Here is a 56323-nt window from a genome sequence, read left to right on the forward strand (position 1 = left end):
GCTCTCGGTCGCTGCAGCCTGGGTATGGCTGGCCAATGCGCGTATCTTGCTCAATAGACTGGCTTGAAAGGTTTTGTTTTGTCTACACCCTCTAAATAACCGCTCTGTACCATGTAACGCTTTTCTGCCCTGCCCTCATCTCCAAGGTGGAGCCTGCTTTATGAACATACTGATTACGGGCGCATCAGGGTCTGGTACAACAACCTTGGGTGTCGCACTGGCCACACATCTGCATGGCGTGGCCCTGGATGCAGATGGCTATTACTGGTTACCCACTGAAACACCCTATACCCAGCGACGCGATAAGTTCGAGCGTAATGCGCTGTTGATTAAAGACATGCAGGTCAGTGAGACGGTGATTATTTCCGGCTCGATCATGAACTACGGGGACTCCCTCGAAAACCTGTTCGACCTGATTGTGTTTCTTTACCTGCCCGCTGAAATCCGCATACCCCGCCTCAAGGCACGGGAGGAAGCCCGTTTCGGCTCAGCCAGCCCCGAGTTTCTGGACTGGGCTGCTCAATACGATAGTGGTCCCGCGGTTGGGAGCAGGAGCCTTGCTAACCATACCGCCTGGCTGTGCCAGCGTACCTGCCCGGTGCTTAGGCTGGAAGGCGATATGACCGTGGAGGCACGCGTAAGGCGTGTTGTGGCTGAACTCAAGCGACTGGCCCTTCTACCCCACCCATAAAAAAGCCCGCACAAGGCGGGCTTTTGTCTGTTGGTGATCAGGCGGCGACAGAAGCGGCCTCTTCCAGCGAGGCCATATCGATCACGAAACGGTACTTCACGTCCCCCTTGAGCATGCGCTCGTAGGCTTCGTTGATGTCCTGCATCTTGATCATTTCGATGTCGGAGACGATGTTGTGCTTGGCACAGAAATCCAGCATTTCCTGGGTCTCGGCAATTCCGCCAATCAACGATCCGGCAATCTGGCGACGCTTGAAGATCAGGTTGAACACGTCGGGAGACGGATGCGGCTCACCGGGCGCGCCCACCAGCGTCATGGTGCCGTCACGCTTGAGCAAGGAAATGAACGCATCCAGGTTGTGCGAGGCGGCCACGCAGTTGAGGATGAAATCAAAACTGTTCAGGTGTGCATTCATCTCGTCTTGATTTTTCGACACTACCACTTCGTCAGCACCCAGTCTCAACGCGTCGTCTTTCTTGTCGGGCGAGGTTGTGAACAGTACGACATGGGCCCCCATTGCATGGGCAATCTTGACTGCCATGTGGCCCAGGCCGCCCAGACCAACAACACCTACTTTCTTGCCCGGGCCGACCTTCCAGTGGCTGAGCGGCGAGTAAGTGGTGATACCGGCACACAGGAGCGGTGCAACGGCAGCCAGATTTTCGGTATGGGTGATCTTTAGAACAAACTTTTCGCTGACGACGATATTGTCGGAATAACCGCCATAGGTATTCTCGCCGCCAAAGACCGGGCCGTTATAGGTGCCAACGAAACCGTTCTCGCAATACTGTTCAAGCCCTTCATTGCAGGAAGAACATTGCTGACAGCTATCGACCATGCACCCTACGCCAGCCACATCGCCTACCTTGAAGCGGGTCACATGATCACCAACCGCTACGATACGACCAACGATTTCATGTCCCGGTACTGACGGGTATAGCGTGTTCTTCCATTCATTGTGCGCAGTGTGCAGGTCCGAATGGCAGACGCCGCAGTACAGGATATCGATCTGTACATCGTGTGGGCCTACATCACGCCGGTCGAAGTTGTACGGTACCAGTGGATCCTGAGGGGAATGAGCGGCATAGCCCTGAGACTTGATCATGCTTATCGTCCTCTTGCAGAAGGCCGTAACGGCCAGAAAAAGGCAGGAAACAGTGGACTCGTTTCCACCGGCAAAGTTACCGTGCCCCTATCGGGTCCTGGCGCGCCTTGATGCAAACGCCACCACCCTCTTTAGCAAGAAGGACATGACCGCATGACAACCCCTATCATTTTCGACACCGATCCGGGCATTGATGACGCCCAGGCCATTGCCATCATCATGGCTGATCCGGGCATCGAAGTGGTTGGCCTGACCACCACCTTCGGCAATGTCTCGATCGAGACGGCCACGCGTAATGCCTTATCGCTTGTCGAGCTGGCGGGTCAGGACATTCCCGTGGCCCAGGGCATGGGTACTCCGCTGGAAAAAACGCCTCACCCTGTTCCCGCCCATGTGCATGGCGATGACGGCCTGGGCAATCTGAACCTGCCCGCCCCGACGCGTCAGGCGGTGTCCCAGAGTGCGGCCGAGTTCATTGTCGAGGAAACGCGCAAGCGTCCCGGCGAAATCACCCTGGTGGCTGTCGGCCCGCTGGGTAATCTGGCTAAGGCCCTGGAGCTTGATCCAGAGGTTATCCACCGCGTAAAGCAGGTGATCGTTATGGGCGGCTCGATCCGTGAGGGCGGCAACGTTACGCCACTGGCGGAAGCCAACATGTTTTCCGACCCGCATGCAGCCGCCCGCGTCATGACGGCTGGCTGGCCGCTCACACTGGTAGGCCTGGACGTTACCCACCGCACCTGCCTTGATCCGGTGCGCATGCAGCGCATCACCGAAGCGCACCGCACCCTGGGTCCACTCTTGGCCCATAGTTACGCCTTCTATGCCAAGTTCTACAAATCGGCCCTGGGCATAGACGGCTGTACACCCCATGACAGCTGCGCCGTGGCATTCCTGCGTCATCCGGAGTGGTTCCAGACCGTACGCGGCCACCTGAACGTGATAACCGAGGGGCTTGCCGAAGGCCAGACCGTATTTGCACCCGAAGGCCGCCAGTTCGTAGGAGACCGGTGGAGCCAGTCACCTCTCGTCGACGTGTGCATGGGCATCGATGGCGAAGCAGTCGTGCACTGGATGGAAGAGGTCCTGACGGCCAATACCTAAGCCCGGTCATGGCGCTACGGCTCATTTCGTAGCGCCCGCACGATGGGTGGAGTACAGCGATACCCATCGCCTCTACCGCCACAGCTTTTTCTGCTCAAGCATTGCCGTAGTTCTCAGTTTTCAGGCTCAACCACCGCAGACAGCCGCTTGCGTGGCCCTCGCTGGAACTAACGCAAAGCGGCTGTCTTCCAAGCGACATCATTATGAGAAGGGGGAGTACACCATGCGCCAATGGTTAGCCATCCTGTTTACAGCCTTGGCCCTGACAGGACTCGGCGGGTGTGATGACCAGCCTGAGGACCACCGCAAGGAGGCTGCTGAACACGCGCAAAAGGCCAAGGAGCATGAAGCCGCCGGTAATCAGCAGGCAGCCGATGCCGAGCGTGCCGCCGCGGCAGAAGCCGATCATGCCGCGCGCCTTGAGGAAGCTGAAAAAGATCCTCAGAAAGAAGGTAATGCCGAATCACCGCGTTAAGCCTTTCAGGCTGACTCACGTAATAACCTGTCTTAAAACCGACCGTGACAGCACCCACACGGTCGGTTTGCACAAATAGACAAAAAATTTCGGATAAACCTTCCATATCCTCCGGAACCCTTTGTTTTCAGGGGGATCAAGACAATTTAAAAGCTGAAAAACACGCCTGGATACAATCTCCTGATGGCTCAGTGCCGCTTGTTCATAATTCTGTAACATATTTGTCGCTTTAATTTCACGTACACAAACTAGCTTCTGCCTCACTTAACAGCCAGACATGCCTAGGAGGCATCGTGTACGCCACTCGCACTTTCCGTCTTGCCGCTCTTCTGTCTGCTCTCTGCCTGAGCACGGTCGCTCATGCCACAGACGTTACAGGCGCCGGTTCCAGCTTCGTCTACCCGGTACTGTCGAAGTGGTCTCAGGCTTACAGCCAGAAAACCCAAAACCGTATCAACTACCAGTCCATTGGTTCGGGCGGCGGTATTGCCCAGATCAAGGCGGGCACGGTTGATTTCGGTGCCTCCGACGCCCCGCTGAGCACTGACGATCTGCAAAAGTCAGGTCTGGGTCAGTTCCCCAGCGTGATCGGCGGTATCGTACCGGTCGTTAACGTGGAAGGCATTGCGCCCGGCCAGTTGAAGCTGGACGGCGAAACCTTGGCCAAGATTTTCATGGGTACCATCAAGACCTGGAACGACCCGGCCATCGCCGCGCTGAACCCGGACCTGAAGCTGCCTTCGGCCAACATCACCGTCGTACACCGCTCCGACGGCTCGGGCACCTCCTACAACTTTACCAACTACCTGGCTAAGGTTAGCCCTGAGTGGAAGGAAAAGGTCAACTTCGGCACCACCATCAACTGGCCGACCGGTGTAGGTGGCAAGGGTAACGAAGGAGTTTCTGCCTACATCAAGCAGATCAAGAACTCCATCGGCTACGTCGAATACGCTTATGCCCTGCAAAACAAGATGTCCCATGCTCAGTTGAAAAACGCGGCGGGCACCTTTGTTGAGCCCAACGCGAAGAGCTTCCAGGCCGCTGCTGATACTGCAGACTGGGGCGCCTCCAAGGACTTCAACCTGCTGATGACCAACGCGCCAGGTGCTGACGCGTGGCCAATCACTGCCACGACGTGGGTGATCATGTACAAGGAGCCGAAGAATGCTGAGCGTAGCAAGGTAGCCTTCGACTTCTTCAAGTGGTCCCTGGAAAATGGCCAGAAAGATGCCGCAGCCCTGGACTATGTCCCGCTACCGGACTCTCTGGTTGAGAAAATCGAGGCGTATTGGGCATCTGACTTCAAGAGCTGATTCCCCTCTGCCCTCCCCGTGCACCCTGCCCCGATCTTCGAGGCGGGGTGCATTGCTAAGGATCCTTTAAAATGCCCGCAATACCCTACACGACCGCCAATCGGGAACAACGGGAGCGCCGCGCCAGACGCGATACGCGCCATGACCGCTGGTTCCGTATTATTTTGTTGACCGCTGCGCTTCTTGTCTTGTCCGTCATGCTGGGCGCTGCGATTTCTACGCTTTGGGGCGGTCGCCTGGCCTTTTCTACTTTTGGCTGGTCCTTTCTGACCAGTAGTGAATGGGACGTGGTCAACGGACGCTTCGGCGCACTCGTACCGATTTACGGCACTCTTGTAACATCCCTGATTGCACTGATCCTGGCCGTACCGGTCAGCTTTGGTATCGCGCTGTTTTTAAGCGAGATCGCACCACCATGGCTGCGTACGCCGGTTGCGTCCGCAGTTGAACTGCTTGCGGGTATTCCCTCGATCATCTACGGCATGTGGGGCCTGTTCATATTCGGCCCGTTCATGGCGGAATACCTTGCACCCTGGATCAATGATTACTTGGGCGCCATTCCCGTTATCGGCGGCCTGTTTCAGGGTCCAGCCTTGGGTATCGGCATGCTGAGCGCCGGCATTATTCTGGCGATCATGATTCTGCCCTTCATCACCTCGGTGATGTATGAAGTCTTCCGTACCGTTCCACAACAGCTGAAAGAGTCGGCCTATGCCTTGGGCTCAACGACATGGGAAGTCTGCTGGGATATCGTTCTTCCCTACACTCGCTCAGCAGTCGTCGGCGGTATCTTCCTGGGCCTGGGACGCGCTCTTGGAGAAACCATGGCCGTGACCTTCGTACTGGGTAACGCCCACCAGCTGTCCCTATCGCTGATGATGCCCAGCAGCTCCATTGCTTCGGTCATCGCTAACGAGTTCAACGAGGCCTATACTGATTTGCATCGCTCCTCGCTGATCGCCCTGGGCTTCTTGCTATTCGTCGTCACGTTTATCGTGCTGATGCTGGCCCGTCTCATGTTGGCGCGTATGTCGCGTCGGGCAGGTAATTGATGGCCGTCAACGAAAACCTCTATCGCGCCCGCAAGATCAAGAACGCCATCGCCATGACGCTCAGCAGCGCGGCGGCGATCATCGGCCTTGGCTGGCTGGTCTGGATTCTGGCCACTACCCTGATCAAGGGTGGTAGTGCGCTGAGCCTGACGCTCTTTACCGAGATGACGCCACCGCCCGGCGCCGAAGGGGGCTTGGCCAACGCCTTGTATGGCAGCGTGCTGATCAGCCTGCTTGCCTTGGCAATCGGTGCGCCTATCGGCATTCTGGCCGGCCTATGGCTGGCCGAGTTCGCTCGTACCTCCAGGCTGGGCACGGTGATTCGTTTCGTGAACGATATCCTGTTGTCCGCCCCGTCCATCGTGATCGGTCTGTTCGTCTACACCGCCGTCGTGATCCCGATGAACCAGTTCACCAACGGCTCGATCAGCTTTTCGGGCTTTGCCGGTGGGCTTGCGCTTGCCATGCTGGTGATTCCAGTAGTGACCCGGACCACGGACGAAATGCTTCAGCTGCAGCCTGCGTCCCTGCGTGAGGCGGCCCTGGCGTTGGGTATTCCGCAGTGGAAAGTCACCATTGAAATCCTGCTACGCGCAGCCAAAGCTGGTGTGGTAACAGGCGTTCTATTATCCATGGCGCGCATTACCGGTGAAACGGCGCCGCTGTTGTTTACCGCCTTTGGCAACCAGTTCTGGAACTCCGACCTGCTCAAGCCGATGGCCAGTGTGCCGGTCACCATCTTCCAGTTCGCCATGAGCCCGTTCGAAAGCTGGCAGGCGCTGGCGTGGGCAGGTGCGCTGTTACTGACTATCTTTGTTCTGGTCCTGAGCCTTCTATCCCGTTTCGTTTTCTCCCGTAATAAAGGTGCCCAATGAGCAATCTTCAGACGCATATGCCAGAAATCTGCGCGCGCAACGTTGGGTTCCAGTACAAGAACCATATCGCGCTGAAATCCATTAACCTGGATATCCCGGCCAACAAGATCACCGCGATCATCGGCCCATCCGGCTGCGGCAAGTCCACGCTTCTGCGTATCTTCAACCGCATCTACGCCGAATATCCCAATCAGAAGGCTACCGGCGAGATTCTGCTCGATGGGGAAAACATCCTCGATCCCAAGTATTCGCTGAGCCGCCTGCGCAGCACTGTGGGCATGGTATTCCAGAAGCCGGTGCCCTTCCCGATGTCGATCTTTGACAACGTGGCCTATGGCATTCGCCATCACGAGAAACTGTCCCGCGTCGAAATGAACGATCGCGTAGAGCAGGCCCTTCGCGGCGCAGCATTGTGGGATGAGGTGAAGGACAAGCTCCAGCAGAGCGCCTTGGGTCTTTCCGGCGGTCAGCAGCAGCGCCTGTGTATCGCCCGGACCATTGCCCTGCGTCCCCGCGTACTGCTACTGGACGAACCCACGTCAGCGCTTGACCCGATCTCAACCATGAAGATTGAACAGCTGATCACGGATCTGAAAGAGCAGTTCACTGTTGTGATCGTGACCCACAACATGCAACAGGCCGCCCGCTGTTCGGATATCACTGCGTTCATGTACCTGGGTGAATTGATCGAAGTGGGGTCGACAGACCTGATCTTTACCAAGCCTAAGCAAAAGCAGACCGAAGACTACATCACCGGACGGTTCGGTTGATGTAGCGCAACAGCACGCCACACCTCGCTTATGGGTGTCTCTCAAGGACCTTGAGCGAGGCGTGGTGCTTCTACCCCCTTTACGTTGTACCGCCCTCCCTGCACTATCTCTTGCTCCCCATTACGAGAAGAGATGATTCACATGCTCTCACCTGAGCAATTCTTGAGCTTTCTGGCCTTGGCTCTTTTGATCACCGCCTCACCGGGTCCAGACAATTTGATGGTTTTAGGTATTGGCGTCTCCAAAGGGCGACTGCGCGGCATGGTATTTGGCTTTGGCTGCGCACTCGGCTGTCTGGCGCACACCGCCTTGGCCGCTCTAGGCGTCAGTGCACTGATTGCCGCCTCGGCCACGGCCTTCACTGCCCTCAAGATTGCCGGCGGGCTCTACCTGATATGGCTTGGTATCCAGGCGCTGCGTAGTACCGGGCAGACGCGTATCAATAATGATGTTCAGATTGATGAGTCGCTGAGCAAGCTGTTCTTCAAAGGTCTGTTCGCCAATGCGATCAATCCAAAAGTCGTGCTGTTCTTCCTGTCCTTTTTGCCGCAGTTCGTGATTGCCGAACAGGGTCATGCCAGTCTGCAAATCCTGCAGTTGGGCGTACTGTTCACACTTCAGGCGGCGGTGCTGTTTGGTCTGTTGGGGTACTTCTCGGGCGCAGCCGGGCAATGGCTGCAGCGAAAGCCCCGTATTGGGCTATGGCTCGATCGAGTCGCAGGCGGCATTTTCGTCGCGCTGGGCGTGCGTCTGATCGTTTCACGCTGATAGGCAGGCGGGGCAAGCGGGCCCCGCCATGCGATGTTTACTGCCCGCCCAGCGCGAAGTTGGGCAACTCGCCTACAGGTCTGGCGAAGCGGAAAGGAATGGACACCAGCGCATCCCCCTCGCCCTGCTGAACCACGAAATGCAGGTGCGGCCCGGTACTGCGTCCGGTATTGCCCGACTGCGCCAGGGGTGTGCCTGTCGTAACCTTCTGTCCTTCCCTTACGACAACCGAGCCACGCTTGAGATGCAGATAGGCACTCTGCGTACCATCATCATGCTGGATACGAACAAAGTTGCCTGACGGACTCGGTCCATGCCCGAACTGGCGATTCTGGATCTCGATGACAGTACCGCTACGCGCCGCTACGACGGGCGTGCCTTCAGGCATGGCGACATCCACGGCATAACGGCCCTTGGGCGTATGGTGGCTGAAGTCACCGTTCGCACCCTGGCTGATGAAGAACGGACCGCCCTGCCAGGGCAAGGAATAGGCGTAGCCGGCTGTAATACTGGCCAAACTGTTGGGGTTGCCCAGCCCGCCGCCACTGCCTGGTGCGAAATGAGGAGAAAAGCTGAACGCCTGGTCATAGTGCATCGGGAAGCCCTGCTGACGTTTCTGCAGCGTGGCCACACGAAGCTGACTATTGGCTGGGACCGTCTGGCGAATCACGCCATTACCAACCCCGCCTACATTGACAGTACGGCTCAAGCGCACCGTCACCGTTACAGGTACGTCCATATCATTGCGGACTTCCAGCGCTTTGCCTGCTTTGGTGTTCAATGTCAGGAGACGAACACCGCCCTTACGCTTGGCACGAGGCTTTTCCGTGAGGCTCGTTTGATCAGCCTTGCTGATCAGGGAGGTTTCCTTGCTTTGCTCTGCCATGGCCCATGTGGGCGAGGCCAGCAGCCATGAAGTCAATAAAGCTGAACACAAATAGCGCATGCTGTGATCCGTCACTCGGTAAGGTCTGTGCCCACGCTTGATTGGCGGGCGAAGGGTCGCCGATTGCATGGCGGGATCGGCCTATGATCCAGAGCGAGGAGGTTGAGTTCCAGCGCACACTTTCAAAGTGAGAGGCAAATCAAACTTCCTGATAGCGTCCTGACATCAGGCCTTACCATCTATCGCCTCTATGGCGCCTAGCCCAGCTCAGGTAGACCATTCATCGGTCAGTAAGCAGGTGGCCGATCTCTTCATTTCAGTTTGATCTTTAAGGTTTGTTACTTATGACCAAATGCTCATAGCAATGACCTGACCAAGCATTTTGACTTTCTATACTGAAAACAGGCCGCACCTCTCGCAGCGGCCTGCTGCGGAGGACCTACAACGTTTCGCCGATAGCGTCCTTCGGTGAAAGTGAGGTGTGTCATGATCAATCACGTTTGGGGCCTTCTGGCCCATCCTGATCGTGAATGGAAGCAGATCGATAACGAGAGGGAGTCGGTTTCCCATGCGTATGCGCATCACATCCTCTGGTTGGCTGCGATTCCAGCAGTCTGCGCCTTTATTGGCACGACCCAACTGGGTTGGAGCTTTGGCGGTAATCATCTTCTTCGCCTGTCACCCTGGACAGCCTTCACGATAGGGGTAATGTCCTACGCCTTGATGCTGGGTGCCGTTTACGTGATGGGCAGTGTGATTCACTGGCTGGCACGGCGCTATCCTGACCGGCCCAGCAAGGAACGCTGCGTAGTCTTTGCAGGTTACATTGCTACGCCTATGTTTTTAAGCGGCCTTGTTGCGCTTTACCCGCTGGTCTGGCTGTGTGCATTGGCCGGGATTGCCGGGCTCTGCTACACCGCCTACCTGCTCTATGTAGGTATCCCGAACTTTCTGAATATCGATCGCCGTGAAGGCTTCATCATGTCAGGCTCGACACTGGCCATTGGCGTGCTCGTGCTTGAACTGCTGATGGCGATGACGGTACTGCTCTGGGGGTACGGCCTGCAGTTCGGCTGATACAGTGACGCCGCTCCTGCGATCGGAGCGGCGTGCTCTACGCCTAGCATGAGGGACCGCCAACGCGTTGCAGGAACCTTTAGGCGTCTGACGCTAGCCAGACGCTATAAACCCTGTACCTGATCGCCTGTCTTGACGCCCTGCCGCCTGAACCACCCCTTGTTCATTTCCAGCGCCTGCGTGACCTCGGACGGCGCACAGTGCAAGTCCTCGCTTAACGGCTCCATATCCTGAATATCGACGATACGGCCTCGCGCATCGAGAAAGGCAATCGAGAGCGGCAGTATCGTATCGTGCATCCAGAAGCACACTTTCTTGGGTTCATCGAACACAAACAGCATGCCGTGCATTTCTGGCAACTGATGCCGATGCATGAGCCCCTGCTCACGCTTACTAGCGGTATCGGCAACCTCGACCGTGACCGTATGAATGCCCACCTGCATCGATTTACGCTCGAATGCCTGAGCGTATTCAACCGAGGCGATGAGGACTCCCAGAATAACCGACAGGTCTCGCCGCCGCAGCGCTGAAGCTCGGCGCGTCCAAAAGCACAGCGATAAATACGGCATGATTCCAGAAGCCCTGATGTGATCAACGGAAGGATAAGGCATGAAACCCAATCGAGCCGCTTAAAGTCCATTCAAGAGTAGCTAAGGCATCGACGTCAGGACAGCGACAGACCCTATCATGACAATAGCCAGGAATGCCGTTCTGCCTTTCTCCGACGGGTTTGTATTTCATATGGGAAGCGAGCATGGTCCTGGGCAAAAGCGATTTCGAACGTGAACAGGCGATTAAGGTTGAAGGCGACGGCCAAAGCGCAGGCGTACCGGCGTCCGGCGAACTGGAAGGCAATGCCTATAACCCCTTGGGCAATCCCGGCGAAAACCATTGGCAGGCAGGTTACGTTACCCACACAGGCCTTGATGAACGTAACAATATCTTTTTTGCCGCGGTGCAGATGACCCGCATGCCGATGGTCGTCTGCGATCCCAATCAGCCTGATACGCCCATCGTATTCGCCAACAAGGCGTTTATGGACCTGACGCAATATACTGAAAAAGACATCCTGGGTCGCAATTGTCGCCTCCTTCAAGGCGAGCAGACCGACCAGACTACGGTTGCCGAAATCCGCACTGCCTTGAGTGAACATCGCGCAGTGGCTGTAGACATTCTCAACTACAAAGCTGACGGAACGCCTTTCTGGAATGCGCTGTTCATGGGACCGGTGTCGGATCAGAACGGCAAGCTGCTCTACTGGTTTGCCTCGCAGATGGATATCACCCAGCGGCGGCTCACCGAAAACTCGTTTCGGCAGGCACAGAAGATGGAGGCTATCGGGCAACTCACCGCGGGGCTGGCCCATGACTTCAATAATCTTCTACAAGTCATTACGGGCAACCTCGAACTGGCGGGTCAGTACGCACATACCCATCCGATCCTCTCTCAGGCCATTGAGAACGCACAACAAGCGGCCGAACGGGGCGGCAAGCTGACGCAACAGCTGCTGGCCTTTGCTCGCAAACAACGGCTCGAACCCAAACGCCTTAACCTGAACGCCCTGATCGTCGATTTCAGCGAAATGCTGGTGCGGGCGTTGGGCGAGCGAATCGATCTGCGCCTGGACCTCAAACCAGGCCTGCCTTATTGCACGATCGACCCAACGCATATGGAGATGGCGCTACTCAATGTGCTCATCAACGCACGCGACGCCATGCCCAAGGGCGGCAAGGTGACGATTGGAACAGCCACGATAACCAACCGTGAGCGCATTGATGTGCACCACCTGCCTCCGAGTGGGTATGTGGTGATTTGTGTCATCGATGAAGGCGAAGGCATGTCCCCCGAAGTGATTCGCCGTGCAACAGAGCCTTTCTTCACGACCAAGGCGCCAGGCACCGGATTGGGGCTGGCCATGGTTCACGGTTTCGTTCAGCAATCCAATGGACGCCTGGAAATCGAAAGCGAACAGGGCAAGGGGACGGCCGTACGCATGATTTTCCCGATTACGCAGGAGCAGGCTTTTTCTTCGCACCAGCAGCCGTTTCGCGCCTCAACACAGCCTTCAGAGTCGGGCACCATTCTGCTTGTAGAGGACAGTGAAGATGTACGTCGGGTAACTGAGGATTACTTAAGTTCGCTGGGTTATACGGTGCTCTCGGCCCAGAGCGGCGAGGAAGCACTTCAGCTGCTCGACCGCCATGGAAAGGTCGATCTATTATTTACGGATGTGATCATGCCGGGAGGCATGAATGGCCTGGTACTTGTAGAGCGTGTCAGGCAGCGGCTGCCTAACCTCCCTGTCCTGCTTGCTACGGGATACATGGATGAGCTAGCCAACCAGAACGTTAGAGACGCTTCGATGAACGTTCTGAGTAAACCCTATCGCCGTAACGAGCTGGTGGACCATATCCATGCGGTGTTCAAGCGTGACAAGCCTTCTTCCACGCCTTGATGCCTTGTGTTCAGTCTGAGGAATACATGCAACACATTCTGGTAGTAGATGACGACACGCAAATCGCCATGTTGTTTGAAGGTTTTCTGGAGGCCAGCGGTTATCGCGTAACCGTCGCGAATAATGCCCTGGCAGCGCTTGAAGCCGATGCCCGAGACGCCGCTGATGCGGTGGTCACAGACCTGTCCATGCCCGGCATGAATGGTCGGGAGCTGATCGATCAGTTGCGGGCGCGGCGGCCACACCTGCCCGCTATGATCGTGTCAGGCTATCCCTGCAACAATGATCTGGATAAGGCCAACCGGATCGTAGTACTTATGAAGCCGGTCAGGCTGATACAGCTTGTCGAACGGCTCAGGGATATTCTGGCCGATGCGCAGACGGCTCATAACCTGACCGCTTAGAGTACAGACCGGAATCACACGCCTGATGGGCGCTGTCCAGACGACCCCGTCTAGGCGACCCCGTCTAGGCGACCCCATCTAGGCGACCCCATCTAGGCGACCCCATCTGCCGATACCCTGTTTAGGCTACACCTTCGATGATGCACATCGGGGTGCCGGCGCAGGGCTCTTTCATGACCTGTACCCGGACGCCAAACACCTCTTTCACCAAAGCAGGGTTGATAACCTCGTGAGGTGAGCCGAGCGCTTGCAGGGCACCCTGTTTCATCACCGCCAAGTGATCAGCATAGCGACAGGCCTGATTCAGGTCGTGCAGTACGGTAATTACGGTCTTGCCCTCTTCTGCAAGCGACTGCATCAGTTCGAGCAACTCGACCTGATGGCAGATATCCAGATAGGTTGTGGGTTCGTCCAGCAGAACCACGGATGCATCCTGCGCCAGTACCATGGCCAGCCAGGCGCGCTGACGCTGGCCACCAGAAAGGTCCGCCAGCAGCCGACCACGCAGCTCGCCAAGCCCCATGCGTTCAAGCGCAGCTTCCACATGGGGTTTGTCCATCTGGCGCAGACGTCCCCAAAGGCCGTTATGCGGGCTACGCCCGTAGCCCACCAGCTGTTCGACCGTCACCCCCTCCGGCACAGGCAACACTTGCGGCAGAAAGGCAACCTGCCGAGCGATCTCCTTCGCAGACAGAGAGGCATACGCCCTGCCGCCCAACCTTATTTCGCCCTGCGTGGGTGCCAGCACTCGGGCAAAGGCCTTGAGCAAGGTCGACTTGCCACAGCCGTTGGGGCCGATCATGGCTGTCACCTGGCCGGCAGGCGCCTTGAAGTGAAGCGTGTCGACAATGGCCTTGCTGCCATATCCCAGTGTCAATGCGACTGCTTCGAGCATGGAGTCACCCCTTGAGCCGCGTGAGCAGCCATAGAAAATACGGCGCGCCAATAATGGCCGTGAGAATACCGGCTGGAATCTCAACCGGTGGGATCAGTCCTCGCCCCAAGGTATCGGCCAATACCAGCAGAATGGCGCCTACAATGGCGCTTGCTGGCAGTAGCCACTGATGACGGCCACCGATCAGGCGGCGCGCAAGATGCGGTGCGACCAGATCGATAAAGCTGACCGGCCCGATGATCGCCACGCCCAGACTCGTCAGGATCACGGCCAGTACCAGCACGGCGAGTCGTGCTGGGCCCAGGCGAACCCCCAGCCCCGAAGCGGCTTCATCGCCCAACCCAATCAGATTGAGAGGCTTAGCCAGCATAAGCGCCAAGGGCAGCCCTGCCAGCAGCGGTACGGCCAGTCCAACATGGTGCCAGGTGCGGCTCCACAGGCTACCGGTCAGGGCCAGCAGGGCGGTATTGATGTTGAGTGGGTGAGACAAGATTAGAAACTCGATCACGCTGCCAAGGGTGAGTGAAATCGCCACGCCCGATAACGCAAAACGTGCCCCGGAAAAGGATCGCCCGGCACTGTAGAGTGCCAGGGCACCAGCGCCAAGCGCACCACCCAGGCAGGCTACCCCGGGTAGCCAGACAAGCGAAAGCGCAGGGAAATAGATCAGCGCGATGGTCAATGCCAACCCTGCACCCTGGGTTACCCCCAGAATCTCGGGTGAAGCGAGCGGGTTGCGAATCACGCCCTGCACCAACGCGCCTGCCAGGGCAAAGCTTCCTCCGGCCAGCACAGCGATCAATGTTCGCGGCAGACGATGCCGCCAGACAAGAAAGTCCTGCGCGTCATGGGCGATAACGTGCTGGATCGCCTCGACAGGGCTCAACCATTGCGTGCCAATGCACAGACTCGCCAGGCAGACGACGAGCAATACGGCAATAAGCGTGATCAGGCTAGCGGCAGGACGGCTCATCGGGAGCGCCTCGCCAGCCATAGGAAAAACGGCGCCCCCACCAGAGCCGTCACTACACCAGCCGGCGTTTCAGCCGGAAACGCCACCGCGCGAGCCAGGATATCGGAGGCCAGAACGATGACCGCGCCAAGAGCGGCACTAGCGGGCACCAGCACACGGTAATCGTGCCCCAGCCAGTAGCGGGCCATGTTGGGCGCGACCAGACCGACAAAGCCGATCGGCCCGATAGCACAGACGCTCGCGCCTACCAGCAACAGGCTGACCGCAAAGACCAACAGCCGCAGCCCGGCAAGCCGAACACCCAGCGAGCGGGCCGCGTCATCGCCCAGGTTGATGAGATTGAGTCGGGGCGCGCAGGCCAGCGCCAGGACGCCGCCGATCAGCACGGCAGGCCACAGCAGTCCAACCTGACTGTAAGTGACGTTGGCAAAGGAGCCTGCCAGCCAGTTCAGGACATTCTGCGCCTGATCTTCGACCAGAATGATGGTCAGCCGTGTCAATGCCGCACACAGCGCCGCGACAATCACACCGGCCAGTACCAGACGGCCCTGGGTATCCCCCACCGACCACGCCTTGCCCAGGCTGAACACGATCCCCCAAGCAAACGCACCGCCCAGCAAGGTCATGATCATGGCGCCGCCCGGCAATGGCAGCGCCACCAATCCGGTTGAAAAGAGCGCCAGCCCCAGCGCCGCTCCCGCCGTGACACCAAACAGAGAAGGCGATGCCAGCTCATTGCGGGTAATACCCTGCATGAGTGCGCCCGCCATGGCCAATGCAGCCCCTACCAGGGCAGCCGCCATTGCTCGGGGCACACGCAGCTGCGCGACAACAAAGGCAATCTGCGTACCGCCCTGGCCGCCGGAAAACAATCCGTGGAAGGCATCCTGCCGGGTAATGACAAAGGACGAGTAGACCGATAACGACAACCAGAACAGCCCAAGGCCTACCGCACTCATCGCCCCGAAAGCAAAGCACAGCGCCAGGGTACGGCTCACTCCTGGTCCTTGCCGGTCAGGATCTTCAGCGCATCCTCGGCAATCTGCTCGGACGCCATGATGCCGCGGTTGCGTGCCCAGACGTTACCGTCCACATCGGCTACATGCCCGGCCTGTACCGCACCGAGGGCCTGCCACAGCGGCTGCTTGCTCCAGGCATCCACCAGACTCGGGTGGCGATAATGCCCGACCAGCAGCCAGCCGGGGTTAAGCGCCAGGAGCTGCTCGAGGCTTACGAACTCGGTCGGTGCTGCGCCAGCACGCACGCTTGGTACCGTCAGGCCAATGGTCTTAAGCACGCTGCCAGCATACGAGTCAGGACCGTGTACGGAAAAGCTGTCTTCCCGGGCCACACCAAACAGAACCTGGGTGTTGGCAGGAATATTCGCCGCAATGTCCTTGAGGTGCTGGCGATTGGCCGAGATACGATCCTGCATGTCCACGGAACGGTCCAACGCCTTGCCGATCAATGCGGCTGAGGTAAGACTGCTTTCGTAATTCTCTCCGCGAGACGGCAGCAGCAGCGTAGGAGCAATGCTGGAGAGTTCGTCATAGAGACCGGCATGACGGCTCTCGTCCGCAATGATGAGGTCCGGCTTCAGCCGGGCAATGACCTCGATATTGGGTTGCGAGCGCAAACCGACAGACGTCCACTCACCAATGGCTTCCCGAGCGCGAGGCAAGACGCGGCTGGCATCGCCGTCATCGGCAACACCCACCGGCGAGACATGAATCGAAGCCAGCGCATCGACAAAGGAAAACTCCAGCGCTACGACACGCTTGGGTGCTTCTGGCAAGGTAAGGGTGTGCTCGCCGTCATTGAGCGTGATCGGATTGGCTTGAGCCGCCTGGGCAAAAACAACCGCCAGGGAAAACAGACAGAGAGACAGAAATGAGCGCTTAAACATGAGTGACCTGATAGCCCACAGGGCCATTAACGGTAAGGCGAAAAAAAGCGGGCACTATTCCATATTGGCTCCGCGGGATCAAAACTCTTCACCGCAGCAAGTAAGAGTCATTACCATTTTCCGACCTTGCGGTGACGAATGAAACCCTCGCCGTCTTATGCTGCGTACTTTGCATACAGGCTTTGAACTTGCGCGTTGTTTCAAGCCTCCTTGTTTACAGGTACATATTCAAATCGAAGATGAGGTCTGCATGAGCATCGAGTCATTGAACAGTGAAGAGCATGTCCTGGGAGCCGTTCTGGACGGAGACCGCGAACATCCGCTTTTCGAAGCCTATGTGGCTTATTGCGATGAACGCACCGAGGCCATGCTGGCCTGCGTCAGCTTTCGGCAATGGCTGTCGGAACGTACCCATATCGAGCACGTTGCGGCTGAGCTGGCGGAACGTGCCCGTCAGGCCGGTATCCGGGAATCGGCTCTGGATGAACTGGTTCGCGATGCGTCAGGGGCCAACCAGCCCGATGTCATCAGCATTCGTACGGACGAGGCGCCGGAGGATGAAGAAGGTGAGATGGAATCGCTGGATACGTTAGAAGCCGAAGATGCGCCACATGGGCTGGAAAGCCAGATCATTTTTCTGATGACCCACTTTGGCATTTCAAAGGTGGAAATCGAAAAGGAGCTGGGACTACCGCTTGAATAAAAAAGCGGCTACGTCGCTCATGAGTCGACGTAGCCGCCAAACCAGGCCTCAAGGGCCTTTTGGGGAGATTACTTGACGCTGTCAGTCATGACGCTGGCCTGCGTGGGATTGCTTTTGCTATCCCCTTCCGGCTCGCCGGTGTCATAGAGGGTCACGTCCAGATCCTGGCCCGGTGCCGGACGGCCTTCCAATGGCGGTAGTGCCTTGGCCTTTTCGATATCAACACCCACACCGTCGGCCAGACGCTGACCGTAATCCGGATCGCAATGCCAGAAATGCCAGATCATCCGCAACTGGATGTTTTCCGGGCACTGCTTCAGATCGCCTGTGATGTTGTTGATCAGGTCCTCACGCTCCCAGTCCTCGAAGGTGCGATAGCGGTCCCCGGCCTGCTTGTAATCCGCCGCGGTCTTGGTGGTCTGATAACGTCCCAGATGCCCTTCGACCCACTGGTGGTAGTCCTTCTTGGGCTTGGGTGCTTCACGCAGACCGCCCTGGGTGCTGGGCTCGTAGTTCACATGAGGGTTTTCTCCACCATTATCCACGTTGTAGGCCATGAAGCCGTCGCGCTGGTTGGTGGCTACCGTGGTTTTCGCCGCATTGATCGGGAGTTGCAGGTAGTTGGCGCCTACACGATAACGCTGGGTATCTGAATACGACAGCGTCCGACCCTGCAGCATCTTGTCGTCGGAGAAGTCGATACCGTCTACCAGCACGCCAGTACCAAAGGCAGACTGCTCGGTCTCGGCAAAGACATTGGACGGATTGCGATTCAGGACGATTCGGCCTACCGGCAGCAGCGGAAACTTGTCTTCCGGCCAGCGCTTGGTGTCGTCCAGCGGGTCGAAGTCCAGGTTCAGGTGCTCATCCTCGGACATGACCTGAACGCACATTTCCCACTCAGGGAATTCGCCTCGTTCGATGGCGTCGTACAGGTCGCGGGTGGCATGCCCCACGTCATTTTTCTGGATTTCAGCAGCCTGCTCGCTGGTCAGGTTCTTCACACCCTGCTTGGGTTCGAAGGAGAACTTGCACAGTACCGCTTCACCCTTGTCATTCACCAGCTTGTAGGTGTTTACGCTGGAGCCCTGCATGTTGCGGTAGGTAGCCGGGCGACCCCAGGGGCTCTTGACCCAAGTCACCATGTGCAGCGCTTCAGGATGATGCTGCACAAAGTCATAGAAGCGCCAGGGCTCCTGACGGTTGCTGATAGGGTCCGGCTTGAACGCGTGGATCATGTCCGGAAACTTGATCGCATCACGGATAAAGAAGACCTTGAGGTTGTTACCGACCAGGTCCCAGTTACCGTCTTCAGTATAGAACTTGATGGCGAAGCCACGGGGGTCCTGAGCTGTCTCGGGCGATTCCTTGCCACCGATCACGGTGGAGAATCGCAGGAAGATAGGCGTCTGAACGCCGGTCTTGGTGAGCACCTTGGCTCGGGTGTATTTGCTGGCAGGCTCGTCGCCGATCTTGCCATAGGGTTCGAAATAACCATGCGCCGCCGTACCACGGGCATGCACGACGCGCTCCGGGATGCGCTCGCGGTCGAAATGGGTAATTTTTTCGATGAATTGGTAGTTTTCCAGCGTAGCCGGACCGCGCTCGCCTACACTGCGCAGGCTCTGGTTGTTACTGACAGGGTGCCCCTGACGGGTTGTGAGTGTTTTCTGTTCGTCAGCCATAGCGATTTCCAAGCCTAAATTCACGGTTGTTGGAGTTATTTAGGTCTGGAAAGCTACGGGGAGTTCGGCCAAGCGAAGCGCCATTAGGCGGACATAGCATGACAATCAGGTGTCAGGCAGCATGGCAAAATGCTAATGAGAGCGGTCTAGCAAACCGTTCTGCCAAAAGCGCGTGAACAGCTGGAGCTCTTGCCTGGCCTGCCTTCGGGCATGGTTTAAGCTCTTGGAAACAGGGGGTTATTTGAAGTTGGCTTTCGCCTTTATTCAAGCGTCCTCATTGATAAGGTTAAAGCCCTCCATTAGTTCTTCTCATCGATGAGTGTATCGCTTTGTAAAGAAGAGGTAAGATCAGCCGTTACCTATAGATGCCTGTAGAGTGACTCGCTAGCATTCCGGGCACCGCCTTTCTATTTTCGCCAGGTATCTATGGACCGTCAGCCTTTTCCTGCATCGCCCGTTGCCGATGAGCCCAGCCGCTGGACGGCCAGGGTCTTACTGGTCGATGACGACGCCCCCATGCGCGAGCTGATCGGTGATTATCTGGCGCGCTTCAATCTGTATGTCGACGGCGTAGCCAGTGGCGCTGAGATGCGGCAGAAGCTGGGCGGCAACAGCTACGACATCATCATTCTGGATCTGATGTTGCCTGGTGAAGATGGATTGTCTCTGTGCCGGTGGCTGCGTCAGGACAGCAGTATTCCCATCCTGATGCTGACGGCCCAATCGGAACCCATGGACCGGATCATCGGCCTTGAGCTGGGTGCCGATGACTACATGGCCAAACCCTTCGAACCACGGGAGCTGGTCGCCCGTCTTCAATCCGTACTGCGTAGAACTCAGGATACGCGAGGCGTACGCCGGAATGTTGCACGCACGCATATCCGCTTCGATGGTTGGAAGCTCGATGGAGTGCGGCACCAGCTGCACTCACCGGACGGCATGGTCGTTCCGTTATCCAACGCCGAGGTGCGAATGCTCTGGGTATTTATCGATCACCCGCGTCAGGTACTCAGCCGCGACAAGCTACTGGATGCCACCCGTGGACGCGCCATCGAGGCGTTCGATCGGAGTATCGACCTGCAAGTCTCACGGTTAAGGCAAAAGCTGGGAGACGCCCCCCGCTCACCAACGCTTATCAAGACGGTGCGCGGCGAAGGCTACCTGTTCGACGCCCAGAAAATCGGAAACTGACCTGTGCGCCGTCTGGACACCTTATTTGCGCGTCTGTTCGGCGTACTGGTCATTGCCATCGTACTGGGCCACCTGCTGGCCTTCGCCTGGTTCCATTATATGGGAAGGCAGCCCGGCCCACTCTTGCCGCCGCCAGGCGCTGAGTCTCGTCTACCACCACCCGCGACCACAGTATTCAGCGGTCCTCACCCACCGCCGCCCTTCGCCGCCAAGCCATCGTTCCCGCCTCCTGCCGGACCGCCGGGTTCGGCACTGGGTCAGCTTGGCTGGATGTTGGGCGGACCGTTCCCCTTCCAGTTAGGCACTCTGCTGGTTGCTGCCTGGATCAGCGCCCGTCTGCTGACCCGCCCTATCAGCCGTCTCACCGCGGCAGCGCAGGACCTGAGCGATAACCTGGACAGCCCTCCCATACCGGAAACGGGCCCTCACGAAACCCGTGAAGCGGCACGGGTGATGAACCAGATGCGCGAACGCATCGTGGCACAGATCCAGCAACGCGGACGGATGCTGGCGGCGGTTTCCCATGATCTGCGTACACCACTGGCCCGCGTGAAGCTCAGATTGGAAGACATCGACGATCCTCAACTGCGCAGCCGTGTAACGCAGGATGTGGACGACATGATCAACCTGCTCAATGCAACACTGGAGTACCTGCGCGAGCAACGCAGTGAAGAGCCCTGGGTGCTGTTCGATATTCAGGCGCTGGCTGAATCACTGACGGAAAACGCCCTGGATGACGGAGCCGATGTATCGCTGAGTGGCCAGTGCAAGCCTGTTCGGGCCCAGGCCATGGCCCTGCGCTCATGCCTGACCAACCTGCTCGATAATGCGCTGCGCTACGGGGGTAGCGCCGAAATCGTATTAAAGGAGCATCCTGACTCCATAGAAATACAGGTACGCGATCACGGTCCCGGCATTTCTGCCCAATACCGCGAGGCAGTATTCGAGCCGTTTTTCCGCCTGGAAGGCTCCCGTAACCGCAACTCCGGCGGCGTGGGGCTGGGCCTTGCCATTGCGCGGGAGTCCATTCAAAACCAAGGCGGCACGTTGCGCCTGGAAGAAACCCCAGGCGGTGGACTGACCGCCCTTATCATGCTGCCGATACGCTCGGCATGATGCCTTCAACCGCTGTGTATCTCGCCAGATACACAGTCACGATACCCACGACATACTCATGCGCGAAGCTTGAACCTGAGAACTCCCCTTAGCCCTTTCTCAGCCAGGTAGCCCGTCATGATCAGTGGAATAGGTAGCAGTCATTCCAGCTATTTCAGCAGTTACACTGCTAACAAGAACAGCACCACCGTACCCGCCAGCACCACGAGTGATGATGAAAACCCACTCAAGAATCTGTTCAAGGCCCTGGATGCCGACGGTGATGGTTCGATCAGCCAGAGCGAGCTGACCGCAGCCGCCTCCAGCAGCGGAGAGAGTGACGACAGCACGGCAATTGATGTCGACCAGCTGCTCAGCCTGATGGATCAGGACAGCAGCGATAGCATCAGCCAACGTGAATTTGCCAGTGCATTCGCACCACCACCGCCTCCCCTGCCGGTAGCTGATGCAGACAGCGACGATCTGGCCGACGAGCTGATCGTCAGCCTGGATGCTGATGCCAGCGGTACACTCAGTACCCTCGAACTGGCCGCTCTGGACGACACTAACAGCACGTCGCTGATGTCCGCACTGGACGAAGACGAGAATGGGGAAGTCAGTCAGGATGAATTGAGCCGTGCATTGCAGGCCTCGATGATGGCGCAGACGGACAATGACGACAGCAGCACGTCTAGTACGGTCAGTGCAGCCAGCACCTCATCAACAGCCGCCAATGATGCCGTTAACCTGCTGGCGCAAGCGGTGATCCGCAAGTACCAGAGCGTTAGCAACTATTCATTGGATGCGTCCAAGGCGTCCCGGATCAGCGTATCGGTCTGAGTGGACACGAGGCCATTCTCCGAATGGCCTTTCTCTACGGGATCACTATCCGTTCACAGGCTTGCCGATCAGGTATTCCGTCAGCGTTCGGGCGCAGGCATCCATACCATCATGCAGGACCACCTCATAGCCATGGGTATTTTCAGTTGGGATGGCGATACACCCTGCCTTACCTTTCGAGCCGGAACTGAGTATGGCACTGGCATCGGAAGCAAAATCCGGCATGAGCGCCGGTTGTGGATTGAGTCCGCAACGCTCGGCAGCCTGCAACAGATCGTCCGTTACGGATTTCGAGTAAAACCCTTTTTCATCACCGGTCAGCACAATTGGGTCGGCGCTAAGCTGCGTATCGTATTCCTCGGCGATAGGCCCCACCTCGACGGCAATGACAATTTCACCGGGTAGCGTTCGGGCTGCATATTGAGCACCGCCATTGGTTTCCTCCTCCTTGGTCGTAAAGATAAACACGGCATCGCGCTTGAGGAGGGAACGGCGCGCAGCCGTCAACGCAGCGGCCTTGAGCGTCGCCACGATAGGCGCACGGTCATCCAGAAAGTGGGCTGCGATGGCGTCATTAACATTGAAGGGCTGGCGCCAATGTTGACTCAGCACAACCCGTGTGCCAGCTCGTATGCCTGCTTCGCCCAGTTCATCCTTCGAGCGCCGGGTAAGCACATGCACATCCTTCCATTGCACATTGCCGCTGAGCACATCGGCTCCTTGAGGCGACTCGGGCGTGGCGTGCATGGTTCCGAATGATAGTACACCTGGCAGCAGGGCGTGCTCACCCATGATATCCACCGGGCACATGCCAAAGTTCACCGGAAAGGCCCCACCCAGTGCGACGACGCTCAACGTACCGTCAGAGTTGACGCGTTTGACGACCATGGCGATTTCATCCTGGTGCGCCATGATCACGACGCTGCGCTGTGCAGCCTCTTCCCGGGAAATCCCCTCGGTAGCCCGCACGACCCCGATTACGTTATCGGCCGCGTCGACCCATACCTCATCACAGCTGCGCTTGAGCTCACGCAGGCAGATGCGCCTGACTTCATCCTCCTGCCCGCCCGGGCCTCGGGCCAGAAGCAGCTCTTCCAGCAGTTTCAGATCCTCGGTGTTCGCCATGCCTTACCTTCCTGCTCCGGGCGACCTGCCGGGCAGGCCGCCAACCTTCAATCGCGCCCTATTGCCTTACTTGCCGCTGTTGGCGTCCTGGTTGTCCTGGCTAGTGGCGTCGTCCTGGGGCGAGTGCATCTGGATGGATGCCTTCTCGGAGCTGGATTCGCTGGATTTATCATCGGAGCTGCCAAAGCAGCCACTGAGCAGCACGGCACATAGGGTGAGTCCGACCATGCCTATTCTGGAAACCATCTTTCTACCTCCACGTCGATTTCCGGACCCGTCAATACCAGGGTCCGTACAAGAAAGTCGACCGTCGATCGTTCTGGATGGTTCGAATTAAGGTGAGGGAAACCGGATACAGGCAGTGCCTCTTTCGTGACACAGATCAACTCCACCGGTCAGTCTTTCACGCTTTTTTGACAATTGAATGATTTCAAATCGCTACCCTGCCGTTTCATTCATTGAAAGGGAGCCTTTACGTGCCCAAGACGTATCCGCTCATCTCCAAAATGAACCATTACCGGTACGGGGTATGGTCGACCAGATCGGGAAATGGCATATTGCCATACCACGATTTATTTGATGATTGAGAAGTACATCATGTCTCTAGCACCCAGTACCGATCAGGTAATCAGTACCCCTCGCCGTGCCCGTCGTACCAAGCACTACGAATCCCAGTACGACTTTCACAATCGCTTGCTCACCCGGTGTGAAGACCGGATCGAAGAACTTGGCATGCTCGACAATATAAGTCGGGATGAAAAGATGACTCACCTGCAGAACATCGAACTGCTGGCCAATACCGTCTTGGCCCAGACTGAAGAAGAGGACCTAATCAAGCGCGCTCAGGCTGCACTTCAGTACAGTCGCGAGCAGATGCTCGAAGCGTGATCCGCCAGCGCCCAGGGATGGGCTCAGGCATCGTGCCTGTCACGTAGCCGGTAACCCACCCCAGGCTCGGTGATGATGTACTGCGGAGCAGCAGGGTCGTCACCCAGCTTCTGCCGCAAATGCCCTACCACGACACGTAGGTAATGGGTGTCCTCGACATGGGACGGGCCCCAGATTTCCCTGAGCAGATGTTGCTGGGTCACCACGCGCCCCAGATGTCGAGCAAGGTGCTCAAGCACTGCGTACTCCTTGCGCGTCAGGGCGATGTCACTGTCCTGCACCGTGACGCGGCGGAAAGCAAAATCTACCTTGAGTGCTCCCAGGCTCAGGGCTGACTCCGTCTGCGGCTGGGCTACACCCTGCCTTAACAATACCCGTACCCGGGCCAGAAACTCCTGAATGCCGAAGGGCTTGGTGACGTAGTCATTCGCCCCTGCATCCAGTGCACGGACCTTTTCCTGCTCATCCGCCCGGACCGACAGAATAAGTACCGGTACGGACGACCATTCACGAATTTCCCTGAGGATGGTCTGCCCATCTTCATCCGGCAGACCCAGATCCAGCACGACCAGATCAGGCCGCTCCAGTGCCGTCTTGGCCAATCCTTCTGCACCGGTGGCAGCCTCGATGACCCGATAGGTTTGGGCCGTCAGGCTGATGCGCAGGAATTTGCGAATCTGCGGCTCGTCATCGACGATCAGGATCAAGGGTGCATTTGTGGTCATGGAAGCCTTCAGAAAAAGCGAACACTTGCCGCATGCTACGTTATTGAAAGGCGAAACGCCTCAGCCCTCGCTGTCGCCGAGCGGTTGTGGATGCAGCGGCAGATGCAGGGTCAAGGTCGCCCCCTTTCCGTCCAGGCCGGTATCAACAGTCACGCGACCGCCGTGCGCGCCCACCATACCTTGGCAGATTGCCAATCCCAGCCCTGTACCCTGCCCGCCTCGGTCACCCCTCGCGGCGGTGTAGAACATATCGAAAATCCGGGCACGTTCCCCCTCTGGAATACCGGGGCCCTGGTCGCTCACAGCCAGACGGATCTCTTCATCGTCATGCTCGACCGCAACGCGCAGGCGCCCGTGCTCCGGGGAAAACCGCGCCGCGTTTTCCAATACGTTAATCAGGGCCTGTTCGATCAGGGCAGGATGCACATAGAGCAGCGGCATATCGGGGGGAACCGATGTTTCGACATGCAGCGGTGCCAGTACAGGCTTCAGTCGGCTCAGGGCGCTGGCCACGACGTCGCCTGGGGAGACCCAGTCGCGGGCCAGCTGCAGCCCGCCATGACCCAACCGGGTCATGTCAAGCAGGTTCTGGATGTACCGATCCAGACGTTCGGCTTCGAGACGTGTCGTATCCAGAAGGGATTGGCGATCCTCGGCGCTGATGCTGTCGCCCAGCGTGGCCAGTGTGTCGATAGAGCCGCGCATGGCGGTAAGCGGGGTGCGCAGGTCATGCGATACGGAGGCCAGCAAGGCGCTGCGTAGCTGCTCGGTTTCCCCATGCAGGCGTGCAGCCTCCAGGTCTTCGGCCAGACGCGCCCGCGCCAGCGCCTGGGCCAGCGGCTGACCCAGCGCAGCAAACAGCCGACGCTGCTCGGCGCTCAGGCTCCTGCCGTCTTTCAAGGCAATCCCCAGCAGCGCCAGAGGGTCTTCTTCGGACGCCAGGGGCCACCACCACCAGCGCCCATGGGGCAAGGTATCCGTTCCATGGCCCGCTGGCTGCTCGTGCTTCCACGCCCAGTCAGCCGCGGCACGTTCACTTTCATTCAGGACGCTGGCGGTCCCAGCCTCGACATGCCACTGCTCATGGCTATCCCGGCTCATCAGGCAGACCTCAATGTCGATGGAACTCAGCTGCTGCGCCGCAGCCTTCAGTACTGCCTGCCGGTCAGTGGCGGCCGTCAGCTTGCGGGAGAGTTCAAGCAGGGCGCCGGTTTCGGTCTGGGCCTGTCTGAGGCTGTTCAGCTGCCCTCGCTGGCGGGCCGCCAGATTGCCGGTAAGCGTTGCCATGAACAGAAAGAACATGAGTGTCAGCACATCCTGTTCACGTTGAATGGTGAACGAGAACAACGGCGGGATGAACAGAAAGTTATAGGTCAGAAAACTCAGGACCGCGCACAAGATGGCCGGACCACGGCTACTGCGAATGGCGACCAATAAAACGGCGGTCAGGAACACCAGCGAAATATTGGGGAGCTCCAGCAGGCTGGAGGCGGCCTTGGCCAGAAGGGCAGCGCCCACGGTAGCGCCGATCGCCAGCAGGTAATCCCGGCCATTGCGTTGGGGCACCTTTGGCAGGGAAGTGCCTACCTCCTCACGGGCGTCCAGCACACTGATCTCAAGCCCCGCCTCGAACTGTAGCAAGCGCGAGGCCAACCCAGTACCAAACAGACGGCGAACCCAGGTGGGCCGGCTGCGCCCGACCAGCAACAGGCTGGCCCGTGTCTCTACGGCGTGATTCACAAGGGATTTCGCCACCTCCCCGGCCCGTAGAATGACCACTTCACCCCCGAGCCGCTCGGCCAGACGCTGGGCGGCTTGCAGGCGGGCGCGCTCGGTCTCATCCTGCGTCCGGCCGGTCTCGACATGCACCAGGCTCCACGGCAGATGCCGGCGCTCCGCCACCCGGCTCGCATGACGCACCAGCCGCTCCGCCTGACCGTCACCGTTGACCGCCACCAGCAGACGCCCCAGAAGCGCCGGGGCATCCTCTCCCTGGGCGCGATAACGCCGGGCCAGATCCGAGTCGACCCGCGCCGCTGCCGTCTGCATGGCCATCTCGCGCAGGGCGGTAAGGTTGGTCTGGCTGAAAAAGGCATCGATGGCCGCCCGCGCCTGTTCGGGTACGTAGACCTTGCCTTCGCGCAGCCGCTCCAATAGCTCGCGCGGCGGCAGGTCGATCAGAACGATCTCATAGGCATCCTGCAACAGCCGGTCCGGCACGGTCTCGCGCACCTGTACGCCGGTCACATCACGCACCTGATCGTTCAGGCTTTCCAGATGCTGGACGTTGACGGTGGTGTAGACATCGATTCCGGCGGCCAGAAGCTCTTCGATGTCCTGCCAGCGCTTGGCGTGGCGGCTCCCCGGCGCATTGGTATGCGCCAGCTCATCAACCAGCACGAGTCGGGGTGGATTGGCGAGTACACCGTCCAGATCCAGCTCCGCCAGGTGCATGCCCCGGTAGTCGTATCGCCGTAGCGGTTGTTGCGCAAGACCGGCGACCAGAGCTTCGGTCTCCGCGCGTCGGTGGGTCTCTACGACGCCGATCCGCACGTCCACACCCTGTCGTTGCAAAGCCTGGGCAGCCTGGAGCATGGCGTAGGTCTTGCCGACACCGGGCGCCGCGCCCAGGAATACCTTTAGCCGGCCACGTCCTTCGGCGTGGTCGGCAAGCAGTGCATCGGCGCGCTCGGCGGCATCGGTCATCGCGTACGCTCATCTAGGGCCAGATTAAGTTGCAGCACATTAACCACTGGCGGCCCGATCAGCGAGCGTTCCGTATGCTCGACGACCAGTTTTTCCAGCTCATCGGCCGGTATGCCGCGCGCCTGGGCTATCCGGGCGATCTGATAACGGGCGGCAGCCGGTGGCAGATCCGGGTCAAGCCCGCTGCCCGACGTCATGACCAACGCCAGCGGCGCCGGTCCACTGCCCTGCTCATTCCCCAGCGACTCGGCGATTCGCTGTACCAGTGCCGGGTTGGATGCCGCGAGATTGCTCGCACTGCTGGACACCGTGGCAAAATCACCCGCCGAGGGACGCGGGTGGAACCATTGGTTTCCGGTAAAGGGCTGTGCGATCAATGCCGAGCCGATGACCTGACCCGCCGGGTTGCGAATCAGACTTCCATTGGCCTGACTGGCAAAGGCGGCCTGTCCGACACCGGCGACCACCAGCGGGTAGGCCACTCCAGTGATCAGGCTCAGGACCAGCATCATGGCCAGGGCGGGACGAACGTGCGCAAACATAACGATTCTCCTAAGGAAGACCGGCCGCTCAGGCCAGCCCTACAGCAGTCAACACCATATCGATCAGCTTGATTCCCACGAACGGCACCAGCAGCCCGCCGAGGCCATAAATCAGCAGGTTACGGCGCAGTAATTGGCTAGCATTGGCGGCCTGGATACGTACACCGCGTAGTGCCAGGGGTATCAGCACCACGATGATCAGGGCATTGAACACAATGGCGGACAGGATCGCGCTTTGCGGACTGTGCAGGCCCATCACGTTAAGTGCACCCAACTGCGGATAAATACTGGCGAACAATGCTGGCAAGATGGCGAAGTATTTGGCCACGTCATTGGCGATGGAAAAGGTGGTTAGCGCACCACGTGTAACCAATAGCTCCTTGCCCACCTGCACGACGTCCAGAAGCTTGGTAGGGTCGGAGTCCAGATCCACCAGGTTGGCCGCTTCGCGAGCCGCCTGGGTGCCGTCGTTCATGGCCATGCCTACATCAGCCTGGGCCAGCGCCGGAGCATCGTTGGCTCCATCACCGCACATGGCGACCAGCTTGCCGTCCGCCTGTTCCTCACGGATGCGGGCCAGCTTTTTCTCAGGCGTGGCTTCGGCGATCACATCATCAACACCCGCCTCGGCCGCAATCGCCGCGGCGGTCAGCGGGTTGTCACCGGTTACCATCACGGTGCGGATACCCAGCTTGCGCAGCTCGGCGAAACGCTCTCGGATACCGGGCTTGACCACATCCTTCAGGTGAATGGCTCCGAGCAGCTGCCCATCGGCACAGACCAGTAGCGGTGTTCCGCCATCCTTGGCAATGCGGTCGATCTCGCGGGCCAGCACATCCGGCAGGTGGCTGCGTGTCATGCCCAGAAAACGCAGCACGGCGTCCACTGCCCCCTTTCGGTAGACGTGGCCGTCCCAATCAATACCGGACAGGCGTGTCTCGGCGCTAAAAGTGATCGGCGTGACCGCATCACGGGCAGGCTCGTTCATGGGATGTAGAGCCCGCAGGTATTCGACGATGGATTTGCCCTCAGGGGTATCGTCCACCAGTGACGCCAGCAGGGCGCCTTCAGCCAGCTGTTTGGCCGTAATGCCGCTTGCCGCATACATGGCGCTGCACCGGCGGTTGCCAAAGGTGATGGTGCCGGTCTTGTCCAGCAGCAGCGTATGCACGTCCCCGGCAGCCTCCACAGCACGGCCGGATTTGGCAATCACGTTCAGTCGCACCAGACGATCCATCCCGGCAATGCCAATGGCCGAAAGCAGGCCGCCAATGGTGGTCGGAATCAACGTCACCAGCAGCGCCGCCAGGTACAGCATGGGCAGGTCGCCACCGGCATAGCGAGCAAAGGGCTGAAGCGTAGCGACCACCAGGAGAAAGATGAGCGTCAGGCCGATCAGCAGGATATCCAGCGCGACCTCGTTAGGCGTCTTCTGCCGCTTGGCCCCTTCCACCAGGGCGATCATGCGATCCAGCGTAGATTCACCCGGATTGGTCGTGATGCGCACCAGCAGCCAATCCGAGACGATCTGGGTATTGCCGGTTACGGCCGAGCGATCCCCGCCGGACTCACGGATGACCGGGGCGGATTCGCCTGTAATGGCCGCCTCGTTGACAGCAGCGATCCCCTGGACGACCTCACCATCTCCCGGAATCAGCTCACCTGCCTCGACGCGGACCACATCTCCTTTGCGCAACCCCACGGCCGGCACCATCTCAAACAGGCCGTCCGCGGTCTGGCGACGGGCCATAAGGTCCTGCCCTACGCCTTTCAGGCTATCGGCACGCGCCTTGCCGCGTCCCTCGGCCAGGGCTTCGGCAAAGTTGGCAAAGAGCACCGTGAACCACAGCCACAAAGTGATTTGTACGGCCACGGCGGTACTCACTCCGGCTTGCGGCAAAAAGCACAGCACGGTGGTGAAGACGGCAGTCAGCTCCACGACGAACATGATCGGCGAGCGCACCAGCTGCCGTGGGTCCAGCTTCACAAAGGCCTGGACCAGCGCGGCCTGCCAGAGCGGTTTGCCGGGCGCAGGCGCAGCGGCAGCAGTGGTCGGTTGGGTATGCATGTTCATATCAATGTCTACCGAAAAGCATCAGTTGATCGGCAATTGGCCCAAGGGCCAGGGTCGGCAGGAAGGTCAGGCCACCTACCAGGAGAATGGTCAGGGTTAGCAGCGTGACGAACAGCGGGCCGTGAGTAGGAAAGCTGTTTGGCCCCTGCGGTACGGTACGCTTGGCGGCGAGGCTCCCGGCAATGGCCAGTACCGGCAGGATGTAGCCATAACGGCCAAGCAGCATGGCCAGCCCCTGCATCAGATTGTGAAAGGGCGTGTTGGCACCGAACCCGCCAAAGGCCGAGCCGTTATTGGCGGTGGCGGAGGTATAGGCATAAAGCAGTTGACTGAAGCCGTGGGGGCCGGGGTTGCTGATGGCCGATACCGATCCCGGCAGGCTGATGGCCAGAGCCCCCAGCACCAGCACGCCCAGCGGCATGACCAGAAGTGTTGCCACCAGCAGGCGAACTTCCCGTGCTTCAAGCTTCTTGCCCAGGTATTCCGGGGTGCGCCCCACCATAAGCCCGGCCAGGAACACCGCGATCAGCACGTTGAGCAACATGTCGTAGAGCCCGGCGCCTACCCCGCCAAAGATGACCTCCCCCAGCATCATGTTGAACAACGCCACCAGCCCGGACAGCGGCGAAAGGCTGTCATGCATTGCATTGACTGACCCGTTGGAGGCCGCCGTGGTGGCAACCGACCAGAGCACCGAGGCTGTGATGCCAAAGCGGCTTTCCTTGCCCTCCAGCGAGGCGCCCTGCTCAACCGCCAGCGAGGCCAGGGCCGGATTGCTCTGCCATTCGGACCACAGCGATACGCCTATGCCGATCAGCAAAAGGCCCAGCATGCAGGCCAGAATCGCCCGGCTCTGCCGCAGATCCTTCACATAATGGCCAAAGGTAAACACCAGTGCGGCCGGGATCAGCAGCAGCGAGACCATTTCCAGGAGATTGCTCAGCGCCGTCGGGTTTTCGAAGGGGTGCGCGGAGTTCACGCCAAAAAAGCCACCGCCATTAGTGCCCAACTGCTTGATGGCGATCTGACTGGCGGCTGGCCCCAGCGGTAAGGCCTGCGTACCGCCCTGGGCCGTCTGGGCGTCGATATAGGCCGAGAAGGTTTGCGGCACGCCCTGCCAGATCAGCAACACGGCCAGCACCAGGCTGAGCGGTAGCAGGATATAGAGCGTCGCGCGGGTCAGATCGACCCAGAAATTGCCCAGTGCCAGCGCGCTGCGGCGGGTAATGCCGCGGCTCAAGGCTACCAGCACGGCAATCCCGGTCGCAGCACTCACGAAGTTTTGTACGCCCAACCCTACCATCTGGCTGAAATACGACAGCGACGCCTCACCGCTGTAGGCCTGCCAGTTAGTGTTGGTGACAAAGCTGATCGCCGTGTTCAGTGCCAGGGTCCATTCAAGCCCCGGCAGATGCTGCGGATTGAGCGGCAGATACGCTTGCAGCAGAAGCATCAGAAACAAGGCCAGCAAGCCGACCAGGTTGAACATGAGCAGTGCCAGGGCGTATTGCTGCCAGCTCTGCTCATGATGGGAATCGACTCCGCCAAGGCGATAGCCCACCCGCTCCAGCGGCGCCAGGACCGGGGTAAGCCAGGTGCGCTCGCCTTCGAGGGCACGGTAGAAAAAACGCCCCAGAAGAGGCGCTGGCGCTAGGAACAACGCCAAAAACAGGACAATCAACAAGCCATCGGCAGTGCTCATGGTCGCGGCCTCACGAACGGTCGGCGCGCATCAGCGCCACCAGCAGGTACACGAACAGGCCCACGGCCAATAGCAGGCACAGGCTATCCAGAACGCTCATGACTCTCTCCTTTACGCGGCACGACCGCTGATGGAGAGCATTGTCGGGAGGAGTCCTGTAAAGGATCGAGACGTAAGCCCCCTGGGAGGCGTAAAGAAAGCGTTAAGAAATGCAGGGCGACCCGTCAGGACCGGCCCTGCAAGGGAAGGCATTACACCTTGAACTGGCCGAGCAGATGACCCAACTGATCGGCAATGCCACGCAGCTGTTGACTGGCCTGACTCGTCTGCACGCTTGCAGTGGCGTTGATCTGAGCAAGGCCGGCCACCTGTACGACGCTCTGATTGATCTCCTCCACCACATGGGACTGCTGCAGGGTAGCGCTCGCAATCGAGGCGTTCACCGTTGCAAGGTTACGCAGGGTCTGGTTGATCTGCTCAAGGCTGTCGCTGGCCTGACTGGCCTGCTCGATGGTGTGCTGCGAAGCCTGCCGGCTCTCCTGAATGACCCGAACCGCCGCGCCTGAATTGGCCTGCAGCCGCTCGATCATGGCATGAATCTCCTGGGTAGACTTCTGGGTGCGCTGTGCCAGAAGCCTGACCTCATCAGCCACTACCGCAAACCCGCGCCCCTGCTCACCGGCACGTGCTGCCTCGATAGCAGCGTTAAGAGCCAGGAGGTTGGTCTGGTCGGCAATGGAGCGGATCACATCCAGTACGGTGCCGATCTGGGTACTCTCCTGCGCCAGTGATTCAATGACCTTGGCGGCCTGAAGAATGGTGTCTGACAACCCTTCGGTCTGGTGGAGGCTGGTCTGGATACTGACCTGCCCCTGATCGGCCCGACGCTCAGCACTCTGCACCTCGCCCGAGGCTTGCTCGGCGTGGCGGGCCACATCCTGGATGGCATGTGTCACTTCATTGATAGCCGTGGCGAGCATATCCATCTGCTGGGTCTGGGTGTCGCTGTGCCGCTGGCTTTGGGCCGCAATGGCACCCAGCTCGCCCGAATGACGATCCAGCGAATGAGCGGCCGTCAGTAGCTGACGAATGAGTTCACCCAAATGCTCCGAAAACCGGTTGAAATGACGGCCCAGTTCAGACAACTCATCACGGCCCGATGTGTCGAGCCTGTGGGTCAGGTCGGCCTCACCACTGGCGATACTGGCCATTGCCTTAACGGTCGACGTCAGCGGTCGGGTAATGCTGCGCTGAATGAGAAAGATCAAGACGCCCATGAGCAATACGATGACTGCCCCGACGCCTGCCGTCTGCCAGACCTGTGCGCGAAACTCGGCCTGCAGATCATCCAGGTAGACGCCTGTTCCCAGCACCCAGCCCCAGGGCTCGAACTGCTTGACGTAGGAAACCTTGGGCACTGGCTCACTGGCGCCGGGCTTGGGCCAACGGTAGGCCACAACCCCACCGCCGTTTTTCGCCACGACTACCATCTCATTGAACAGCGCTTTGCCGTCAGGATCTTTATAGGTAGAAAGGTCCTGCCCGTCGAGCTTGGGGTTCATCGGATGCATGACCATGCGCGGTTGCAGATCGTTGACCCACAAGTAGTCGTTGCGACCGTAGCGAAGCGCCTTGAGCACGGCCAAGGCGCTTCGCTGCGCCGCCTCACGGCTGAGCGTGCCGCCCGCTTCCAACGCCTGAAAATGTGTGAACACGCCCAGGGCGGTTTCGACCACATGCTGCGTCTTTTCGGCCTTGCCCTGATAGAGGTGCTCATAGGACGCCCTGAGCGTCAGCGCGCCGAAGGCCAGCAGCATCAGGGCCGCGACGGTCAGAATCAACCACAGACGCGCGCGAACGGGGTATTTGCGTAAGACATCCATGCAACAGGCTCCTGTTTATTCTTGTTGAAGCTCACATGACATGACGGTGCCCGGACTCTTTTTCGGGCTGTCTTTAGATTCATCGACTCCCTTTCGGGAATCTAAAGCCCGACCCGATGACTGGCTACGCTCGCCCGGCCAGTGGCTCCTCGGGCGGATGCGACAGAATGAAGCAAACTTTCGCCTAAACCTTCGCGTCTATTGGCCGATAGTCCTGGCAGCCAAGTTGAATTCCTGAACAGGTCACCCATGCCCAAGCACAACCCGTCCGATGACTCCCTCTCGCTACTGCTGTTCTCACTGCGCAGCGGAAAGCTCATGGCCATCAACCTGCTCAAGGTCAGCGAAATCATTCCGTGCCCGCCCCTGACACGCATGCCTGAGTCGCATCCGCACGTCAAAGGCGTCACGACCCTGCGAGGCGCCTCGCTATCGGTGATTGACCTGAGCCGTGCCATTGGCGAACAGCCCCTGGCCGACCCTTCTGGCGGCTGCCTGATCGTGACCGAGATTAGCCGTACCAAGCAGGCGCTACACGTCCAGAACGTTGCCAAGATCATTCACTGCCGGTCGAGCGACATCATCCCGCCCCCCTTCGGCTCGGGTAGTCGCGCGTTTGTCACCGGCGTGACCCAAGTGGAAGGCACGCTGGTTCAGGTGTTGGATATCGAAAAGGTTATCCATGGTATTGCACCGCCTGCCATACCGCAGACGCCTTCGGCCCTGAACGAAGAAGACATTGAAGCCCTAGAGGCAACGCGTATCTTGATCGTGGATGACAGCCAAGTCGCGCGCAACCTGTCGCTTCATGCCTTGCAGACATTGAATATCCGCTGCCATGTTGCCCGCAGCGGCAAAGAAGCCATTGAAAAGCTTCTAGAGCTACAAGGCACAGATGATGAGATCAACGTGGTTGTCTCCGACATTGAAATGCCGGAAATGGACGGCTACGCCTTTACCCAGAGCCTGCGCGAGAGTCCAGACTTCAGCAGCCTCTATGTGCTGCTGCATACGTCACTGGACAGCTCCATGAACAGCGACAGGGCCAAGAAGGCAGGTGCCAACGACGTACTCACCAAGTTCTCTCCACCGGAGCTGACCCGCTGCGTGATTCGAGCGGCCCATGCCGTTCAGGGGCGCTGACCTCGCCTGTCAGCCTCGATACGGTAGAATGTCCGGGTCCGGTGAAGATCCGGGCATTCCAACTGTTACCCTGTGAGGCTTTATGGACCCAAAGGATCTGCAACTGCTAGTGACCCGTGAAATGCCCTATGGCAAATACAAGGGTCGCGTCATTGCCGATCTACCCGGCCATTACCTCAACTGGTTTGCCCGCGAAGGATTTCCCAAGGGCGAAATCGGCCGCCTGATCCAGCTGATGCAGGAGATCGACCACAACGGCCTGTCACCGCTGCTCGAACCGCTGCGCAAAGCGCACCCGCCCAAGTCTGGAACCCGCTTTCCAGACAAACCTGTAAGGCCCAAGCGGTTCTCCTTCGACTAGACGTCTTTCTTCCGCCTGAACACCTGAGGCGTTAGGACAACGCGTTCCGTGCTCATCGCATTCCGGACGACGCAATCAAGTTGCTATCAACTCGTTATTGATAACGATTATCATAATATATAGCATCCGCATCCTATCTCCGCGTCTGCCGGTTCTTACCAAGGAAAAGAAGAAGAAATGCGGCGTCTTATCGTCCCCGTGCTCTCTCTGCACGCCTTCACCTGCTATGCCCAGGAAACCCCATCCGACTCCGAGCCAGCCTCGTTATCGCAGATGGAAATCACAGCCAACGTGACCGAAAGCGCTCAAGGCCCCGTTGAGGGTTATCGGGCAACCCGTTCGGCCAGTGCCACCCGTACCGATACGGCCATCCACGAGACGCCGCAGTCCATTAGCGTAGTGCCGCGTCAGGTCGTAGAAGATATCGGTGCCACCCGCCTTGAAGATGCCTTGGACTACGCGGGGGGCGTAGAACGAGGCAACAACTTTGGCGGACAGGGTCTGACTGAGTTCCTGGTGCGGGGCTTTAGTACCCAGGAGTTCTACCGCAACGGTTTTGCCGTCAACCGTGGCTATCCCAACATGCCGGATGCCAGCACGATCGAGCGCCTGGAGGTACTTCGTGGCCCTGCATCCATGCTCTATGGCCGAGGCGATCCGGGCGGCACGTTCAATATTGTCAGCAAGCAGCCTCAGGCCGATCGGAAAACTGTTCTGGGTAGCCAGTTCAACACCCAGGGGCTGCGCCGCGGTACGCTGGACACCACCGGCGCACTGGATGAAAACGCCGAATTTACCTATCGCCTGAACCTGGTGGCTGAAGGCAGCGACAGCTTTCGTGACCATGTAGAAAGCGAACGGTACAACGTAGCACCCGTGCTGCGCTGGCAGCTGAGCGACCGTACCGCCGTGATCCTTGAGGGCGACTACCTGCACAACCGCCATCCTATGGATCGGGGCGTTACCCGTTATGCCACCCAGGCCGGTCAGCTTCAACGCGATCGTTTCCTGGGCGAGGAAGACGCCGGCAAACTTCGTAATGAAAATGCAACCACCCAGCTGCGTCTGGAACACCAGCTCAATGACGACTGGGCCATTCGTGGCGGCGTGCAGTATCTCGACGGTAGCCTGGACGGCGGCGCCGTAGAGAACAATGGACTGGCAGCCGATGGCCGCACCATTGGCCGGAACTATAGCGAGCGCACCCTGGAATGGGACGATATAGCCTTCCAGACCAACGTTGAAGGCCACTTCAAGACGGCGGGTTTTGCTCACACCCTGCTGGCTGGTGTCGAGTACGACGATTTCAATTACACATCCTTTATCCGCCGCTCCAGCGGCAGCGTCAGTGCCTTCCCGCTCGACCTCTATGCGCCGGTGTATGGCCAGCCGCTGCCTGCCCTGACCCGTACGACCACCCATGATGACGAGAACCTGAAGTCTTACGCACTGTATCTGCAGGATCAGGTCGAACTTACCGACCGGCTCAAGGCCCAGGTTGGTGCGCGGCTGGAGCGCTTCGAGCAGCAGTACACGAACTACCTGTCCACATCAGGCAGCTGGGAGCAGGCACATAACGCCGTCTCGCCTCGCTTCGGCCTGGTGTATGACCTGACCGACTCGCTGGCCGTGTATGCCAACACGGCTCGCTCGTTCAAGCCCAACCGGGGCGCCGATCGCAGCAGCCAGGCCTTCGACCCGGAAAAAGGCATCGCCTACGAGACTGGCATCAAGTACGACGTGCCGGAGCATGACCTGAGTATTACGGCCGCCCTGTTCCATATCACCAAGGAAAACGTCCTTACATCGGACCCGCTCGACAGCAATTACCAGATTGCGGCAGGCGAAGTGCGTAGCCGTGGCTTCGATCTCAGCTTGGCTGGCAATATCACGCCGCAATGGCGCGTTATTGGTGGTTATGCCTATGTCGATGCCGAAGTGACCAAGAGCACGACGTCCACCATGCCTGCCGGCAGCCGTCTGGCAAACGTTCCCAAGCACAGCGTGAATCTGCTCAATACCTATGAATTCGATTCGGGTCTGTTGAGCGGGCTGGGCGTGGGCGTAGGGCTCAAATACGTAAGCGACCGCAAGGGCAGCACCTCGTCTACGGCGTTCGACATGTCGTCCTATACCGTTGTCGACTTGCTTGCCTATTACCCGCTGACAGACCGTATTCGCCTGAACCTCAACCTCGACAACGTCTTTAACGAGGAATACGACGAGCGTGCCTGGGGTTCGATCTGGGCCTACCCCGGAGCGCCACGCACCCTGCAGGCCGGGGTTTCCATCACCTTGTAAGCCGAACGCGGCGTGTGCCGGATTCATCGCCTGCACACGCTTCGCTTTTATCGAAACGCTGTATCCCGTCACGCTCGCTACAGGAACCTCGACATGAATACCAAGCACACCCTGGTGGCCGCCACCCTTGCGTTGTCCGTTTTCAGCGGCTCGCTGTTTGCCCATGCGCTCTGGCCGGAGGAGCGCCGCGGCCAGATCGAAGTGGTCTTTGGCGAAGGCGCCGAAGAGGACGCCTATGACCCGGCCCGGATTTCTGGTGCCTGGGCATACGACACCTCCGGCAAGCCCGTACCGATCACGGTTGAAAAGCAAAGCGACCATGCGCGTCTGAAACCGGCCGCTACACCAGCGGTGCTGGCGGTTGCGCTGGACAATGGCTATTGGGCACAAGGCCAGGACAAGAAGTGGGTGAACAAGGGAGCAACTGAGGTATCGGGCGCCCTTGCCTCAGGACGCTATTACAAGTACAGCCTCGCGGTTATGGAAAAAGGCGCCAAGCTGCCCTCTCTGGACGCACTTAAATTCGCCATTATTCCTCAGCGCGATCCATTGGCCGTAGAGCCCGGTGAGACGCTGGAGGTGCAAGTCCTGCTCGACGGCAAGCCCGCCTCCGGTATCAAGCTGTACGACGATGTGATCAACGACCCTGATCACATCAGCGTCACGACCGATGCCCAGGGCCGGGCACAGATTACGGTGCGCCATCATGGTCGTAACGTGATCGGCGCCAACACGGAGGTCAAGCAGGACGACCCCAACGGCCGCGTGCGCGGGATGTTTTCCACCCTGGTCTTTGTCAGCCCGAGCGACCACCACCATTGATGCCGGCGTAGACCTCTGAAACAGCCCTGTCACCGGAAAGCCGTTCAAGTGCATTTCGGTGACTGGGCTGTCAGTACCGGCCGAACGCAGTATGATCCGTGCTCCGCTGATCGCGAAGTCTGCCATGCGCCTGTCCCGTCCCTCGCGTCTGTTTGTTGCCTCGCTCGTCATCGTGGCCGGTGCCGTGCTGGTGGCCTATGCCGCCACACGTCAGGCTGAGCGCTATGCCCTGCGCGAAGCCGGTGCCCTGAGCGAAGAGCAGCTGCACCTTTATGCACGCAACCTGCAAACCCTGATCGACCGCTACCGCTCCTTACCCGCCGTTCTGGCACTTGATCCCGAGATGAGCCAGAGTCTGGCCGGGCCCCTGAGTACCGAAGCCCAGCATCGGCTCAACCTTAAGCTCGAACAGCTCAACCGGGCCGCTGGCTCATCCACGTTGGAACTGCTCGACCGCACGGGCCTTGCCGTGGCTGCCAGCAACTGGCGCTTGCCCACCAGTTATGTAGGGCATAACTACGGGTTTCGTCCCTATTTTCTACAGACGCGCACCCGGGGAGCGGGTCGTTTCTATGCAGTAGGCGTCACCACAGGCATACCCGGCTACTTTCTCTCCCAGGCGGTGACGGCCGACGACGGCACCTTTCTTGGAGCCATTGTGGTCAAGCTGGAATTTCCAGAGCTTGAACACTCCTGGAGCCAGCAGCCGGATATCATCCTGGTAAGCGATGCGCGTGGAATCGTGTTTATCGCTAACCAGCCGGGGTGGCGCTATCGCATCCTCGAGTCGCTAAGGCCCGATGACCATGCCGAACTTGAGGAGACCCGGCAGTACAACCGTCAGCCCTTGTTGCCGCTCACTTATCAGCCCATGAACACCCTGGCGCAGAATCAGCGCCTCACCCGGGTCCACGGCCCCCTGGGCGTGCAGGATTTTCTCTGGACCTCACTGCCCCTCACCGAAGAAGGCTGGACGCTACACCTGCTGCGTGACCGCTCTCGTCTTCCTGCCACGGCGCAGACCACGGGCCTTGCGGCCGCCGGTGCCTGGTTTGCCCTGGTCTTCGCCCTGCTCTTTCTTCAGCAGCGACGGCGTCTGGCCCGTGAGCGCCAGCGCAGCCGTGATGAGCTGGAGCGTCTGGTCGAAGCCCGTACCGCCGACCTGCGAACCGCCCAGGACGGTTTGATCCAGGCCGCCAAACTGGCCGCGCTCGGGCAGATGTCCGCCGCCCTCGCCCATGAACTGAACCAGCCGCTCACAGCCCAGCGCATGCAGCTGGCCAGCGTTCGCCTCCTGCTCGACCAGCAGCGTCACGATGAGGCTCGCCAGAGCCTTATCCGTATCGATGAACTCCTGGGCCGCATGGCTGCGTTGACCGGTCATCTGAAAACCTATGCCCGCAAGACGCCTGCCGGTCTTCGCGAACCGCTGGATCTGGCCTGCGTAGTAGACAAGTCCTTCGAGCTGCTGGCACCACGGGTCCAGAACGAGCGGGTCGACGTCAGCCTGCGCATGAGCCGACCCGCCAAGGTGCGTGGTGATGCCATCCGTCTTGAGCAGGTGCTCGTCAACCTTCTGCGCAATGCACTGGATGCCATGGCGGATAAATCGATTCGCCAGCTGGATATTGCTCTGACACCCGAGCGAGGCCGTTGGCTGCTGTCCGTCACGGATTCCGGCGGCGGGATCGCGGAAGAATATCTGAGCCAGGTTTTCGATCCGTTCTTCACCACCAAGCCGGTCGGTGAAGGATTGGGCCTTGGCTTAGCCGTGTCGTACGCTATCGTCCACGAACTGGGCGGCGAGCTGACGGTTGACAATACGGCCCAGGGCGCGCGTTTTATGTTGACCCTGCCCATGGTGATCGAAGAGGACCCAACATGACGGACCGCGTAATCGTCATCGATGATGAATCCACTATCCGGGAAGCCATCCAGCAATGGCTGCAACTCTCGGGGTTCGAGGTCGCGTTGTATGCCAGCGCCGAGGCCTGCCTGGCGCAGCTGACGCCTGACTTCGCCGGTGTGATCATCAGCGATGTCCGCATGCCCGGCCTGGACGGGCTCTCCCTGCTCGAGCAGCTTCAGACCCTGGACAAGGACCTGCCGGTCATCCTGCTGACCGGCCACGGCGATGTGACCATGGCCGTCGAAGCGATGCGCCAGGGTGCCTATGATTTCCTGGAAAAGCCTTTCAGCCCCGAGGCCCTGCTCGGCAGCCTCAAGCGCGCCCAGGAAAAACGCCGTCTAGTGCTGGAGAACCGGCGCCTGCACGATCACTCGGATCAGAAAGCCCAGCTGGCTGCACGGCTGATCGGCTATTCACGCCCCATGGAAACGCTGCGCAGACAGGTGCTTGAACTGGCCAATACGCCCGTCAATATCCTTCTGCGAGGTGAAACGGGTAGCGGCAAGGAGCTGGTCGCCCGTTGCCTGCATGATTTCAGCACCCGTAGCGCCAAGCCCTTTGTCGCGCTCAACTGTGCCGCCATCCCCGATACGCTGTTCGAGGCTGAGCTGTTCGGGCATGAGAGTGGCGCCTTTACCGGGGCAACCGGCAAGCGGATCGGCAAACTGGAACATGCTAACGGCGGCAGCCTGTTTCTCGATGAGATCGAAAGCATGCCTCTTGCCCAGCAGGCCAAGCTGCTGCGAGTCCTGCAGGAGCAGCAGCTGGAGCGGCTCGGCTCCAATCAGAGTATTCCTGTGGACCTGCGCATCATTGCCGCCACCAAGCCTGATCTGCTGGAAGAGGCCCGTGCTGGCCGGTTCAGAGAGGACCTTGCCTATCGTCTCAACGTAGCGGAGCTTTACCTGCCACCGCTGCGCGAGCGCCGTGAGGACATCCCCCTTCTGTTCGAGCATTTTCTCCAGCAGGCTGCCAAACGCCTGGGCCGCGAACCCGGCACGCCCAGCGGTAACCAGTTGGCGCGCCTTCTGGCCCATGACTGGCCGGGCAATGTCCGGGAGCTGGCCAATGCGGCCGAGCGGCATGTGCTGGGCCTGGATAGCGGCGCTCCGCAATCAACTGCGGACCTTTCCCTCTATGAGCAAATGGAAGCCTTCGAGGCACAATGCCTGCGTAATGCGCTGGCCCGGCATAAGGGCGACATAAAAGCCGTACTGGAAGAGCTCAAGCTTCCACGGCGTACCCTCAATGAAAAAATGCAGCGCCATGGGCTGATGCGTGAAGTCTTTCTAGAGACAGACGGCTGACCCCAGGCTTAATCGGCAGTGACTATAGGCGGAAATCCGCTTATGGTTTAAAGGCCTTCGGCAATATTTCGCTTACGCCCTCCTCTACAACCCGCTGGATACGGCCAGCACCCTGATGGCACGCCTCGTGCAATCAGGATGACAAGCCGTGCGTTCACGCAGCGGCATACAACAATGATAAGAGAGGATTCCGAATGGAAAGCACCGCCACCCTGGCCGCGGGCGTAACGCCCAAGACCACGTCACAGCGCATCAAATCCATCTTTAGTGGCTCCGTTGGCAACCTGGTCGAATGGTACGACTGGTACGTCTATGCCGCCTTCTCGCTTTATTTCGCCAAGGCCTTCTTTCCGCAAGGCGACCTCACCGCTCAGCTGCTGAACACGGCCGCCATCTTTGCCGTAGGTTTTCTGATGCGTCCCATCGGCGGCTGGCTGATGGGCGTTTATGCCGATAAAAAAGGGCGTAAGGCTGCGTTGATGCTGTCGGTCGTCATGATGTGCGGCGGCTCGTTGATCATCGCACTAACGCCCAGCTATGCCACCATCGGGGTAGCCGCTCCCGTCCTGCTGGTGCTGGCCCGCCTCTTACAGGGGCTTTCCGTGGGGGGCGAATACGGCACCTCTGCCACGTACCTCAGTGAGATGGCGACCAAGGAACGACGTGGCTTTTTTTCCAGCTTCCAGTACGTCACACTGATCTCCGGCCAGCTCATCGCCCTGGCAGTATTGATCATCCTGCAGCTGACGTTGACCAACGAGCAGCTGGAAAGCTGGGGCTGGCGCATTCCGTTCCTGATCGGTGCGGCCTGCGCTGTCACCGCGCTATACCTGCGCCGTGGAATGGAAGAAACCGCCTCCTTCAAGAAAAAGGATGAAAGCGTCGTCCAGGAAAGCCTGATGCGTACGCTGATGCGCCACCCCAAGGAGCTGCTGACCGTGGTAGGCCTGACTATGGGCGGCACCCTGGCGTTCTACACCTACACCACCTACATGCAGAAGTATCTGGTAAACACCGTAGGCATGAGCAAGTCCGACTCGACCATGATTTCGGCGGCCACGCTGTTTCTCTTCATGCTGCTGCAACCCGTAGTAGGCGCGCTGTCCGATAAGATCGGCCGTCGCCCCATCCTGATCGCCTTCGGGGTACTGGGCACGATATTCACCGTTCCGATCCTGTCTGCGCTGCACACCATCCAATCCATGTGGGGCGCGTTCTTCCTGATCATGGCGGCACTGGTCATCGTTAGCGGCTACACCTCGATCAATGCGGTGGTGAAAGCCGAACTGTTCCCCACTGAAATCCGTGCCCTGGGTGTGGGTCTGCCCTATGCACTGACCGTTTCGATCTTTGGCGGCACCGCGGAATACGTAGCCCTGTGGTTCAAGAGCATCGGCATGGAAACCGGCTATTACTGGTACGTTACCGGCTGTATCGCCTGCTCGCTTCTGGTCTACCTGTTCATGAAGGACACGCGCGACCACTCTCGCATTACCCACGAGTAACCCTTCCCCATAAGGCCCCGCAAGGGGCCTTTTTTGTCGCAGCCAGCATCAATCAGGACGCTTTTGCCATAACTAGGGGATAGCTCTTGCGCAAGGCATGGTCCATGATCCGAACAGCATTTTTTGTGGCTTCGGATTGTTTATGAGGGTTATCACCCGGCTGGTATCGTCCTTTCGTCAAACCTGGCAGCACCTGAGCGAACGACTCGGCGATGCTGAAAACCTGAGTACCCTGCTCTGGGCCATCCCGATCGGGATCGTCGGGGCGCTGGTCACGCTGGGCTTTCGCCATGCGATTGACCTCATCCATCTCGCGGCCTTCGGCAAAACCGCCGACGTGGTCGAGCTGGCCCAGTCCAGCGAATGGTACATGCGCCTGATCGTGCCTACGCTGGGCGGGATCGTGGCGGGCTTCCTGCTCCTGCTCAGTCGACGCTATACCAAGGCCACGGCGCATTCGGACTACATGGAAGCCATCACCTTGGGCGATGGCCGTATCCCGGTTCGGCAGACGCTGGCACGCAGTTCATCTTCACTGTGCTCGATTGCCACCGGCTCCTCTATCGGACAAGAAGGCCCCATGGTGCAGCTGGCCGCCCTCTGCGCCTCTTTGGTGGGTCGCTTTCGCACGATCTCACCGGAGCAGATGCGGACCCTAGTCGCATGCGGGGCCGCAGCCGGGATCACCTCTGTATACAACGCTCCGATTGCCGGCGCCTTCTTTGTGGCGGAGATCGTATTGGGCTCCATCGTGGCGGAGCGCATGCCTCCGCTGATCATGGCGTCCGTGGTAGCCAACCTCACCATGCGCTCGCTGCCGGGGTATCACTCGATTTACAGCGTACCGCTGTTCGAGCCCCTGAGCCTGTCGCAAGACCTGATGTTCATCCTGCTGGGGATTCTGCTCGGCGCGCTGGCCCCGCTCTTTCTCTGGCTGCTAGAACACTCGCGCAAGCGAATCGACCAGATTCACCTGCCGCTGCCCGTCAAGCTGGGGTGCGGCGGCCTCGTGGTCGGCCTGATTTCAGTCTTCTATCCACAGACCTGGGGTAACGGCTATAGCGTCATCAATGACTTCATCAACCACCCATGGCCCTGGACAGCCGTGGCGGCTCTGCTGGTCTTCAAGGTCCTGGCGACAACCGCCTCAGCCGGTACGGGAACGGTAGGCGGCATTTTCACGCCGACCTTGTTTGTCGGCGCCGCCATCGGTGTGCTGTTTGCCAGCCTGGTCGAGCATCTCGCCCCTACCCTGCATGCGCCAACCTTTACCTATGTCGTGGTCGGCATGGGCGCGTTTCTCGCTGCCACCAGCCGGGCGCCGCTCATGGCAATCCTCATGGTGTTCGAGATGACGTTGAGCTATGACATCGTGCTGCCGCTGCTGCTGTGCGTGGTGGCTGGCTACTACATCAGCGGCGCATTCTCGCCCCGCTCCATGTACGCCGTGACCGCCAAAAACAACGAACTCTGGAAAGCCCGTAACCAGACGCGCAACCTCAAGGTTAAAGCCATTCTTAACGAGGGCGCGCAAACCGTACCAGCATCAGCCACGTTGGAAGAAGTGCTGCAAACGTTCCGCGAGCAGATCGTCAAGTTTGTGTACGTAATCGACGAAAATGGTCTGCTGGTCAAGATCGTCGCGCTGCGAGACCTCAACAGAGCCCAGGCGGCTGGAACACTTGATGCCAACCTGCTCGCCAGGGACCTGCCCGGTCATACGCTTCCCCTGCTGCACCCTTACGATAACCTCACGGTTGCCCTGGAAGCCTTCCTGAACCATCCCGGCGAACGCCTGCCGGTGGTAGAAAGCCAGGCTTGCCCCAGGCTTTTGGGCTATATATCGAAAAGTCAGGTCCTGGCGCACCTGAAGCTGTATTTATAAGGCGGGTTTTGCAGGGTATCGCCCCGGTGGCAATGCCCTGCTGTCTCTTGCGTGAGGCTTCAATACAGGAAGACCCAATCTTCTCTCACCTTTTCGCCTTTGTGCTGTCCAAGCCATCATCTGTCGAGCGTCCCGCGCCGCGCCTGCACATTCAGGCCCTGCGCACTCGATTCGTTGTATTGATTCACCCTGACAGGAGTGGCCTGCATGACACTAAGCGAATTAATGGGAACACTCCGCTTTCTCAAGGATGCCGAGATGCTGAAGGATACCCTTCGCACCGCCTATACCCGCTCGGGAAAGCAGGAGAGCACCGCGGAACACACCTGGCGGCTATGTCTCATGGCCATGGTGTACGAAGACGAACTCCAAGGCATCGACTTTGCCAAGCTGCTGAAAATCTGCCTCATCCATGACCTGGGCGAAGCCATCAGCGGTGATATTCCGGCCGTGCTGCAGCGACCGGGCCTGAGCAAGTCCGGGCAGGAGCGGCAGGACCTGCAAACCTTGCTGGCCTCGCTCCCCGCGGAGCGTCAGGAACGTTTTCTGGCGTTGTGGGACGAGTACGAGAACGGCTCCTCTCCAGAGGCCAAGCTTGCCAAGGGCCTGGATAAGCTCGAGACTATTCTCCAGCACAACCAAGGCTTGAATCCGCCAGACTTCGACTATGGCTTCAACCTGAACTACGGCCGCCAATACACCTCCGCACACCCGTTGCTGGCTGCCATCCGTGAGCAGCTGGATGAAGAAACCGAGCGCAGAACAGTCGCTCACTAGGCTTACATGAGATGAAACCGGGCCTTGCCGGCCCGTTTTGCCTCATACATGGCCGTGTCGGCAGTCTTGATAAGGTCGTCCGCCGAGAGGGCGGAGCCCGGCGTGTAGAGCGTGATGCCAATACTGGCACTTACTCTGGCCTCGTAGTCTCCCAGCCAGATCGGCGCCTGAATCTTTTCAAGCAGAAGGCTGGCCAGACGACACGCATCACTTGCGCCGTCCACAAGCCCTTCCAGCATGACCGTGAACTCATCGCCGCCCAAGCGGATGACTTCATCGGACTTGCGGACGCCCTCTTGCAAGCGCTTTGCGATTTCACGCAGCAGCGCATCGCCGGCATCATGTCCCCGGGCATCGTTGACGGCCTTGAAACCATCCAAATCGAGAAAGAGTAGCGCCAGATCCACCTTGTTCCGCTCAGCTCGCGTAATGGCCTTGGGCAAGACGTCCATCAGGGCACGACGATTCAATAGTCCCGTCAGTGCATCATGGCGCGCTTCGTATTCACGTCTTGCTTCAGCCGCCTTGCGCTCGGAAATATCGTGCAGGAAAGCGCTGAAAAAGGACTGCCCCTCTACATTCAGAGCCCGGATACGCACCTCGACCGGAATATCAGACCCATCACGCCGTATGGCAGGCAGTTCCAGGCGCTGGTTGAGCACCTTAGCCTCACCGGTCGACAAATAACGGGCCATTCCCACCCGATGCGCTTCACGCAGAGCAGGCGGAATAATCATGTCACTCAACGGCTGGCCCAGGGCTTCTTCCACCGTCCAGCCAAAGGTTTCGACTGCCTGACGATTCCAGGCTGTGACAATCCCCGCCTCGTCAATACGGACATAGGCATCATTGGCATGCTCGATCACGCTGCTGAGTTCTGCCTCGCGCCGACGAAGCGCCTGCTCAGACTGTAGCTGGTGCGCCATCGCCTGGGATAGCTGCTCATTGGCACGTTGAAGCTCATGGGTTCGAAGTACTACACGCTGCTCCAGATCCTCCTTCAGGGCCGCCAGGGCCTCTTCGGCTTCCTTGCGCGCATGAACATCGATAATAATCGCGACGATGCTGCTGGCATTGCCGTCGTGATCCTCCAGACGGCTTACACTCAGCCGGACCCATACCGGCTCGCCCTGCTTATTGAGCGCCCGCCGTTCAAGGTCGATGGCATCGATCCTGCCGGTACTGAGCCACTCGGCCAACTGCCTGAATTCGTCCAGATCGTCCGGATGAATAAGCTCCCAGAACGTCAGCGTTTGCAGCTCCTCGCGGCTGTAACCAAGGATGCGGCAGAGTGCATCGTTGATATCGATCCACCGATCATTCCTGCCTATCAGAGAGATGCCTACGGCAGCCCGTTCGAAAATGGCGCGAAACCGCGCCTCACGTGTCTCGAACACCGCTTTCGACCGTTTGACGTGACGGCGGGCCAGCAGGGTTGTTTCGCGCAGCTGAACCTCATGACAGACCAGGGCGGCCAGGTCGTTGAGCGCCTCAAGCTCTTCTGCCTCCAGCCTGCGCGGCGTTGTGTCCATGACACACAATGCACCGAGCGCCAGACCTTCGATACTCGTGATGGGGATCCCGGCATAAAAGCGAATATGCTTGCCACCCTTGACGAGATGATGGTTTTTAAACCGCTCATCCAGCGTTGTGTCTTCGATAAAGATAGCCTGCTGCGCCAATACCGTATGAGCGCAGAACGAAGATTCCCGACTGGTTTCCACGATATCCAGGCCAATTTGGGACTTGAACCATTGCCGCTTGTCATCCACCAGCGAGATATAGGCGATGGGCATACCCAGTGTACGTACCGCCAGCCGGGTAATCCGGTCGAAAAAAGGCTCGGCAGGCGAGTCCATCAGCTCAAGCGCATTCAGGACGCGCAAGCGCTCGGTTTCGTAGGAAGGATCGGCTGCTGGCAACATGGCAATGGTCAGGCTAAAGCGGGACTATTTCACAGTCTGACAGATAAGCAGCCGTTTCTGCTCATGGTTTCGTCAGGCCACAGTATGTCATTGATAGCGTTTTGATCCGATAACCTGAACCAGTACGCCTTGTCATGTCTCGAACCATAACGTTTCAGTATCAGGTATCCATGAGCGCATGACTTTCATTCAATGGGCAGGCGTACTCAGTACGTTACTGCTGGTTCTGGCCCTGGCATCGGCCTACCTTCGCTGGCTTCCTGTCACTACATCCGTCGTTTGCCTGGCATTTGGCATTGCTATTGGCCCGCTGGGGCTGGGCCTCTGGCAGGAAAGCTTTCAGGACGTGGCCCCCTGGATGGAGCATCTGACGGAAGTTGCCGTTCTGATCTCCCTGTTCGTGACCGGACTCAAACTGCGATTACCCCTGACAGACCCGGCCTGGCGCGGTGCCTATATGCTGGCCGGACCGATCATGCTGTGCTGTATTACCGGCAGTACCCTGGTCTGTCATTACCTGTTTGGTCTCAACTGGGGCACTTCCCTGCTCATCGGCGCGGCACTGGCCCCTACTGACCCGGTCCTGGCCGGGCTCGTCCAGGTCGTTCATGCCCGGGACTTCGACCGGGTGCGCTACTCGCTGTCCGGTGAAGCAGGCCTTAACGACGGCACGGCCTTTCCGTTTGTTGCCCTGGCCTTGCTGGTCATGCACCACGATAGCGTACAGGCCGACTGGCTGGGTGAATGGGTTCTGCATCGCCTGCTCTGGGCCGTGCCTGCAGGCCTTCTGATCGGCTACACCCTGGGGCGGTTGATGGGGCGATTTTCCATCTACCTGCGGATCAAGCACCGCGACAGCGTCATCTCTCCCAATGACTTTCTTGCACTGGCCCTGATAGGTCTGGCCTATGTACTGGCCGATCTGGTCGGCGCCTGGGGCTTTCTTGCGGTGTTTGCAGCGGGCGTGGGGTTGCGTCGAGTGGAGGTCTCATCCTCCGGCCACGCCAAGATTCCAGCCGAGGAGCAGACCCAGCCGGTACTGGGTCACATGACCGGATCGGTCGTACAGGCCGACCGGCTCGACCAGGACAAACTGAGCAGCCCCACCGTGGCAGCCGGCGTACTGATGGGTGATATGCTGGCCTTTGGCAACCTGCTGGAACGCTCCCTGGAAGTGTTGCTGGTCACGCTGCTGGGCGTATTGCTCTACCCCCACTGGGACTGGCGCGCAGCAGGGCTGGCGCTGCTATTGTTCTGCGTGATCCGCCCTTTAAGCGTGTACTTGCTGATGGGTCGACGTTGGGCGACCCCTGCCCAGCGCACACTGATCGGCTGGTTCGGCATACGAGGGATCGGCAGCCTGTACTACCTGAGTTATGCCCTGAACCACGGCCTTACGGAAGGCTCACTCAAGGACAGTATCGACATCACTTTGACCGTCGTGACTATCAGCATCCTGCTGCACGGAGTCACTACCCAGCCCTTGCTGGATCGCTATGAGCGTAAACATGCGAAAGAACAGGCATGAGCTAGCGCGCGGGCTTATACCGTGTTGGTAAGTGCTTTGACCGTGTCGATGACTTTGAAGACGTCGAAAGGCTTTTCGAAGATGGCATTGAACAGATGCTGGTTCTGCTGAGCGATATGCGCCTGCGCACCGGTGGTCAGGATGATGGGTATCGCCTTGAGATCGGGATGGTCGTGAATGGCCTGGGCCAACTCCATGCCATTCATCAAGGGCATCATGAAATCCGTGATGACCAGCGCAGGCTGCTCGCGCAGCAAGGCATCCAGCGCCTTTTGGCCATTGCTGGCCGTTTTGACCTGGAACCCGGCATCCTCAAGCGCGAACGAGAGAATTTCTGCGATTAAAAACTCATCATCGACCACCAGAATCGTCGTCATGTATTTACCTTCCCTGTAATGACGACATCAGCCCTGACTGTTCGACGTTGCTGAGCCTGAAAGAACCATCTCCGCATTTCTGAAAGCCTTAGCTAAATCAATACCACTATCACTGATAACAATTTCACGAAGTGACGGGTCGAAGTGGCTGTCCCGCACCTTCAATATGGAAATGACCCGCTTGAGTTCGGCATTCAATTCCGCATAGCGCATCATGAACAGATTGTCTGTAATGCCTGACAGTTCAGGCGCAGGCGCGTGAATATCCGACCCGAAGAGGTCTTTCATCTCCCACGTGCCATACACTGTGACACCCATAGACCTGAGCTGGTTGGTGAGCGCGGTAAAGAATTCCATGAGTCGATCCTCCTTGCTGGCCATGCGAGCAATGGCGCCGAGGCTGTCAATCAATAACCGCCTGGCCTTCAATCGGCGGACCTCATCAATAATCTGATGGCCTACTTTATCCAGCTGCAACTCAACCGTTGGCTGCCAATGAATATGTACAGCGCCGCTATCGATCAGGCCGCCCAGATCCAGCCCTATACTGCGTGCCTTGATGCGGAGCCGGTCTGGCGTCTCGTAAAACCCGAAGATCACGCCGGGTTCCTCCAGAGAGGACTGGGCAATAAAGCTCAGGCCCATGGAGGTTTTGCCGCTGCCTGACGGCCCCATCAGCAAGGAGATGGAGGATTGACTAAGGCCTCCTGCAAGCATCTGGTCAAAACTGGTCAGCCCTGTGCCGACTCGGCGCTCATCAATCTGTTCCGGACGATAAGGCGTGTTGTAGACAGCCTCGAGCCTTGGATAGACCACAAACCCATCTTCAGTGATCTGATACTCATGCAGCCCGGCAATCGCAGGGCTACCACGCGTCTTGCGCAGGCTCATGCGACGAATGGAGCGCACGCCACGAATCTCCTCGCCCACGTCCAGCACACCGTCGACCACGGTCAACTCGGGGCTGCCGTCATCGAGACGTGAGCTGGTCAGGAACAGAACCGTACAATTGGCAAAGGCGGCATGGGCCTGCAATTCGGCAATAAATCGCTTCGTGTCCAAAGGCGTTTCGGCTCTGGAGCGGGCATTGAGCAGTCCATCAACCACCAGCAGCGTCGCCTTTTGCCGGGAGATCTCCCGGCGCAGCAGCTTGACGACCGGCTCCAGCCCTTCCTGCTCCATGGTGTCGAACGCACTAAGGTATTGGATATCACCGCCGATCTGGCTGTGATCGAAAAAGCTGAGCGTGGAAAGAAACTGGAACATCCGCTCATGGGATTCGGACAACAACGTGGCGAACAGGACACGCTCACCCTTGCGCACATGGTTGAAGGCAATCTGATTGGCCAGAATTGTCTTGCCAGAACCCGGGCGGCCCTGAATGACATATGACGCGCCGGCCACAAAGCCGCCCCGTAATAAGGTATCCAGCCCCTCGATTCCACTTTCCAGGCGCGTTAGTTGCTTCAATTCGATTGGCCCTGCCAGAGAGTAAAAGATCATTGATCGACCACACCGTGGCGGTCTGAACAGGTCGACAAGACTATGGCTCAGCGCCTGAAATATCCAGATGAATACTTCTGTGAGGTGATCAGGGTACTCACCAGAGATGACAAATGAGCAGGAGTTCTCAGACGGAAAGACATGGAGCACCACGTCTTTAGAGACGGGAGCGGCAGCTGCCGCTCCTCGAGGGAAACGTTACTTGTCTGGCTGGGGCGTCATGCGCAGGTAGGGACGTAGCGCCTGATAGCCTTTCGGGAAGCGTTGCTTGATCTCGTCTTCATCCTTGAGCGAAGGCACGATCACCACATCGCCACCCTGCTCCCAGTTGGCTGGCGTAGCCACCTTATGGTTATCGGTCAGCTGCAGCGAATCGATCACCCGCAGGATCTCATTGAAGTTACGTCCCGTGCTGGCGGGGTACGTGATGATCAGCCGGACCTTTTTGTTCGGGTCGATGACAAACAACGAGCGAACCGTCAGCGAGTCGTTCGCGTTCGGATGGATCATATCGTATAGGCCCGACACTTTCCGATCTTCATCGGCAATGATGGGAAAGTTGACGGTGGTCTTCTGAGTGTCGTTGATGTCATCGATCCAGCGGCGGTGAGAATCGGCCGGATCGACCGACAGGGCAATGACCTTGACGTTTCGGGCTGCGAATTCGTCCTTTAGCTTGGCCGTGAACCCAAGCTCTGTCGTACAGACGGGCGTGAAATCGGCCGGGTGCGAGAACAGCACGCCCCAGCTATCGCCCAGCCACTCGTGAAAACGAATACGGCCTTCGCTGGAATCCTGTTCGAAATCGGGTGCTATATCGCCCAATCTAAGGCTCATGGTGATCCTCCTGTATCGGTTCAAGGGGCCACCTGCCTGGACAGATGGTCCGGATAAGTTAAGCCCGGTATCGTGACGTTCGCTCGATTTGATGCTGCAGCTGGTACAGGAATGTGAAACCGTCCTCCCAGCGCTCATGACCGGACTTCACATTGATGTGACCGACATCGGCCAGGATCGTTGAGGCGGCGCCCCAGATATTCGCCAGATAACGCACGCGCTCTGGTGTGGCAGCGGGGTCGTTACCGGAGCCGACAAGCAGCGCCGGAAACGGCAGAGCCTGCCGAGGCAATGGCGCAAAATTCTTTAGCGGCGCGGGACAGGCCGGTCGCTCGACGTCTGCAGGTGCAACCAGCAACGCACCGACTACACGCTGTCTTGTTTCAGGGTCGGCCTGCTCGGCCCAATGGGCCACGGTTGCACAGCCCAGGCTGTGGGCGATCAGGATAACCGGAGCGTGGCAGGCCTTCAGGCTGCGCTCCAGTTCATCCACCCATTCCTGACGTTGCGGCATGAACCAATCCTTTTGCTCTACCCGAGAACAATCAGGCAGAACACGCTGCCAGTGGCTTTGCCAATGGTTGTCAGGCGAGCCCTGCCAACCGGGAACAATCAGGTACTGTATCGGAGTGGTGCCCATGGCGATGCCTCTACAGGAGTCATGCCAGCAGTGTACGCACGCCTAAAATACGCACAAAGAATAAGTAATAATTTATTTATTCTTTAATGGAATAAGTCTTGTTCCTCAACAAGCTGCCGCGCTTTGGCCTGGATGATTACGCCCCCTATGCCATTGGTCTTCTTTCTTACCATCAGCCCGTAATATCTGAACTCCCGGCGGATATCCCTCTCCTTACCTAGGAAGGCTGTTGATCATCAATAGCCGAATCAGGGTTCCCCCTGGAGAATTCAAATGACTGCTAAAAACGACAACCCAGGAAATTTTGCCAACGACCGCGAAAAAGCCTCCGAAGCAGGCAAGAAAGGGGGTCAGAACAGCGGCGGTAACTTTGCCAACGATCGGGAGAAGGCCTCTGAAGCAGGCAAAAAAGGTGGCCAGAACAGCCATGGCGGCGGCCGCAGCTAGTAGCTGAGTGGTTGAGCGGAGGCCCAGCTTCCGCTCAAGCTCTGTTTTCAGGCGCTGCTGAAGACACTTCCTACCGTTTGAATAAATCCACGCTTTTACCAACCTCTAATACCCCTCTTTGATCGTCACCCTCCCTGACATGACCTGATCGCTCGCTTCAGACGTATCTGCCTGAGCGGCCTGCTCTTTGGAGTATTTCGGCCTCCAGAGAAGAGCTCAAGCGCATGAGGGTCTGGTATAGCCTCTCTAAAATAGAGCTACACACAGACATCTGCCTTAAGCGTGTAAAGGTAATAACCTGATGAGGGCAATTGGGAATTGCCGGAGGGCTTATGAATTAAATTGGCAGAACAGACACACCGATAACCAGAGCTTAAAAAACAATATCGGTAAATTCATCTTCCTATGGTTTGCACAATAGCGGCATCGCTGAACTCTTCCATCCGCAACAATTTCAGCGAAGCGAGAAACGCATGAGCCTGATGTTCATGGCGAAATTCAATAGATGGCCGCTGGGATTCAGTACACATAGCCGGTATGTTTCTTTCCTGCCATACCACCGTGACCAACTTTCCTCGTAATGAACAGCTATGTAGCGTTCTTCCGTCACTGGTCTTGATTGTCCAGGCAGTCATGAAGTACCTGTATAGTTAATGAATAACCGTTGCGCCTCGTTAAACTTTGGCCAGACTATTCTTTCTTCGAATATCAAACTGATTATCTATTTCACGCTTGATGCCCGTCACCCACACTTGCGCCTCAGCCTGGCTCATTTGATAAGGTGAACTATTTCGTCTGGCTTCTAGAATGGTAATACCGCTTTGCTGATTGAAGATGCGCACGGCGAAGCCTTTTTCGCTCTCTTCCAGCACTTGGAAACCCAAGGGCAGAAACTGCGACTTCATATAGGTGAGAACAGGGGCTGATACGTCAGTCGACATGAATTTTCCTTACGCTAATAAACGTGAAAAACCCCGGCTTGGCGGGGCCTTATGTCAACGCTCTCTGACCTGTCCCGCTTCGAAGCCCTTAGGCCCTACGATCAACTGATAACTCACAAGCTGGCCTTCATTCGGGCCTCTGAAGCTTCGGCTTTCAAAAGAGTTCGTATGAATGAAAAGGTCTGGTCCCTCTTGCGGAATAATAAAGCCAAATCCTTTATCTTCACTAAACCACTTGATGGTGCCTTGATGTCTGATGGACATGATTTTTCTCCTGGGTATATGAATCACGGCAGCCTTTGAAATGCGCCGAGACTGCACCTAACGGGCAGAGGAACCGAGGAGATGATTTCAGACAGGCCATCAAGTCAGCATCGCGGTGACAATTAGCTATACAGTAAGACCACTGTACTCTCTTTCACGTCCATGTGTTGCTTTTATACTGAACCTAGACGGACGGAATAAATAAAAACAGATATGACTATTACTACTCCATTACTTATGCTTCCCAAATATTATAGGACAGCCATTTATTTGGTCTAACACCCTGATTTTATTGAGCAAGTGTTATTTAAATCGTTTTTAGCAGAGAAAAATAATCGAGAAAATAAAAATAAAGGTATACAAGAGCTGAAAAAAGCGTATTGTGATCTCACTGCTTTGCAACTGCTACTTCGATACCTGGCTTGATGTTCTGTTTTTCGTTTCATCTCCTCGGCTCGTTTTACTTTCGCACCTCAGTCTCGGCCTGAATGTTTCAGCGCCGCAGCCTTATTTTACCCTGGAGATACATCATGTCTGGTCGTCAAAATGGCACCGTCAAATGGTTCAACGATGAAAAAGGTTTTGGTTTTATCACTCCTGAGAGTGGTCCGGACCTGTTCGTCCATTATCGCTCGATCGAAAGTTCAGGCTTCAAGAGCCTGAGCGAAGGTCAAGCAGTGTCCTTCGTGGCCGTCAAAGGTCAGAAAGGCATGCAAGCTGATCAGGTTCAAGTCGCTTAAGACACCTGATCCAAAAAAAGCCCCGCACTGCGGGGCTTTTTTATTGCCTTGGAAAATAGCCTGCCAACCGATTCGCCCAAGGCATACCCCGTGAGCATGCCTGCACCTGGACAATGATCAGGTAGGCACGGGCCCATCCGGTGATATAAACGGCTTTGTAAAACCCGGTGCCAAGGGTGCCAATGCCCACTCACTGCGGAATCGGCTGAGGTACACCATGTTGCTGCGGGTGGCGGCTTTTCGGTTCATTTTCCCAGCCATAACCGCGAGCTGCGTCTTGATACCATCAATAACCGTATGTAACCGCTCCTGATCATCCAGATCGGCTGCGGAAATCACACGTATGGCCACCACATCCTTGTTTTGCGTTGAAAACGTTAGCGTCAGACTGCCGTCAGGTCGAACGGCTGAAATGACGGGCCGGTTAACCTCAAAGGAGGATGACAGGGTCTTGAGATACGCCTTCATGTGAAACACCTCGCCGAGCAGAATGGTAGATATTGGCAGCCAGCGCTGCGTTTATGGCTCCAGAAGCCAGTGCGAGGCACCTAGAGTGCCTCGACATGTTCAGCCTGCATGCCCTTCCCTAATTTGCCTTCAGCGGCAATGTAGGAAACCGGCTGGCCCGCGATCAGCTGCTTGACCGCATGACCACCGTTGACCGACTTGTGGTGCACAAACAATTCAGGCCCCTGGGCCTGAACAATGAAGCCATACCCTTTGACACGGTCGAACCATTTGACGGTACCGGTTTGACGATCAGACATGAAAGGCTCCTGGATAAGGTAGGCCGCAGGGAAATATCCCGTGCGAGCCGAGGCGGCAGTGATCCAAAGAGAGGCTGGGGTGTAGATAAAACACCCTCAAGGGGTCATGGCAGCATGATAGCAACGTAGTTACTTCACCATAGGCGCATTCGGCCTGGGGTGTGCGGCTATTTAGCTGTGCGGCGACGGGTGGGAATCCTTGCTCTGCCATGCGATCAAAGCGACAAACTGCTCAGCACAGCGGCAGGCCTGATTGAGCACGTGTAGAAAGTCCATGCCAGACGGGTTCTTATCGCTGATGCAGGCGCAGGCGCGGTACTGATATGAACCGAAGGCATTCAGCCTGGGAGAACTATGTACTACGGAGAGCGATTCAACGCCTGGACGCACCTGATCGGCGCAGCCCTGGCGTTCATGGGTGCGGTATGGCTACTGG

The 56323-nt window shown here is 58.3% G+C and carries 55 protein-coding genes and 1 pseudogene (1 of these 56 running past the window's edge); 29 read left to right on the plus strand and 27 right to left on the minus strand.

Annotation, left to right across the window (positions count from 1 at the left end; genetic code table 11):
• Positions 1 to 160 precede the first annotated feature (160 nt).
• Positions 161 to 691, plus strand: coding sequence for an AAA family ATPase (locus HMPREF1487_RS06305; RefSeq protein WP_010795781.1), 531 nt, complete (start codon positions 161 to 163; stop codon positions 689 to 691).
• 37 nt (positions 692 to 728) lie between these two features.
• On the opposite strand, the gene HMPREF1487_RS06310 is transcribed toward HMPREF1487_RS06305, so the two are convergent.
• On the minus strand, positions 729 to 1796 hold the full coding sequence (locus HMPREF1487_RS06310; protein ID WP_010795782.1) for an NAD(P)-dependent alcohol dehydrogenase: 1068 nt from the start codon (positions 1794 to 1796) through the stop codon (positions 729 to 731).
• Positions 1797 to 1949: 153 nt separating this feature from the next.
• Between HMPREF1487_RS06310 and HMPREF1487_RS06315 the strand changes: the two genes are divergently transcribed.
• The 7 genes from HMPREF1487_RS06315 to HMPREF1487_RS06345 all read left to right on the plus strand — a co-directional run bounded on the left by HMPREF1487_RS06315 (position 1950) and on the right by HMPREF1487_RS06345 (position 8153).
• Positions 1950 to 2900, plus strand: coding sequence for a nucleoside hydrolase (locus tag HMPREF1487_RS06315; RefSeq protein WP_010795783.1), 951 nt, complete (start codon positions 1950 to 1952; stop codon positions 2898 to 2900).
• 223 nt (positions 2901 to 3123) lie between these two features.
• Positions 3124 to 3375: a hypothetical protein gene (locus tag HMPREF1487_RS06320; RefSeq protein WP_010795784.1), complete on the plus strand. Its 252-nt coding sequence runs from the start codon at positions 3124 to 3126 to the stop codon at positions 3373 to 3375.
• A gap of 293 nt (positions 3376 to 3668) precedes the next feature.
• Positions 3669 to 4688: a phosphate ABC transporter substrate-binding protein PstS gene (gene pstS, locus HMPREF1487_RS06325; RefSeq protein ID WP_010795785.1), complete on the plus strand. Its 1020-nt coding sequence runs from the start codon at positions 3669 to 3671 to the stop codon at positions 4686 to 4688.
• A 71-nt stretch (positions 4689 to 4759) separates the two neighbouring features.
• Positions 4760 to 5740: a phosphate ABC transporter permease subunit PstC gene (gene pstC, locus HMPREF1487_RS06330; RefSeq protein ID WP_010795786.1), complete on the plus strand. Its 981-nt coding sequence runs from the start codon at positions 4760 to 4762 to the stop codon at positions 5738 to 5740.
• Positions 5740 to 6615, plus strand: a complete 876-nt coding sequence (pstA, locus tag HMPREF1487_RS06335; protein ID WP_010795787.1) for a phosphate ABC transporter permease PstA — start codon at positions 5740 to 5742, stop codon at positions 6613 to 6615. Before pstC ends, pstA begins: the two co-directional genes overlap by 1 nt.
• A 17-nt stretch (positions 6616 to 6632) precedes the next feature.
• On the plus strand, positions 6633 to 7385 hold the full coding sequence (pstB, locus tag HMPREF1487_RS06340; protein ID WP_230382260.1) for a phosphate ABC transporter ATP-binding protein PstB: 753 nt from the start codon (positions 6633 to 6635) through the stop codon (positions 7383 to 7385).
• A gap of 132 nt (positions 7386 to 7517) precedes the next feature.
• Positions 7518 to 8153: a LysE family translocator gene (locus HMPREF1487_RS06345; RefSeq protein WP_010795789.1), complete on the plus strand. Its 636-nt coding sequence runs from the start codon at positions 7518 to 7520 to the stop codon at positions 8151 to 8153.
• Positions 8154 to 8190: 37 nt separating this feature from the next.
• Here the strand turns inward: HMPREF1487_RS06345 and HMPREF1487_RS06350 are convergent, their stop codons facing one another.
• Positions 8191 to 9099: a M23 family metallopeptidase gene (locus HMPREF1487_RS06350; protein WP_010795790.1), complete on the minus strand. Its 909-nt coding sequence runs from the start codon at positions 9097 to 9099 to the stop codon at positions 8191 to 8193.
• 426 nt (positions 9100 to 9525) lie between these two features.
• On the opposite strand from HMPREF1487_RS06350, the gene HMPREF1487_RS06355 reads away from it, so the two are divergent.
• Positions 9526 to 10116: a Yip1 family protein gene (locus HMPREF1487_RS06355; protein WP_010795791.1), complete on the plus strand. Its 591-nt coding sequence runs from the start codon at positions 9526 to 9528 to the stop codon at positions 10114 to 10116.
• 104 nt (positions 10117 to 10220) lie between these two features.
• On the opposite strand, the gene HMPREF1487_RS06360 is transcribed toward HMPREF1487_RS06355, so the two are convergent.
• Positions 10221 to 10727, minus strand: coding sequence for a DUF192 domain-containing protein (locus HMPREF1487_RS06360; RefSeq protein ID WP_244294416.1), 507 nt, complete (start codon positions 10725 to 10727; stop codon positions 10221 to 10223).
• A gap of 143 nt (positions 10728 to 10870) precedes the next feature.
• Between HMPREF1487_RS06360 and HMPREF1487_RS06365 the strand changes: the two genes are divergently transcribed.
• Both HMPREF1487_RS06365 and HMPREF1487_RS06370 read left to right on the plus strand, forming a co-directional pair.
• On the plus strand, positions 10871 to 12571 hold the full coding sequence (locus HMPREF1487_RS06365; RefSeq protein ID WP_010795793.1) for a histidine kinase famiy protein: 1701 nt from the start codon (positions 10871 to 10873) through the stop codon (positions 12569 to 12571).
• A 26-nt stretch (positions 12572 to 12597) separates the two neighbouring features.
• Positions 12598 to 12975: a response regulator gene (locus HMPREF1487_RS06370; protein ID WP_010795794.1), complete on the plus strand. Its 378-nt coding sequence runs from the start codon at positions 12598 to 12600 to the stop codon at positions 12973 to 12975.
• Between the two features lie 121 nt (positions 12976 to 13096).
• Here the strand turns inward: HMPREF1487_RS06370 and fecE are convergent, their stop codons facing one another.
• From fecE to HMPREF1487_RS06390, 4 genes are read right to left on the minus strand one after another with little or no spacing between them, the layout of a single operon-like run.
• The gene (fecE, locus tag HMPREF1487_RS06375; protein WP_010795795.1) at positions 13097 to 13870 is read right to left on the minus strand and encodes a Fe(3+) dicitrate ABC transporter ATP-binding protein FecE; all 774 of its coding nucleotides are present in this window, start codon (positions 13868 to 13870) and stop codon (positions 13097 to 13099) included.
• Positions 13871 to 13874: 4 nt separating this feature from the next.
• Positions 13875 to 14843 carry an iron chelate uptake ABC transporter family permease subunit gene (locus tag HMPREF1487_RS06380; RefSeq protein ID WP_010795796.1) on the minus strand — a complete coding sequence of 323 codons (969 nt, stop codon included), beginning with the start codon at positions 14841 to 14843 and terminating at the stop codon, positions 13875 to 13877.
• A complete protein-coding gene (fecC, locus tag HMPREF1487_RS06385) occupies positions 14840 to 15802 on the minus strand; it encodes an iron-dicitrate ABC transporter permease FecC (RefSeq protein ID WP_037030512.1) in 963 nt (320 codons plus the stop codon). Before fecC ends, HMPREF1487_RS06380 begins: the two co-directional genes overlap by 4 nt.
• 35 nt (positions 15803 to 15837) lie before the next feature.
• Positions 15838 to 16749 (minus strand): Fe(3+) dicitrate ABC transporter substrate-binding protein, encoded by a 912-nt coding sequence (locus HMPREF1487_RS06390; RefSeq protein ID WP_010795798.1) that lies wholly within the window; start codon positions 16747 to 16749, stop codon positions 15838 to 15840.
• A 250-nt stretch (positions 16750 to 16999) separates the two neighbouring features.
• On the opposite strand from HMPREF1487_RS06390, the gene HMPREF1487_RS06395 reads away from it, so the two are divergent.
• Entirely contained in the window at positions 17000 to 17452 is a 453-nt protein-coding gene (locus HMPREF1487_RS06395; RefSeq protein WP_010795799.1) for a hypothetical protein, read from the plus strand.
• A 68-nt stretch (positions 17453 to 17520) separates the two neighbouring features.
• Here HMPREF1487_RS06395 and HMPREF1487_RS06400 read toward each other — a convergent pair whose 3' ends face one another.
• Entirely contained in the window at positions 17521 to 19137 is a 1617-nt protein-coding gene (locus HMPREF1487_RS06400; protein WP_010795800.1) for a catalase, read from the minus strand.
• 426 nt (positions 19138 to 19563) lie between these two features.
• Between HMPREF1487_RS06400 and HMPREF1487_RS06405 the strand changes: the two genes are divergently transcribed.
• The 3 genes from HMPREF1487_RS06405 to xopAW all read left to right on the plus strand — a co-directional run bounded on the left by HMPREF1487_RS06405 (position 19564) and on the right by xopAW (position 22263).
• On the plus strand, positions 19564 to 20328 hold the full coding sequence (locus tag HMPREF1487_RS06405; protein ID WP_010795801.1) for a response regulator: 765 nt from the start codon (positions 19564 to 19566) through the stop codon (positions 20326 to 20328).
• A 3-nt stretch (positions 20329 to 20331) separates the two neighbouring features.
• Positions 20332 to 21444, plus strand: coding sequence for a sensor histidine kinase (locus tag HMPREF1487_RS06410; RefSeq protein WP_010795802.1), 1113 nt, complete (start codon positions 20332 to 20334; stop codon positions 21442 to 21444).
• A 117-nt stretch (positions 21445 to 21561) separates the two neighbouring features.
• Positions 21562 to 22263: an EF-hand domain-containing protein gene (xopAW, locus tag HMPREF1487_RS26260; RefSeq protein ID WP_010795803.1), complete on the plus strand. Its 702-nt coding sequence runs from the start codon at positions 21562 to 21564 to the stop codon at positions 22261 to 22263.
• 45 nt (positions 22264 to 22308) lie between these two features.
• Here xopAW and HMPREF1487_RS06420 read toward each other — a convergent pair whose 3' ends face one another.
• Positions 22309 to 23388, minus strand: coding sequence for a zinc-binding metallopeptidase family protein (locus tag HMPREF1487_RS06420; protein WP_010795804.1), 1080 nt, complete (start codon positions 23386 to 23388; stop codon positions 22309 to 22311).
• Between the two features lie 66 nt (positions 23389 to 23454).
• Entirely contained in the window at positions 23455 to 23634 is a 180-nt protein-coding gene (locus tag HMPREF1487_RS06425) for a hypothetical protein (protein WP_010795805.1), read from the minus strand.
• A 333-nt stretch (positions 23635 to 23967) separates the two neighbouring features.
• On the opposite strand from HMPREF1487_RS06425, the gene HMPREF1487_RS06430 reads away from it, so the two are divergent.
• A complete protein-coding gene (locus tag HMPREF1487_RS06430; protein WP_037029789.1) occupies positions 23968 to 24276 on the plus strand; it encodes a hypothetical protein in 309 nt (102 codons plus the stop codon).
• A gap of 23 nt (positions 24277 to 24299) precedes the next feature.
• On the opposite strand, the gene HMPREF1487_RS06435 is transcribed toward HMPREF1487_RS06430, so the two are convergent.
• The 8 genes and pseudogenes from HMPREF1487_RS06435 to HMPREF1487_RS28330 all read right to left on the minus strand — a co-directional run.
• Positions 24300 to 25001, minus strand: a complete 702-nt coding sequence (locus tag HMPREF1487_RS06435; RefSeq protein WP_010795807.1) for a response regulator — start codon at positions 24999 to 25001, stop codon at positions 24300 to 24302.
• Positions 25002 to 25061: 60 nt separating this feature from the next.
• Entirely contained in the window at positions 25062 to 27707 is a 2646-nt protein-coding gene (locus tag HMPREF1487_RS06440) for a sensor histidine kinase (protein WP_010795808.1), read from the minus strand.
• Positions 27704 to 28249, minus strand: coding sequence for a potassium-transporting ATPase subunit KdpC (gene kdpC, locus HMPREF1487_RS06445; RefSeq protein WP_010795809.1), 546 nt, complete (start codon positions 28247 to 28249; stop codon positions 27704 to 27706). Before kdpC ends, HMPREF1487_RS06440 begins: the two co-directional genes overlap by 4 nt.
• 28 nt (positions 28250 to 28277) lie before the next feature.
• Positions 28278 to 30323, minus strand: coding sequence for a potassium-transporting ATPase subunit KdpB (gene kdpB, locus HMPREF1487_RS06450; RefSeq protein WP_010795810.1), 2046 nt, complete (start codon positions 30321 to 30323; stop codon positions 28278 to 28280).
• Between the two features lies 1 nt (position 30324).
• Complete coding sequence (kdpA, locus tag HMPREF1487_RS06455; protein WP_010795811.1) at positions 30325 to 32025, minus strand: potassium-transporting ATPase subunit KdpA; 1701 nt, start codon at positions 32023 to 32025, stop codon at positions 30325 to 30327.
• A gap of 10 nt (positions 32026 to 32035) precedes the next feature.
• Positions 32036 to 32125, minus strand: a complete 90-nt coding sequence (gene kdpF, locus HMPREF1487_RS06460) for a K(+)-transporting ATPase subunit F (protein WP_010795812.1) — start codon at positions 32123 to 32125, stop codon at positions 32036 to 32038.
• A 151-nt stretch (positions 32126 to 32276) separates the two neighbouring features.
• Positions 32277 to 33011, minus strand: a complete 735-nt coding sequence (locus tag HMPREF1487_RS28325; protein ID WP_371106372.1) for a methyl-accepting chemotaxis protein — start codon at positions 33009 to 33011, stop codon at positions 32277 to 32279.
• 126 nt (positions 33012 to 33137) lie between these two features.
• A pseudogene (locus tag HMPREF1487_RS28330) lies at positions 33138 to 33908 on the minus strand (cache domain-containing protein); the annotation flags it as partial.
• 249 nt (positions 33909 to 34157) lie between these two features.
• On the opposite strand from HMPREF1487_RS28330, the gene HMPREF1487_RS06470 reads away from it, so the two are divergent.
• The 9 genes from HMPREF1487_RS06470 to HMPREF1487_RS06510 all read left to right on the plus strand — a co-directional run bounded on the left by HMPREF1487_RS06470 (position 34158) and on the right by HMPREF1487_RS06510 (position 45918).
• Positions 34158 to 35051: a chemotaxis protein gene (locus HMPREF1487_RS06470; RefSeq protein WP_010795814.1), complete on the plus strand. Its 894-nt coding sequence runs from the start codon at positions 34158 to 34160 to the stop codon at positions 35049 to 35051.
• Positions 35052 to 35133: 82 nt separating this feature from the next.
• Positions 35134 to 35412, plus strand: a complete 279-nt coding sequence (locus tag HMPREF1487_RS06475; RefSeq protein WP_010795815.1) for a DUF3820 family protein — start codon at positions 35134 to 35136, stop codon at positions 35410 to 35412.
• Between the two features lie 177 nt (positions 35413 to 35589).
• A complete protein-coding gene (locus HMPREF1487_RS06480; RefSeq protein WP_010795816.1) occupies positions 35590 to 37713 on the plus strand; it encodes a TonB-dependent siderophore receptor in 2124 nt (707 codons plus the stop codon).
• A 93-nt stretch (positions 37714 to 37806) separates the two neighbouring features.
• Positions 37807 to 38535 (plus strand): DUF4198 domain-containing protein, encoded by a 729-nt coding sequence (locus HMPREF1487_RS06485; protein ID WP_010795817.1) that lies wholly within the window; start codon positions 37807 to 37809, stop codon positions 38533 to 38535.
• A gap of 124 nt (positions 38536 to 38659) precedes the next feature.
• Entirely contained in the window at positions 38660 to 40420 is a 1761-nt protein-coding gene (locus tag HMPREF1487_RS06490) for a sensor histidine kinase (protein WP_371106373.1), read from the plus strand.
• Positions 40417 to 41751 carry a sigma-54-dependent transcriptional regulator gene (locus HMPREF1487_RS06495; protein ID WP_010795819.1) on the plus strand — a complete coding sequence of 445 codons (1335 nt, stop codon included), beginning with the start codon at positions 40417 to 40419 and terminating at the stop codon, positions 41749 to 41751. Before HMPREF1487_RS06490 ends, HMPREF1487_RS06495 begins: the two co-directional genes overlap by 4 nt.
• 194 nt (positions 41752 to 41945) lie before the next feature.
• Positions 41946 to 43256, plus strand: coding sequence for an MFS transporter (locus tag HMPREF1487_RS06500; protein WP_010795820.1), 1311 nt, complete (start codon positions 41946 to 41948; stop codon positions 43254 to 43256).
• A 142-nt stretch (positions 43257 to 43398) separates the two neighbouring features.
• Positions 43399 to 45141, plus strand: coding sequence for a ClcB-like voltage-gated chloride channel protein (locus HMPREF1487_RS06505; protein WP_010795821.1), 1743 nt, complete (start codon positions 43399 to 43401; stop codon positions 45139 to 45141).
• Positions 45142 to 45348: 207 nt separating this feature from the next.
• A complete protein-coding gene (locus tag HMPREF1487_RS06510; RefSeq protein WP_010795822.1) occupies positions 45349 to 45918 on the plus strand; it encodes an HD domain-containing protein in 570 nt (189 codons plus the stop codon).
• 2 nt (positions 45919 to 45920) lie between these two features.
• On the opposite strand, the gene HMPREF1487_RS06515 is transcribed toward HMPREF1487_RS06510, so the two are convergent.
• Positions 45921 to 47843 (minus strand): bifunctional diguanylate cyclase/phosphodiesterase, encoded by a 1923-nt coding sequence (locus tag HMPREF1487_RS06515; RefSeq protein WP_010795823.1) that lies wholly within the window; start codon positions 47841 to 47843, stop codon positions 45921 to 45923.
• A 178-nt stretch (positions 47844 to 48021) separates the two neighbouring features.
• Between HMPREF1487_RS06515 and HMPREF1487_RS06520 the strand changes: the two genes are divergently transcribed.
• On the plus strand, positions 48022 to 49371 hold the full coding sequence (locus tag HMPREF1487_RS06520) for a cation:proton antiporter (protein ID WP_010795824.1): 1350 nt from the start codon (positions 48022 to 48024) through the stop codon (positions 49369 to 49371).
• A 14-nt stretch (positions 49372 to 49385) separates the two neighbouring features.
• On the opposite strand, the gene HMPREF1487_RS06525 is transcribed toward HMPREF1487_RS06520, so the two are convergent.
• From HMPREF1487_RS06525 to HMPREF1487_RS06540, 4 genes are all read right to left on the minus strand, one after another.
• Entirely contained in the window at positions 49386 to 49748 is a 363-nt protein-coding gene (locus HMPREF1487_RS06525) for a response regulator (RefSeq protein WP_010795825.1), read from the minus strand.
• A 27-nt stretch (positions 49749 to 49775) separates the two neighbouring features.
• The gene (locus tag HMPREF1487_RS06530; RefSeq protein ID WP_037030526.1) at positions 49776 to 51218 is read right to left on the minus strand and encodes an ATPase domain-containing protein; all 1443 of its coding nucleotides are present in this window, start codon (positions 51216 to 51218) and stop codon (positions 49776 to 49778) included.
• A gap of 231 nt (positions 51219 to 51449) precedes the next feature.
• A complete protein-coding gene (locus HMPREF1487_RS06535; RefSeq protein ID WP_010795827.1) occupies positions 51450 to 52088 on the minus strand; it encodes a peroxiredoxin in 639 nt (212 codons plus the stop codon).
• Between the two features lie 58 nt (positions 52089 to 52146).
• Positions 52147 to 52728 carry an alpha/beta hydrolase gene (locus HMPREF1487_RS06540; RefSeq protein ID WP_010795828.1) on the minus strand — a complete coding sequence of 194 codons (582 nt, stop codon included), beginning with the start codon at positions 52726 to 52728 and terminating at the stop codon, positions 52147 to 52149.
• A gap of 273 nt (positions 52729 to 53001) precedes the next feature.
• Here HMPREF1487_RS06540 and HMPREF1487_RS06545 point away from each other — a divergent pair, with 273 nt between their 5' ends.
• Positions 53002 to 53175: a con-10 family general stress protein gene (locus HMPREF1487_RS06545; protein WP_010795829.1), complete on the plus strand. Its 174-nt coding sequence runs from the start codon at positions 53002 to 53004 to the stop codon at positions 53173 to 53175.
• 674 nt (positions 53176 to 53849) lie between these two features.
• On the opposite strand, the gene HMPREF1487_RS06550 is transcribed toward HMPREF1487_RS06545, so the two are convergent.
• Both HMPREF1487_RS06550 and HMPREF1487_RS06555 read right to left on the minus strand, forming a co-directional pair.
• A complete protein-coding gene (locus HMPREF1487_RS06550) occupies positions 53850 to 54116 on the minus strand; it encodes a hypothetical protein (protein ID WP_010795831.1) in 267 nt (88 codons plus the stop codon).
• A 54-nt stretch (positions 54117 to 54170) separates the two neighbouring features.
• On the minus strand, positions 54171 to 54380 hold the full coding sequence (locus HMPREF1487_RS06555) for a cold-shock protein (protein WP_010795832.1): 210 nt from the start codon (positions 54378 to 54380) through the stop codon (positions 54171 to 54173).
• 530 nt (positions 54381 to 54910) lie between these two features.
• On the opposite strand from HMPREF1487_RS06555, the gene HMPREF1487_RS06560 reads away from it, so the two are divergent.
• The gene (locus tag HMPREF1487_RS06560) at positions 54911 to 55120 is read left to right on the plus strand and encodes a cold-shock protein (RefSeq protein ID WP_010795833.1); all 210 of its coding nucleotides are present in this window, start codon (positions 54911 to 54913) and stop codon (positions 55118 to 55120) included.
• 117 nt (positions 55121 to 55237) lie between these two features.
• Here the strand turns inward: HMPREF1487_RS06560 and HMPREF1487_RS06565 are convergent, their stop codons facing one another.
• Positions 55238 to 55588, minus strand: coding sequence for a DUF3509 domain-containing protein (locus HMPREF1487_RS06565; protein ID WP_010795835.1), 351 nt, complete (start codon positions 55586 to 55588; stop codon positions 55238 to 55240).
• 80 nt (positions 55589 to 55668) lie between these two features.
• The gene (locus HMPREF1487_RS06570) at positions 55669 to 55887 is read right to left on the minus strand and encodes a cold-shock protein (RefSeq protein ID WP_010795836.1); all 219 of its coding nucleotides are present in this window, start codon (positions 55885 to 55887) and stop codon (positions 55669 to 55671) included.
• A gap of 354 nt (positions 55888 to 56241) precedes the next feature.
• Here HMPREF1487_RS06570 and HMPREF1487_RS06575 point away from each other — a divergent pair, with 354 nt between their 5' ends.
• Positions 56242 to 56323, plus strand: partial view of a PAQR family membrane homeostasis protein TrhA gene (locus HMPREF1487_RS06575; protein WP_010795837.1) — the start only. 536 nt of this gene lie beyond the right edge of the window; only the first 82 of its 618 coding nucleotides appear in the window; its start codon is at positions 56242 to 56244; its stop codon lies beyond the right edge, outside the window.

The organism is Pseudomonas sp. HPB0071 (genome assembly GCF_000478505.2).
Taxonomy (GTDB): Bacteria; Pseudomonadota; Gammaproteobacteria; order Pseudomonadales; family Pseudomonadaceae; genus Chryseomonas; species Chryseomonas luteola.

Excerpts from the sequence above, each read along its gene's own strand:
- HMPREF1487_RS06305 (WP_010795781.1), top strand. The coding sequence starts at position 161 with ATGAACATACTGATTACGGGCGCATCAGGGTCTGGTACAACAACCTTG.
- HMPREF1487_RS06310 (WP_010795782.1), bottom strand. The coding sequence starts at position 1,796 with ATGATCAAGTCTCAGGGCTATGCCGCTCATTCCCCTCAGGATCCACTG.
- HMPREF1487_RS06315 (WP_010795783.1), top strand. The coding sequence starts at position 1,950 with ATGACAACCCCTATCATTTTCGACACCGATCCGGGCATTGATGACGCC.
- HMPREF1487_RS06320 (WP_010795784.1), top strand. The coding sequence starts at position 3,124 with ATGCGCCAATGGTTAGCCATCCTGTTTACAGCCTTGGCCCTGACAGGA.
- pstC (WP_010795786.1), top strand. The coding sequence starts at position 4,760 with ATGCCCGCAATACCCTACACGACCGCCAATCGGGAACAACGGGAGCGC.
- pstA (WP_010795787.1), top strand. The coding sequence starts at position 5,740 with ATGGCCGTCAACGAAAACCTCTATCGCGCCCGCAAGATCAAGAACGCC.
- pstB (WP_230382260.1), top strand. The coding sequence starts at position 6,633 with ATGCCAGAAATCTGCGCGCGCAACGTTGGGTTCCAGTACAAGAACCAT.
- HMPREF1487_RS06345 (WP_010795789.1), top strand. The coding sequence starts at position 7,518 with ATGATTCACATGCTCTCACCTGAGCAATTCTTGAGCTTTCTGGCCTTG.
- HMPREF1487_RS06350 (WP_010795790.1), bottom strand. The coding sequence starts at position 9,099 with ATGCGCTATTTGTGTTCAGCTTTATTGACTTCATGGCTGCTGGCCTCG.
- HMPREF1487_RS06355 (WP_010795791.1), top strand. The coding sequence starts at position 9,526 with ATGATCAATCACGTTTGGGGCCTTCTGGCCCATCCTGATCGTGAATGG.
- HMPREF1487_RS06360 (WP_244294416.1), bottom strand. The coding sequence starts at position 10,727 with ATGCCTTATCCTTCCGTTGATCACATCAGGGCTTCTGGAATCATGCCG.
- HMPREF1487_RS06365 (WP_010795793.1), top strand. The coding sequence starts at position 10,871 with ATGGTCCTGGGCAAAAGCGATTTCGAACGTGAACAGGCGATTAAGGTT.
- HMPREF1487_RS06370 (WP_010795794.1), top strand. The coding sequence starts at position 12,598 with ATGCAACACATTCTGGTAGTAGATGACGACACGCAAATCGCCATGTTG.
- fecE (WP_010795795.1), bottom strand. The coding sequence starts at position 13,870 with ATGCTCGAAGCAGTCGCATTGACACTGGGATATGGCAGCAAGGCCATT.
- HMPREF1487_RS06380 (WP_010795796.1), bottom strand. The coding sequence starts at position 14,843 with ATGAGCCGTCCTGCCGCTAGCCTGATCACGCTTATTGCCGTATTGCTC.
- fecC (WP_037030512.1), bottom strand. The coding sequence starts at position 15,802 with ATGAGTGCGGTAGGCCTTGGGCTGTTCTGGTTGTCGTTATCGGTCTAC.
- HMPREF1487_RS06390 (WP_010795798.1), bottom strand. The coding sequence starts at position 16,749 with ATGTTTAAGCGCTCATTTCTGTCTCTCTGTCTGTTTTCCCTGGCGGTT.
- HMPREF1487_RS06395 (WP_010795799.1), top strand. The coding sequence starts at position 17,000 with ATGAGCATCGAGTCATTGAACAGTGAAGAGCATGTCCTGGGAGCCGTT.
- HMPREF1487_RS06400 (WP_010795800.1), bottom strand. The coding sequence starts at position 19,137 with ATGGCTGACGAACAGAAAACACTCACAACCCGTCAGGGGCACCCTGTC.
- HMPREF1487_RS06405 (WP_010795801.1), top strand. The coding sequence starts at position 19,564 with ATGGACCGTCAGCCTTTTCCTGCATCGCCCGTTGCCGATGAGCCCAGC.
- xopAW (WP_010795803.1), top strand. The coding sequence starts at position 21,562 with ATGATCAGTGGAATAGGTAGCAGTCATTCCAGCTATTTCAGCAGTTAC.
- HMPREF1487_RS06420 (WP_010795804.1), bottom strand. The coding sequence starts at position 23,388 with ATGGCGAACACCGAGGATCTGAAACTGCTGGAAGAGCTGCTTCTGGCC.
- HMPREF1487_RS06425 (WP_010795805.1), bottom strand. The coding sequence starts at position 23,634 with ATGGTTTCCAGAATAGGCATGGTCGGACTCACCCTATGTGCCGTGCTG.
- HMPREF1487_RS06430 (WP_037029789.1), top strand. The coding sequence starts at position 23,968 with ATGATTGAGAAGTACATCATGTCTCTAGCACCCAGTACCGATCAGGTA.
- HMPREF1487_RS06435 (WP_010795807.1), bottom strand. The coding sequence starts at position 25,001 with ATGACCACAAATGCACCCTTGATCCTGATCGTCGATGACGAGCCGCAG.
- HMPREF1487_RS06440 (WP_010795808.1), bottom strand. The coding sequence starts at position 27,707 with ATGACCGATGCCGCCGAGCGCGCCGATGCACTGCTTGCCGACCACGCC.
- kdpC (WP_010795809.1), bottom strand. The coding sequence starts at position 28,249 with ATGTTTGCGCACGTTCGTCCCGCCCTGGCCATGATGCTGGTCCTGAGC.
- kdpB (WP_010795810.1), bottom strand. The coding sequence starts at position 30,323 with ATGAACATGCATACCCAACCGACCACTGCTGCCGCTGCGCCTGCGCCC.
- kdpA (WP_010795811.1), bottom strand. The coding sequence starts at position 32,025 with ATGAGCACTGCCGATGGCTTGTTGATTGTCCTGTTTTTGGCGTTGTTC.
- kdpF (WP_010795812.1), bottom strand. The coding sequence starts at position 32,125 with ATGAGCGTTCTGGATAGCCTGTGCCTGCTATTGGCCGTGGGCCTGTTC.
- HMPREF1487_RS28325 (WP_371106372.1), bottom strand. The coding sequence starts at position 33,011 with ATGGATATGCTCGCCACGGCTATCAATGAAGTGACACATGCCATCCAG.
- HMPREF1487_RS06470 (WP_010795814.1), top strand. The coding sequence starts at position 34,158 with ATGCCCAAGCACAACCCGTCCGATGACTCCCTCTCGCTACTGCTGTTC.
- HMPREF1487_RS06475 (WP_010795815.1), top strand. The coding sequence starts at position 35,134 with ATGGACCCAAAGGATCTGCAACTGCTAGTGACCCGTGAAATGCCCTAT.
- HMPREF1487_RS06480 (WP_010795816.1), top strand. The coding sequence starts at position 35,590 with ATGCGGCGTCTTATCGTCCCCGTGCTCTCTCTGCACGCCTTCACCTGC.
- HMPREF1487_RS06485 (WP_010795817.1), top strand. The coding sequence starts at position 37,807 with ATGAATACCAAGCACACCCTGGTGGCCGCCACCCTTGCGTTGTCCGTT.
- HMPREF1487_RS06490 (WP_371106373.1), top strand. The coding sequence starts at position 38,660 with ATGCGCCTGTCCCGTCCCTCGCGTCTGTTTGTTGCCTCGCTCGTCATC.
- HMPREF1487_RS06495 (WP_010795819.1), top strand. The coding sequence starts at position 40,417 with ATGACGGACCGCGTAATCGTCATCGATGATGAATCCACTATCCGGGAA.
- HMPREF1487_RS06500 (WP_010795820.1), top strand. The coding sequence starts at position 41,946 with ATGGAAAGCACCGCCACCCTGGCCGCGGGCGTAACGCCCAAGACCACG.
- HMPREF1487_RS06505 (WP_010795821.1), top strand. The coding sequence starts at position 43,399 with ATGAGGGTTATCACCCGGCTGGTATCGTCCTTTCGTCAAACCTGGCAG.
- HMPREF1487_RS06510 (WP_010795822.1), top strand. The coding sequence starts at position 45,349 with ATGACACTAAGCGAATTAATGGGAACACTCCGCTTTCTCAAGGATGCC.
- HMPREF1487_RS06515 (WP_010795823.1), bottom strand. The coding sequence starts at position 47,843 with ATGTTGCCAGCAGCCGATCCTTCCTACGAAACCGAGCGCTTGCGCGTC.
- HMPREF1487_RS06520 (WP_010795824.1), top strand. The coding sequence starts at position 48,022 with ATGACTTTCATTCAATGGGCAGGCGTACTCAGTACGTTACTGCTGGTT.
- HMPREF1487_RS06525 (WP_010795825.1), bottom strand. The coding sequence starts at position 49,748 with ATGACGACGATTCTGGTGGTCGATGATGAGTTTTTAATCGCAGAAATT.
- HMPREF1487_RS06535 (WP_010795827.1), bottom strand. The coding sequence starts at position 52,088 with ATGAGCCTTAGATTGGGCGATATAGCACCCGATTTCGAACAGGATTCC.
- HMPREF1487_RS06540 (WP_010795828.1), bottom strand. The coding sequence starts at position 52,728 with ATGGGCACCACTCCGATACAGTACCTGATTGTTCCCGGTTGGCAGGGC.
- HMPREF1487_RS06545 (WP_010795829.1), top strand. The coding sequence starts at position 53,002 with ATGACTGCTAAAAACGACAACCCAGGAAATTTTGCCAACGACCGCGAA.
- HMPREF1487_RS06550 (WP_010795831.1), bottom strand. The coding sequence starts at position 54,116 with ATGTCGACTGACGTATCAGCCCCTGTTCTCACCTATATGAAGTCGCAG.
- HMPREF1487_RS06555 (WP_010795832.1), bottom strand. The coding sequence starts at position 54,380 with ATGTCCATCAGACATCAAGGCACCATCAAGTGGTTTAGTGAAGATAAA.
- HMPREF1487_RS06560 (WP_010795833.1), top strand. The coding sequence starts at position 54,911 with ATGTCTGGTCGTCAAAATGGCACCGTCAAATGGTTCAACGATGAAAAA.
- HMPREF1487_RS06565 (WP_010795835.1), bottom strand. The coding sequence starts at position 55,588 with ATGAAGGCGTATCTCAAGACCCTGTCATCCTCCTTTGAGGTTAACCGG.
- HMPREF1487_RS06570 (WP_010795836.1), bottom strand. The coding sequence starts at position 55,887 with ATGTCTGATCGTCAAACCGGTACCGTCAAATGGTTCGACCGTGTCAAA.